Origin of the sequence: Aliarcobacter cryaerophilus ATCC 43158 (assembly GCF_003660105.1) — a bacterium.
GTDB lineage: Bacteria > Campylobacterota > Campylobacteria > Campylobacterales > Arcobacteraceae > Aliarcobacter > Aliarcobacter cryaerophilus.
The window spans coordinates 1,960,830-2,006,909 of the sequence record NZ_CP032823.1 but is presented as its reverse complement, the minus strand read 5'-3'; the positions used below and the strand labels follow the sequence as shown (position 1 = coordinate 2,006,909).

At 26.9% G+C, this 46,080-nt stretch carries 49 protein-coding genes (2 of these 49 running past the window's edge); 18 read left to right on the top strand and 31 right to left on the bottom strand.

The annotated features are described in order from the left end of the window. Positions 1-232: 232 nt before the first annotated feature. Both ruvC and purN read left to right on the top strand, forming a co-directional pair. Positions 233-703 (top strand): crossover junction endodeoxyribonuclease RuvC, encoded by a 471-nt coding sequence (ruvC, locus tag ACRYA_RS10195; protein ID WP_105918197.1) that lies wholly within the window; start codon positions 233-235, stop codon positions 701-703. A gap of 6 nt (positions 704-709) precedes the next feature. Then, positions 710-1,306 carry a phosphoribosylglycinamide formyltransferase gene (gene purN / locus ACRYA_RS10190; RefSeq protein WP_105918198.1) on the top strand — a complete coding sequence of 199 codons (597 nt, stop codon included), beginning with the start codon at positions 710-712 and terminating at the stop codon, positions 1,304-1,306. A 14-nt stretch (positions 1,307-1,320) separates the two neighbouring features. On the opposite strand, the gene ACRYA_RS10185 is transcribed toward purN, so the two are convergent. From ACRYA_RS10185 to ACRYA_RS10175, 3 genes are read right to left on the bottom strand one after another with little or no spacing between them, the layout of a single operon-like run. After that, positions 1,321-1,782 carry a hypothetical protein gene (locus tag ACRYA_RS10185; protein WP_105918199.1) on the bottom strand — a complete coding sequence of 154 codons (462 nt, stop codon included), beginning with the start codon at positions 1,780-1,782 and terminating at the stop codon, positions 1,321-1,323. 52 nt (positions 1,783-1,834) lie between these two features. After that, positions 1,835-2,452 carry a trimeric intracellular cation channel family protein gene (locus ACRYA_RS10180; RefSeq protein WP_105918200.1) on the bottom strand — a complete coding sequence of 206 codons (618 nt, stop codon included), beginning with the start codon at positions 2,450-2,452 and terminating at the stop codon, positions 1,835-1,837. Next, entirely contained in the window at positions 2,449-3,270 is an 822-nt protein-coding gene (locus tag ACRYA_RS10175; protein ID WP_105918201.1) for an FAD-dependent thymidylate synthase, read from the bottom strand. The genes ACRYA_RS10180 and ACRYA_RS10175 overlap by 4 nt, the downstream gene beginning before the upstream one ends. Before the next feature lie 112 nt (positions 3,271-3,382). On the opposite strand from ACRYA_RS10175, the gene ACRYA_RS10170 reads away from it, so the two are divergent. Continuing rightward, positions 3,383-4,960: an HD-GYP domain-containing protein gene (locus ACRYA_RS10170; protein WP_121443305.1), complete on the top strand. Its 1,578-nt coding sequence runs from the start codon at positions 3,383-3,385 to the stop codon at positions 4,958-4,960. On the opposite strand, the gene ACRYA_RS10165 is transcribed toward ACRYA_RS10170, so the two are convergent. The 12 genes from ACRYA_RS10165 to yedE form a co-directional block, all read right to left on the bottom strand. Continuing rightward, entirely contained in the window at positions 4,944-6,134 is a 1,191-nt protein-coding gene (locus ACRYA_RS10165; RefSeq protein WP_105917003.1) for an ArsS family sensor histidine kinase, read from the bottom strand. The two genes, ACRYA_RS10170 and ACRYA_RS10165, sit on opposite strands and share 17 nt — an antisense overlap. A gap of 1 nt (position 6,135) precedes the next feature. After that, a complete protein-coding gene (locus ACRYA_RS10160; RefSeq protein WP_105917004.1) occupies positions 6,136-6,801 on the bottom strand; it encodes a response regulator transcription factor in 666 nt (221 codons plus the stop codon). Further along, a complete protein-coding gene (locus tag ACRYA_RS10155) occupies positions 6,794-7,183 on the bottom strand; it encodes a Spy/CpxP family protein refolding chaperone (RefSeq protein ID WP_105917005.1) in 390 nt (129 codons plus the stop codon). Before ACRYA_RS10155 ends, ACRYA_RS10160 begins: the two co-directional genes overlap by 8 nt. Then, the gene (locus ACRYA_RS10150) at positions 7,149-7,472 is read right to left on the bottom strand and encodes a cytochrome C (protein ID WP_265735136.1); all 324 of its coding nucleotides are present in this window, start codon (positions 7,470-7,472) and stop codon (positions 7,149-7,151) included. Before ACRYA_RS10150 ends, ACRYA_RS10155 begins: the two co-directional genes overlap by 35 nt. 19 nt (positions 7,473-7,491) lie before the next feature. Next, on the bottom strand, positions 7,492-8,265 hold the full coding sequence (locus tag ACRYA_RS10145) for a cytochrome b/b6 domain-containing protein (protein ID WP_105917067.1): 774 nt from the start codon (positions 8,263-8,265) through the stop codon (positions 7,492-7,494). A gap of 1 nt (position 8,266) precedes the next feature. Further along, complete coding sequence (locus tag ACRYA_RS10140) at positions 8,267-8,770, bottom strand: diheme cytochrome c (protein ID WP_105917007.1); 504 nt, start codon at positions 8,768-8,770, stop codon at positions 8,267-8,269. Between the two features lie 12 nt (positions 8,771-8,782). Further along, complete coding sequence (locus ACRYA_RS10135; RefSeq protein WP_105917008.1) at positions 8,783-9,184, bottom strand: DUF1924 domain-containing protein; 402 nt, start codon at positions 9,182-9,184, stop codon at positions 8,783-8,785. 79 nt (positions 9,185-9,263) lie between these two features. Then, entirely contained in the window at positions 9,264-9,626 is a 363-nt protein-coding gene (locus ACRYA_RS10130; protein ID WP_105917009.1) for a diacylglycerol kinase, read from the bottom strand. Beyond that, the gene (locus ACRYA_RS10125; RefSeq protein ID WP_105917010.1) at positions 9,604-10,308 is read right to left on the bottom strand and encodes a phosphatase PAP2 family protein; all 705 of its coding nucleotides are present in this window, start codon (positions 10,306-10,308) and stop codon (positions 9,604-9,606) included. Before ACRYA_RS10125 ends, ACRYA_RS10130 begins: the two co-directional genes overlap by 23 nt. Continuing rightward, complete coding sequence (locus ACRYA_RS10120; RefSeq protein ID WP_105917011.1) at positions 10,286-11,893, bottom strand: phosphoethanolamine transferase; 1,608 nt, start codon at positions 11,891-11,893, stop codon at positions 10,286-10,288. The genes ACRYA_RS10125 and ACRYA_RS10120 overlap by 23 nt, the downstream gene beginning before the upstream one ends. 108 nt (positions 11,894-12,001) lie before the next feature. Continuing rightward, the gene (yedF, locus tag ACRYA_RS10115) at positions 12,002-12,241 is read right to left on the bottom strand and encodes a sulfurtransferase-like selenium metabolism protein YedF (RefSeq protein WP_105917012.1); all 240 of its coding nucleotides are present in this window, start codon (positions 12,239-12,241) and stop codon (positions 12,002-12,004) included. A 9-nt stretch (positions 12,242-12,250) separates the two neighbouring features. Further along, on the bottom strand, positions 12,251-13,444 hold the full coding sequence (yedE, locus tag ACRYA_RS10110) for a selenium metabolism membrane protein YedE/FdhT (protein WP_105917013.1): 1,194 nt from the start codon (positions 13,442-13,444) through the stop codon (positions 12,251-12,253). 253 nt (positions 13,445-13,697) lie between these two features. Here yedE and typA point away from each other — a divergent pair, with 253 nt between their 5' ends. The 12 genes from typA to ACRYA_RS10050 all read left to right on the top strand — a co-directional run bounded on the left by typA (position 13,698) and on the right by ACRYA_RS10050 (position 26,680). Beyond that, entirely contained in the window at positions 13,698-15,512 is a 1,815-nt protein-coding gene (typA, locus tag ACRYA_RS10105) for a translational GTPase TypA (protein WP_105917014.1), read from the top strand. Between the two features lie 121 nt (positions 15,513-15,633). Beyond that, positions 15,634-16,092 (top strand): RrF2 family transcriptional regulator, encoded by a 459-nt coding sequence (locus tag ACRYA_RS10100; RefSeq protein ID WP_105917015.1) that lies wholly within the window; start codon positions 15,634-15,636, stop codon positions 16,090-16,092. Positions 16,093-16,442: 350 nt separating this feature from the next. Further along, entirely contained in the window at positions 16,443-17,516 is a 1,074-nt protein-coding gene (locus tag ACRYA_RS10095; protein WP_105917016.1) for a sulfate ABC transporter substrate-binding protein, read from the top strand. Positions 17,517-17,549: 33 nt separating this feature from the next. Beyond that, positions 17,550-17,813: a MoaD/ThiS family protein gene (locus ACRYA_RS10090; RefSeq protein WP_105917017.1), complete on the top strand. Its 264-nt coding sequence runs from the start codon at positions 17,550-17,552 to the stop codon at positions 17,811-17,813. A 72-nt stretch (positions 17,814-17,885) separates the two neighbouring features. Further along, positions 17,886-19,034, top strand: a complete 1,149-nt coding sequence (gene moeB / locus ACRYA_RS10085; protein WP_105917018.1) for a molybdopterin-synthase adenylyltransferase MoeB — start codon at positions 17,886-17,888, stop codon at positions 19,032-19,034. A gap of 31 nt (positions 19,035-19,065) precedes the next feature. Next, positions 19,066-20,292: an EAL domain-containing protein gene (locus tag ACRYA_RS10080; protein ID WP_105917019.1), complete on the top strand. Its 1,227-nt coding sequence runs from the start codon at positions 19,066-19,068 to the stop codon at positions 20,290-20,292. Positions 20,293-20,450: 158 nt separating this feature from the next. Beyond that, entirely contained in the window at positions 20,451-22,712 is a 2,262-nt protein-coding gene (locus ACRYA_RS10075) for a methyl-accepting chemotaxis protein (protein WP_105917020.1), read from the top strand. Between the two features lie 166 nt (positions 22,713-22,878). Continuing rightward, the gene (cysT, locus tag ACRYA_RS10070; protein WP_105917021.1) at positions 22,879-23,733 is read left to right on the top strand and encodes a sulfate ABC transporter permease subunit CysT; all 855 of its coding nucleotides are present in this window, start codon (positions 22,879-22,881) and stop codon (positions 23,731-23,733) included. Then, positions 23,730-24,590: a sulfate ABC transporter permease subunit CysW gene (cysW, locus tag ACRYA_RS10065; RefSeq protein WP_105917022.1), complete on the top strand. Its 861-nt coding sequence runs from the start codon at positions 23,730-23,732 to the stop codon at positions 24,588-24,590. The genes cysT and cysW overlap by 4 nt, the downstream gene beginning before the upstream one ends. 14 nt (positions 24,591-24,604) lie before the next feature. Further along, the gene (locus ACRYA_RS10060; RefSeq protein ID WP_105917023.1) at positions 24,605-25,651 is read left to right on the top strand and encodes a sulfate/molybdate ABC transporter ATP-binding protein; all 1,047 of its coding nucleotides are present in this window, start codon (positions 24,605-24,607) and stop codon (positions 25,649-25,651) included. A gap of 66 nt (positions 25,652-25,717) precedes the next feature. Next, positions 25,718-26,161 (top strand): hemerythrin family protein, encoded by a 444-nt coding sequence (locus ACRYA_RS10055; RefSeq protein ID WP_105917024.1) that lies wholly within the window; start codon positions 25,718-25,720, stop codon positions 26,159-26,161. A gap of 102 nt (positions 26,162-26,263) precedes the next feature. Then, the gene (locus ACRYA_RS10050; protein WP_105917025.1) at positions 26,264-26,680 is read left to right on the top strand and encodes an Hsp20/alpha crystallin family protein; all 417 of its coding nucleotides are present in this window, start codon (positions 26,264-26,266) and stop codon (positions 26,678-26,680) included. Positions 26,681-26,691: 11 nt separating this feature from the next. Here ACRYA_RS10050 and ACRYA_RS10045 read toward each other — a convergent pair whose 3' ends face one another. From ACRYA_RS10045 to ACRYA_RS10035, 3 genes are all read right to left on the bottom strand, one after another. Then, positions 26,692-27,609 carry a metallophosphoesterase gene (locus ACRYA_RS10045; protein ID WP_228199750.1) on the bottom strand — a complete coding sequence of 306 codons (918 nt, stop codon included), beginning with the start codon at positions 27,607-27,609 and terminating at the stop codon, positions 26,692-26,694. Positions 27,610-28,138: 529 nt separating this feature from the next. Then, positions 28,139-29,446: an aminotransferase class V-fold PLP-dependent enzyme gene (locus ACRYA_RS10040; RefSeq protein ID WP_105917027.1), complete on the bottom strand. Its 1,308-nt coding sequence runs from the start codon at positions 29,444-29,446 to the stop codon at positions 28,139-28,141. Positions 29,447-29,517: 71 nt separating this feature from the next. Further along, entirely contained in the window at positions 29,518-30,810 is a 1,293-nt protein-coding gene (locus ACRYA_RS10035; protein ID WP_105917028.1) for a saccharopine dehydrogenase C-terminal domain-containing protein, read from the bottom strand. Between the two features lie 63 nt (positions 30,811-30,873). Here ACRYA_RS10035 and trpB point away from each other — a divergent pair, with 63 nt between their 5' ends. Further along, positions 30,874-32,079, top strand: coding sequence for a tryptophan synthase subunit beta (gene trpB / locus ACRYA_RS10030; protein ID WP_105917029.1), 1,206 nt, complete (start codon positions 30,874-30,876; stop codon positions 32,077-32,079). A gap of 40 nt (positions 32,080-32,119) precedes the next feature. On the opposite strand, the gene ACRYA_RS10025 is transcribed toward trpB, so the two are convergent. The 13 genes from ACRYA_RS10025 to hisF form a co-directional block, all read right to left on the bottom strand. After that, the gene (locus tag ACRYA_RS10025; RefSeq protein ID WP_105917030.1) at positions 32,120-32,683 is read right to left on the bottom strand and encodes a YceI family protein; all 564 of its coding nucleotides are present in this window, start codon (positions 32,681-32,683) and stop codon (positions 32,120-32,122) included. Between the two features lie 59 nt (positions 32,684-32,742). Next, positions 32,743-35,829 (bottom strand): efflux RND transporter permease subunit, encoded by a 3,087-nt coding sequence (locus ACRYA_RS10020; RefSeq protein WP_105917031.1) that lies wholly within the window; start codon positions 35,827-35,829, stop codon positions 32,743-32,745. Positions 35,830-35,831: 2 nt separating this feature from the next. Beyond that, positions 35,832-36,812, bottom strand: a complete 981-nt coding sequence (locus ACRYA_RS10015; protein ID WP_105917032.1) for an efflux RND transporter periplasmic adaptor subunit — start codon at positions 36,810-36,812, stop codon at positions 35,832-35,834. Further along, positions 36,809-37,999, bottom strand: coding sequence for a TolC family protein (locus ACRYA_RS10010; protein WP_105917033.1), 1,191 nt, complete (start codon positions 37,997-37,999; stop codon positions 36,809-36,811). The genes ACRYA_RS10015 and ACRYA_RS10010 overlap by 4 nt, the downstream gene beginning before the upstream one ends. A gap of 1 nt (position 38,000) precedes the next feature. Next, positions 38,001-38,384, bottom strand: a complete 384-nt coding sequence (locus tag ACRYA_RS10005; RefSeq protein ID WP_105917034.1) for a FixH family protein — start codon at positions 38,382-38,384, stop codon at positions 38,001-38,003. Positions 38,385-38,459: 75 nt separating this feature from the next. Continuing rightward, positions 38,460-39,611 (bottom strand): sensor histidine kinase, encoded by a 1,152-nt coding sequence (locus tag ACRYA_RS10000; RefSeq protein ID WP_133160979.1) that lies wholly within the window; start codon positions 39,609-39,611, stop codon positions 38,460-38,462. Then, positions 39,589-40,245, bottom strand: a complete 657-nt coding sequence (locus tag ACRYA_RS09995; RefSeq protein WP_105914905.1) for a response regulator transcription factor — start codon at positions 40,243-40,245, stop codon at positions 39,589-39,591. The genes ACRYA_RS10000 and ACRYA_RS09995 overlap by 23 nt, the downstream gene beginning before the upstream one ends. 36 nt (positions 40,246-40,281) lie before the next feature. Next, the gene (rbp, locus tag ACRYA_RS09990; protein WP_105914906.1) at positions 40,282-40,563 is read right to left on the bottom strand and encodes an RNA-binding regulator; all 282 of its coding nucleotides are present in this window, start codon (positions 40,561-40,563) and stop codon (positions 40,282-40,284) included. A gap of 52 nt (positions 40,564-40,615) precedes the next feature. Then, positions 40,616-42,025, bottom strand: coding sequence for a glutamate--tRNA ligase (gene gltX / locus ACRYA_RS09985; protein WP_105917035.1), 1,410 nt, complete (start codon positions 42,023-42,025; stop codon positions 40,616-40,618). Positions 42,026-42,132: 107 nt separating this feature from the next. After that, positions 42,133-43,215 (bottom strand): dual-specificity RNA methyltransferase RlmN, encoded by a 1,083-nt coding sequence (gene rlmN / locus ACRYA_RS09980; RefSeq protein WP_105917036.1) that lies wholly within the window; start codon positions 43,213-43,215, stop codon positions 42,133-42,135. After that, positions 43,215-43,766: a phosphorylase family protein gene (locus ACRYA_RS09975; RefSeq protein ID WP_105917037.1), complete on the bottom strand. Its 552-nt coding sequence runs from the start codon at positions 43,764-43,766 to the stop codon at positions 43,215-43,217. The genes rlmN and ACRYA_RS09975 overlap by 1 nt, the downstream gene beginning before the upstream one ends. Beyond that, complete coding sequence (locus ACRYA_RS09970) at positions 43,763-44,455, bottom strand: SIMPL domain-containing protein (protein WP_105917038.1); 693 nt, start codon at positions 44,453-44,455, stop codon at positions 43,763-43,765. Before ACRYA_RS09970 ends, ACRYA_RS09975 begins: the two co-directional genes overlap by 4 nt. Before the next feature lies 1 nt (position 44,456). Beyond that, on the bottom strand, positions 44,457-45,218 hold the full coding sequence (gene hisF, locus ACRYA_RS09965; RefSeq protein WP_105917039.1) for an imidazole glycerol phosphate synthase subunit HisF: 762 nt from the start codon (positions 45,216-45,218) through the stop codon (positions 44,457-44,459). Between the two features lie 70 nt (positions 45,219-45,288). Here hisF and rsmA point away from each other — a divergent pair, with 70 nt between their 5' ends. Next, on the top strand, positions 45,289-46,080 hold the 5' portion of the coding sequence (rsmA, locus tag ACRYA_RS09960; protein WP_105917040.1) for a 16S rRNA (adenine(1518)-N(6)/adenine(1519)-N(6))-dimethyltransferase RsmA. Its footprint extends 6 nt past the window's final position; 792 of the gene's 798 nt are visible here — the first part of the coding sequence; its start codon is at positions 45,289-45,291; its stop codon lies beyond the right edge, outside the window. Continuing rightward, positions 46,070-46,080 carry the 5' portion of a ribonuclease J gene (locus tag ACRYA_RS09955; protein WP_105917041.1) on the top strand. 2,011 nt of this gene lie beyond the right edge of the window, so only the first 11 of its 2,022 coding nucleotides appear in the window; it begins with the start codon at positions 46,070-46,072; the stop codon falls past the right edge of the window. The genes rsmA and ACRYA_RS09955 overlap by 17 nt, the downstream gene beginning before the upstream one ends.

Below are 46,080 nucleotides of genomic sequence, written 5' to 3'. Positions count from 1 at the left end.
AATAACCTAAAAAATCAAATTTAATTAAGCAATTATTATATCTAAATATTTTATAAAATAGCTTCAATGGAAAAAGTATAAAAAATAGTTTAAAATCATAAAATAATTTATTTGTACACAATGTGAATAAGTAGTGAATAGTTTTGAAATTTTATAAATAAAAACATAGTTAAAATACGATACAATCGAATATTCAAAAATGTGAAAATAAAAAACAAAAAAGAGTGAAATAGTGAAAATATTGGGAATAGACCCTGGAACAAAAAATTGTGGATATGCTGTTATTGAAAAAAGTGGAAGAGATTTAAAACTAATAGAAGCAGGATTAATTAAGATAAAAACTACAGTTTTGCAAGAACAAATTGTTGAGATGACAGAAGGAATTGATTTGATATTTAAAACTCATAAAATAGATCAAGTATCAATAGAAGATATGTTTTATGCTTTTAATCCAAAAACTGTTATTAAACTTGCTCAATTTAGAGGAGCAATTAGTCTAAAAATACTTCAAAATTTTGGAAATTTTTCTGAGTATACACCACTTCAAGTAAAACAAGCAGTTACGGGAAATGGAAAAGCTACAAAAGAGCAAGTTGCGTTTATGGTAAAAAGACTTTTAGGAATAAAAAAAGAGATAAAACCTCTTGATATAACTGATGCAATAGCAATTGCATTAACGCACTCTCAAAGAATAAAAGGATAGAAATTTATGAAAAAAATCGGTAAAAAAATTGGAATTCTAGCATCTTACAATGGAAGTGGTTTTGAGACAATTCAAAAAGCTATTGAAGATGGAATTTTAGATGCAAATGTTTGTGTTATTATTACAAATAATAGTACAGCAGGAGTAATAGAGAAAGCAAAAAAGTATGGAATTGATAGTTTTGTTATAAATTCAAAACTATTTCCAAATGAGAATCTGGATTTAAAAATTGCTCAAACTCTAAAAGAGTATGGATGTGATTATATATTTTTATCTGGATTTATGAAAAAAATAGAAGAAAATCTGCTAAAAGCATTTCCTAAAAAAATCATTAATACACATCCAGCAATTTTACCATCAATTTATGGTGGTGCTGGAATGTATGGACATTTTGTTCATGAAGCTGTTGTAAATAATTGTGAAAAAAAATCAGGCTGTACAATTCATTATATAGATGAGAACTATGATGAAGGAGAAATTATTTTAATAAAAGAGTTAGAGTTGGCAAAAAATGAAACAGCACAAACTTTAGAAAATAAAATAAAAGAGCTTGAGAAAATTGCTATTGTAGAAGCATTTAAGAAGGTTTTAGAGGAGAGATAAAACTCCTCTAATATTTATTTAATAAAGTTAGCTAACTCTTCTTTTGTAGAGATTTTATCTATTTTTACAACTTTTCCATTTTCTAAACTATAAACAATAATTTTTCCATCTTCTTTTACAAAGTTATCTTTGTTTGTATCGTCTAATAATAAAACTGAAAATGGGTATTTTTTCATTTTTGGTAAAGCTATAAATTTAGAAATAAGACTTGGCATTCCTGAAATATCAGCAACATAAACAGCCCCATTTTTTTCTAAAATATTCTCTTTTTCACTTAGTGGTAAAAGATAATCTCTTAACATATCACTTGTACTTTTATCACTTGCAAAAAGTATAGTTTTTATATTTGTATCTATAACTTTTTCAACTTCGTTTTGGTCTTTAATTTTTAAGTTATCAACAACACTATCAACAGCAAGTGGAGCTGCATTTAATCCTAAAGCTAATAAAGAAGCTAAAAGTATTTTTTTAAACATATTTTTCCTTTTAAATTTTTTGTGATTCTAGCTTTAAAAAGTAAACAGAAGATTAATTTTCTTTAGATAAAGTTGGTAGATTCCATTTTTTATAGTATGCAAGAACTCTTAAAACAACTCCAAATATGAAAACAATAATAAGTGAAAATAGATTTCTAAGTTCAAAAATTTCTAAAATATAAACAACACTTCCAATAATTAAAGCAACGGTTGCATAAAACTCTGAAACTAAAATAAAAGGCATTCTATTTATTAAAACATCTCTAATTGTTCCACCACCAACAGCAGTTATAAATGCTAACATTACAGCACTTAAGAAGTTAAAACCACTCTCAATTGCAATTATTGCACCTGTTATTGCAAATGATGATAGACCAATTGCATCTGATATTACAAATGCCCATTTACCTTCAAGATTTGTAATTTTATGAAGTTTAAATAGCATTGCAATTAAAACCGTTGCAATTACTAGGCTAAGAGGTAAGTTTGAAGTAAAAACATAAGGGGTTCTATCTGCAAGAACGTCTCTTGTCATTCCACCACCAAAAGCAGTTAAAAATGCAGAGATAAAAACTCCTAAAATATCGAGTTTACAGTGAACAGCAATTAGAAAACCACTTAGAGCAAAAGAGATAATACCTATAATATCAGCAATCTCTAAAGCGCTCATTTAAGAAGCTCTTGCATTGCAATTGCAGTTTGTCTTATCTCCCATTGAGCATGTTCATCTAGTCTTAACTTGAAATAATTATCAAGCTGTTTTGGCATAAATGCACCCCAAATTTGTGTATATCCCATTTGAGGTATTACACGTCTAGCTTCTTGAGGTTTAACTCCAGCTTCTAGTAATTCAAAATATAAATCTTCACTTTGCTTTATTAAATCTTGTACTTTTTGATTCTCTTTTAGTTTTTCGCTAACATAAAATTCAAAAGGTACTCTTTTAGCACTTACATATCTTCTACTTAACTCTTGCCAAGAAATTCTATGTCTTACCATTTGACTTCTTGTAGGAAAATCTACTTTAAATAAAAATACTTTGAAGTAATTTTTTATAATATTACACTCTTCTTGTGTATTAAAAATAGTTCTAATATCAAAACTAAATTTATCTTTATCATTTTCAAAATCATAAACTAATGCTCTATAATTTGTAAGTAAATATCTATCATCTAAAATTTCACCAAATTTTTTACAATTTGAATACTCTAAATCTAAAATCTCTTTATGTTTTGGATTTTCATAATCGAGTATTACTGGAACAAACTCAAAACTAGAACTTGGTAATCCCATACTTTCAGCCATCAGTCTATTGTAAAGACTTTCACTTCCAAGTGCTTTTGGATTTTGATAACAAATTGAAGCAACTTGAGTAATAGCTAAAATTCTATTTTCTTCATTTAGATTTGCTTTTGAAAAATCCCAATTCTCTACAAAACCAATATCATCATTTAATATATTTTGTTTTTCATTTATTTTTTCTATCACTATTTTGCCTTTATAAAAAATTGAATTTAGATTATACAAAATTAAATCTAAACAATTCGAGCGATAAAATGTTAAAATTCTTTTCTAATATAAAAACTAGGTGGTTATTGTTATGAATATTAAAAAAATTGTGAAGTATAGTTTTATCATAATGGCTACAATAATATTTATAATCACTGCAATAAATACCGTTGTAATATATCAAATAAAAGAAAATAATCAAACTAAACAAGCAATTAGTGATTTAGTATTTATGCAAGATAAAATGAATGAATTACTAAAAGATACTACAAATGTAAAATCAATAGAAGAATTAAAACAAAAAAAAGAGGATTTCTTAAAATTTGAATTAGAATTTGAAGATATTGAAAAACTTTTTACTATAAAAGATGAAAATGATTTTGTTGATTTTTTTATTTCAGATATTCATAAAGATAAAATAATTTCAACAAAATTAGAGTTATTATTTGAAAATGAAAAACAAATAGAAGATGTTTTTAGTGAAATTTATAAACTTCAAGAGATTAAAATACAATTCAAAAAAGATTTTGATATTGTATATCCTTTAGAAAATCAAATTAGAAAAGAGTTAGATTTAAAAATAGCTTCTTTAAAAAATTATGAAATATTTAAACTTTTTAGTGATGTTGAATATTATAGCAAGGAGACTTTATATCAATATAGAGATAAAAAGACTCTTGATAAGTGGCTTTATAAAATAGAGTTATTAAAAAATAACTATAAAGATGAGACTATTTTAGAGTATTTAGAAGTTGTAAATAAAGTTGGAAACATTGTTGTAGAGCTAAAAAATATTGAAGATAAAGAGTTAATATTAAGAAATAAGATTTTAGATGTTATTAATCAAAATAAAGTTTATAGTTCAGAAATCCAAAAAGAAATAGCTAATTTAACATCAAATTTTATTAATTTTACATATATTAGTATACTTTTTTTATTGCTTTTAATTATGTGTTTAATAGTAATTTTAGGATACAAAGTTTATAAAAATGTAGGTTTATCTGTTGATGAAATTGAAACAAAAGTAAAAGATGGTTTAAATGAAATAACAAAATTAAATGAAGAGATAGAAAATACTCAAAAAGAAGTTGTATTTACTATGGGTTCTATTGGTGAAAGTAGAAGTAAAGAGACTGGAAATCACGTTAAAAGGGTAGCTGAATACTCTAAGCTTTTAGCAATTTATTATGGATTAGATGAAAAAGAAGCTGAAATGCTAAAGCAAGCAAGCCCAATGCATGATATTGGAAAAGTAGCAATTCCTGATGCAATTTTGAATAAACCAGGTCGTTTTGATGAAACTGAAAGAGAGATTATGAATACTCATGCAGCCTTAGGTTATGAGATGCTTAAGCACTCAAATAGACCTCTTTTAAAAATGGCTGCGATTGTTGCAAATGAGCATCATGAAAAATGGGATGGAAGTGGTTATCCAAATGGTTTGAAAGCTGAAAATATTCATATTTATGGAAGAATTACTGCACTTGCTGATGTTTTTGATGCATTAGGAAGCCATAGAGTCTATAAAAAAGCTTGGGATGATGAAAAAATATTTAATCTTTTTAAAGAAGAAAAAGCTAAGCATTTTGACCCTAAACTTGTAGATATCTTTTTCGAACATTTAGAAGAGTTTTTAAAAATTAGAGAAACTTTTAAAGATGAATTGTAAAAATATTAAACTCATTTTCATAATTGTAAATAAGTTTAAAATTATGTTTATCAAGAATCTTTTTTACAATGCTTAAACCAAGTCCAAAGCCATCTCTTTGCATAAGTTCTTGAGTAAAAGGTTTTAAATAATACTCTAAATCTTTTGATAGTTTTTGACCACTATTTAAAATAGAGATTTGATTTTTACCAACTTTTATAATAATTGGAAAATCTGTAGCATACTTTAAAGCATTATCAATTAGATTTTTAAGTGCAATTGATAAATAATCTAAATCCGCATTTATTTTAAAATCTTCAAAGATTTTTATCTCTATTTTTGATTCATCTTCTAAATATAGTTTTCCTAAAGATTCTAAAACTAAAGTCTCTGCACTAAATGTTGTTAGATTTAATTTTGAAATATTTAGTTTTTCAAGTTCTATAAGTTCGCTTGTAAGTCTTTCTAAATCATTAAAAATCTTTTTAAGAAGCTCTTTTTGAGAAGAGTTATATATTTTTTCTATTGCAAACTTTCCTTTAGCTATTGGAGTTCTTAACTCATGCCCGATATCACGAAGTAGCTCTTCTCTTGTTTTTATTGAATTTTCAAGTGAACTTGCCATTTTATTAAAACTATTTGCCAAAGTTCCAATCTCATCATTGGATTTTATATCTATTCTTGTTGATAAATTACCATTTGCAAAAGCTTTTATATCTTTTGTTATAGTTTTTAATGGACTTAGAAGTTTAATTATAAATAAAAACATCATTAAAAGTGCAAAAATATCCAAAAATACCAATATATTTAAAATATTTTTATCACTTAAACTCTCTTCTTCAAAGGCTTTAAAAATATATAACTCATCCAAATATTTTATTTTTAGAATATAGATATTTGATGATTTATATTTTAAGATAGAGATATAACCAAATGTAGAGTTCTGAGAATATATAGTTTCTAAATCATTATTGTCTAAAACAGGCACTATTTCTAAACTATTTTTTAAAATTAATGTCTCTATATAATTTTTATTTTCTATATTTTTAAAAATATCATCAATAACTTTTAGATATTTTTCTTTTGCAAAATTATCAACTCTTTTTGAATTTATATTATCAATCCACAAGCCAATTACAGTCATTAACACAAAACTAATAATAAAAAGAAAAGTTAATTTTTTAAAAATTGACATTTTAGCCTACAAACTTATAACCAATTCCCCAAACAGATTTTATATATTTAGGGTTTTTTGAATCATCACCAATTTTTGCTCTAATATTTGATATGTGCATATCAATAGTTCTATTTTTTGTATTAAAATCTAAAGAACTCGCATTTAAAATCTGCTCTCTTGAAGATATTTTATTTTTATTTTCAACTAAGTAGATAAAAATTTCAAACTCTATTTTAGTAAAATCAATTGCATAATCATCTATTAAAACAGCTCGATTGTCTTTATCTATTGTAAAATCACCAACTTTGAAAGATTTATTTGAATTTCTTTTTAAAATAGACTCTATTCTTAAAACCAACTCTCTTGGTTCATAGGGTTTTGCAAGATAATCATCAGCTCCAAGTTCAAAACCGTGTATCTTATTTCCTATATCTCCTCTTGCAGTTGAGATAATTATAGGTATATTTTTTATCTCTTTTAGTTTGTTAAATAGATCAAAACCATCCATAAATGGAAGCATTAAATCTAAAATTATAATAGAGTAGTCATTGTTTGTTTTAAAATCTTCTAAAACATCTTTTGGATTATCAAAAGCAGTGACAATAAATCCATAATCTTTTAGATAATCAACTATCAAAGATTGCATTTGTAAATCATCTTCAACTAGTAAAATTTTTTTATTCAATTATCCACTCCTTGAAATGATCTGCAAATTCATCTCTTTGCTCTTCATTTAAAATTTCTAATATCTTTTTTATTCTTTTTGCTTCTAAAATTGTAGCTTTTCTTTTTATTTCCATAGTTTTTTGTATATATAAATTTTCATTAAAATTTGACTCTTCTATTAAATCTTCAATATCATCTTCAATATCTTCTTTATATTCATAAAAATCTTTATATTCATCTTTTAGCTCTAAAAGAATATTTTTTATAGCTTTTACTTGTTTATCATCTAAATTTAAATAATCTAAATTTTTGTAAGAGTGCTTATATTTTTTGTAATCATCCTCACCATTTAAAAACAAAAATATACTACATAAAATCAGAAATATCTTTAATATTTTCATTTTCGATTAATCCTTTTTCTATATCACTATGACAAGCTTTACAGTTTGCAACACTTTTTACTTTTTCATTTTTGAAAACATCTTTTGGAATATCTTTGTGCTTTTTTTCCCAATAAGTAGTTTTAGTTAAAGCAATTATATCTTTATTGCCTATTGAATTTATAAAATTCCAACTAGCTTTCATAGTTGAAGTTTCTGCACTATTTTTTAATAAAAAGCTTAGAATATTTTCATTTGTTTTTTCATCTAAACTGGCATCATCTCCAAAATGATTTTCTAAATCACCCATTATTAATTCCCATGATTTTTTAGGCAATAAATTTGGTGGGATAAAGAGTGTGACAACTTCCACACTCATTTACAAAAGATATATTTTGTGTTTTATAATCAATTGGCTCAAATTTTGAAGCAACTAAGGCATTATTTGGTTTATAAATATTAAAAATCAAAAAAGCTATAAAAGCTATAAAGATAAAAATAGCAAATAGTTTTTGTAAAAATGATAGTTTTATGCTCTCATCTTCTTGCGTCATTTTATATCCAGTTGCAATTGAATTTAGAGTTTCATGCTTTTTATGAAGTAATCTATCAACAGCAATTCCAGCTAAATGTGCAACAATTAAAAAAATAAGAAAATTTGCAGAAAATTCATGAATTTCTTTAAAAAGTTTTATTTTTTTAAAAAAAGAGTCATTTAAAAAAGATGCTATTCCCTTTCCATCTTGTATTCCATAAGCTAAAATACCTGTAACAATTACAATAAAAGTAACAATTAGCATAGCTATCATCACATAAGATGCTAATGGATTGTGACCTATGTACTTTTGTTTATCATCGAAGATATTTTTTAAAAACTCTTTAGCTTCATTTTTATTTGCTGGAAAATCTTTAAATAAAGAGTATTTTGGACCAAAATATCCCCAGTACACTCTAAAAACTAATAAAATAAAAATAGAGTAACCAGCAATTGCATGGTAGTTAAGAAGTTTATCATCGTCTGTTAAAAAAGCAATTAGAATAAACAGAGCAAATAAAAAGTGAAAAACTCTTGTTGGTAGTGACCAAATATATGATTTTTTCATATTAATTTTTCTCCCATTTTCCATAATTTGGAATTTTTACATCATCATCACTAAAAATACCTTTTTTAGCATTTTGATGACAAGCTGTACAGTTAAACAAACCTTTAACCTCTTTTTGAGTAATTAAATGTTCTTTTATATCTTTATGTTTTTTCTTCATATAAGGCATTTTAGAAATAGAATCAGGAATAACCCCATTTAAATTCTCAACTATTTTTCTACTTCTTTTATATTGCATACTTTTTTCAGCACTATTTTCATTTAAATAGCTTGATAGAGTTTGAAAAGTTTTTTCATCTACACTTGCATCATCACCAAAGTGGTCACTTAAATTTGACATCATTTTATTCCAAGAGTTACTAGGAAGTAGTCCTGCTGGATATGCAAAATGGCAACTACCACACTCTTTTTCATAAATCGTATTATCTACTGGTTTAATAGATACACTCATACTACCAGCAAATAATAAAGAGCTAGTAAGTCCTAAAAGGATTATTTTTTTCATTGTTCGCTCCTTTTATTTATTTATGATGTAAGTAATTACATCACCTTTTTCAAGTGCAGTTCCTTCACGATTATAAACATCATTGAAATTTCTTTTTAACCATTTTTCGATTTCTGCTTTATTTGTAAATCTGTTTGGATTTGCTTTTGGAGATAGAGCATCTATCGTTTTGCCTGTAAAATGATTTTGATTTGCTTCGTATAAATTTGTACCATGACAAGATGCACAAGAGATTAATTCACCTTTTTTCCCAATATGTTTTGATAAGAAGATTTCTTCACCTCTTTTGTAATCAAAACCTTTGAAAGATAAATCTATCTTTAAAACTTCTTGTTTTAAAGAGTTTAAAAAATCATCAACAGTAGCACTAAAACTTAAAGTAGCAACCAAAGTTGCTATTAGAAATGCTTTCATAATTTACTCCTAAATATTTTTTTATATTTAGAATTGTAAAAGAATAGTTTCAAGATATTATGTTTTTTTACTTGACAATTTATTTACATATATCAAATAATATAATTAACCATGTAATTGCAAAAATAGATATACTAATAAATACAATAGTACTTCCAACATCCTTAGCTCGACCAGCCATAGGATTATGTTCAAGAGTTACTAAATCTACAACTCTTTCTATTGCACTATTTATGGCTTCAGCTAAAATCATTCCCATTAAAGTTATAAATAAAATAGCTTTATTTGTTAAGTTTGTATCAATAAAAATAATTACAGGAATTAGAAGAATTGTTACTATTAGCTCAATTTTAAATGAAGTTTCATTTTTTATTAAGTCAATTAAACCTTTTAATGCATAAGATGTATTTTTAAAAAAGTTATATTTTGGTTGATTTCTCAAAGTTTTCCCTTATTATTAATTTATGAATAATCAAAATTACTAACCAAGCTAATATCATAGTAACTAATGTATGACTTAAAAAGTGGTCACCAATTAATATTTTATATCCGCCAGTTAATACACCTACAGTTACACCAAAAGCTAGAGCAATTTTTTGATTTCTAGGCTTTTTAAATAAAAAATATAGAGCCATCAAAGAAAAACCTATTGTTGCATGACCAGCTGGCCAACATCTTTGTTTTTTTTCTTGAATATAATCTTTTGGATATGATTCAAGAATTTTTACATCAATTGAATCTCCTCCAAATTCTATAATATCTACAGGACAAGGAACATTTGTAACACTTTTTAAAGAAGCTAAAGAAGGAACTAAAATAGTACTCAAGCATACTATTAATAAACCTTTTTTGTATTTTTCTAATATTTTAATTCTTTTAAAAAAAGATAAAATTGTTGCAATGAGAATAATAGATGCAAATATTATAAATAGTTTTTTAAATCCACTATAAAAAATTAAATCTTCTAAATAATTATCTTTTGATAAAATCCAAGATTTTGTTTCAAAATTATAAAAAAGAGATTGAAATTCTATATCAAAATCTGTAAATTGAAACATTGAAATTACAGCCAAAAGTAAAAAGGCTGTAAATATAATTTGTTTAGTCTTCTTTTCTAGCTTCATCTAAAATATCTAACTCTTTTTTATATACTTCTGTTTTTACTTCAAAAAGCCCCAAAAGAGTATCAAATAAATTATCATGTGAGTACTCTTTATCTTTATTTTGTTTTATTTTACTTCTGTCGTATTCATGACCCATTTGTCCATCATCTAACCAAATAAGAGATGCAACTCGTGTTTGTTCTTTTGGAGCTATTGCATAAGGCATACCATGAAGATATATTCCATTTTCTCCAAGACTTTCTCCATGGTCAGATACATACAATAATCCTGCCTCATGAGTTTTTGAATATTTTTTTAAAAAATTTATAGTTTTTGATAAAAAATAATCAGTATATAAAATTGCATTATCATAGGCGTTACTTATCTCTTCTTGCGTACAATTTTCTAGCTGGTTTGTTTTACATACAGGTGTAAATTTTTCAAACTCTTTTGGATATCTTTTATAATATGCAGGACCGTGATTTCCCATTTGATGAAGAACTATTAATATATCTCTACCTTTGTTTTTTTCTACATAATCTTCAAGACCAACCAACATTCCTTCATCTCTACACTCTTCATCACAAACACTATTTGTTTTAGGAGTTTGAAAATCTTCATAATCAACTCTAAGCGCTACTCCTTTTGAATCAGAGTTATTATCTCTCCATAAAATTGCAACATCTTGAGTATTATTTAAGACATCTAAAACATTTTTTGTTGAAGCACCTTTTTTATAACTGTAGTCATCTTTTGGAAAAATAGAGAACATACAAGGAACTGAATGAGCTGTTGAAGTTCCACAAGAAGTCATATTTGTAAAGCTTACAAGATCTTCTTGTTTTAAAAGAGGATTTGTCTCTTTAGAATAACCATTTAATGAAAATCTATCTGCTCTTACAGTCTCTCCAATAACTAAAATAATCAACTCTTTGGGTTCATTCTCTTCTTCAACTACTTTTGAATCCAAACCAATATCTTTAATTTCACTTGGCGCTGTATCTAAAGTTTTATTAACATAATTTCCAATGCTATAGATCCAATAAATAGGATTTATATTATATCTTAGAGGTTTATGTTCTCTAAAAAAAGATGTATAAAATTTTGAAAAACTAAAAATTATTATAAAAATAATAACTAAAGATAATATTATAGTTTTTAATTTTGAAAGCAGTTCACCTTTTAATGATTTATAATTTATTCTAGTTTTATAAACAATATAAGAGGGAATAATTGCTAAAAAAACTATATAAAGAAGTAATCTAAAACTAAATAAATCAAGAGATTCTTTAAAACTTGTTTGTAAACTATTTCTAATCATTTCTGAATCAATAACAACACTATAACTATCCATAAAATATGCTGTAAATGCTGAACTTATAAAAATTGTTATTAGTATAGGTTTTGTTGTATATTTTGAGCTAAATAGAGTTAATAAAACTATAATTAAAAGTGTTAATACAATAGTTATTGATAAAAAAAACAAAATATTTGAGCCTATAAAACCATATGTAAGAATAAGATCTTTAAAGAATTTATAATTATAAAATAGAGTTAAAAATATAGAGCTAATTATTATTACTCTATTTTGAGAAAGTTGTAGCACGCAAAAATTCCTTGTGATAATTTATGAAATAGTATCCTTTAATAATTAATAAATCTATAATAAATTGTCAAGAAATTGTAAATATTTAAAAGTAGCAAGATGCTACTTTTATTTTTGAAGAATATATCTAATAGTTGGACCGTCGCTATCTATTAAAAGTACTTTATATCCATGATTTTTTGCATCAACTGGAATATTGTTTATACTTTGTGGACAATCACTAATTATCTCTAAAATTTCACCAACTTCAAGCTCTTTCATCGCTTCAAGAGTATTAATTGCTGGATATGGACAAGGCTCACCTTGCATGTCTATTCTATAATCTGGAACTATTTGTTTATTTTCCATTTTTTATCCTTATCTATTTCTTGATTTTCTTAAATATTTTTTCTCTAAAACTAAAATTACTATAAAAAATAGTAAAAGTAATCCATAGTTTGCTACAAGTCCGCCATATTGTCCAAAGCTTTCAAGAAGATTGATTTTTGGCCAAGAAGTTGCAAGTGGCTCAGAAATATCATCCCAAACAAATGCAAGTAAAGTTGCACCAATTATATTTCCAACTCCAACAATCCAAAAATGTACCTGTCCTTCAACAGCTCTATACATCCAACCACATTCACAACCACCTGCAATTACTATTCCAAAACCAAAAAGTAATCCACCAATCACAACATTTGGTCCAGTCCAAAAAATCTTTGGAGCAGCTCCCATATTTAAATATGTAAATACACCTAAAGTTGCAACAGCCATTCCTATAATAATTGCAATTGCTAACTCACTTCTACCAGTTGTAAAAATATCTCTAAATGCAGATGTAAAACAGATTTGTGCTTTTGCAATTATAAGTCCAAAGGCTGCTCCAAAAAGCATAGCCATTCCAAGTTTTGTACTATTTGCGAAAAAGATTAAATATAAAGCCCAAAGCATAATTGCTATAAAAACAAATGTTCCAAAAGTAAAGAACTTTTTAACTTTCTCTTCATTATGCTCAAGTGGTTTTGCACAAGATACTTTTTGCATTTTTATTTTTGATTGAAAAAAAGGGCTAAGAGCAACTTTTACTCCAAAATAAACTCCAACCATCATAAATGCTGTAAATACCCAAGCATGAAAACTAAATTGAGGAATTCCTGTAAAAAAACTAGCTAAGTTACAACCCATTCCAAGTCTTGCTCCAAATCCAGCAATTATACCACCAATTAAAGCTTGCCAAACTCTTATATTATTTAAAGGTAATCTAAATTTTACATTATTTCCCCAAAATGCAGCTGCAATACAACCAGCAAACATACCAATAATCATAACACCATCAACTCTTGTAAAGATATTTCCCTCTATACTCATAAGCTTATAATATCCCCAAGAAGATACATCTACGCCAAATAGTTGTAAAAAGTGTCCTCCCCATCTAGTAAATTCACCCGTAACAGCCCAATAAGTTCCTGTAATTCCAAAATAGTAAGCACTTAAAACTCCAAGAGCAATAACTGCTGGAATTGGTGACCAAAATCTTGAAAGGGTTTTCCTTAAGTTAAGTAAAAACTCCATAAAAGTCCTTTGACAATAAAAAAATATTTTTTTGATGACATTCTTGAGATGAAAAAAAAGAGTTTCAAGTTGTCTGTTTGCACCGCAAACCTATATTTTGCGAATATTAACAAAATAAGATTAATTTAATATAAAAAGGTAAAAAAACTTTTACTCAATATTTACTGTTTGCTTAACCATATTTTAAGCTATTATAAGCTTTTAAGTTTTTTTTAGCTACAATCCGCGAAAATTTTACAAAAAAAGAAGAAGTATGAGAGACATTAGAAATATTGCAGTTATTGCACACGTTGACCACGGTAAAACTACGCTAGTAGATCAACTATTAAAACAAAGTGGTACATTTTCAGCTCACCAAAATGTAGATGAAAGAGTTATGGATAGTAATGCTATCGAGAAAGAAAGAGGAATTACAATTCTTTCAAAAAATACAGCTATTGATTATGAAGGTGTAAGAATTAACATTATTGATACTCCAGGACACGCCGATTTTGGTGGAGAAGTTGAGAGGGTTTTAAAAATGGTTGATTCTGTTTTACTTCTTGTAGATGCACAAGAAGGTGTAATGCCACAAACAAAGTTTGTTGTTAAAAAAGCACTATCTTTAGGGCATAGACCAATAGTTGTAGTAAACAAAATAGATAAACCAGCCGCAGAACCTGAAAGAGTTGTTGATGAAGTTTTTGACCTTTTTGCGCAAATGGATGCAACAGAAGAGCAATTAGATTTCCCAGTTATCTATGCAGCGGCTAGAGATGGACTTGCAAGATATGATGCAACAGATGGAAATATGGATTTTAAACCACTATATGACACTATTTTAAAAGAAGTTCCAAAACCTTTAGGAGCTGATGAAAATGGTTTACAGCTTCAAGTATTTACTCTTGATTATGATAATTTTATTGGAAAAATAGGAATTGCTAGAATTTTCAATGGAACAATAAGCCACGGTGAAACAGTAATGTTATGTAAAGCAGATGGTGAGAAATTAAAAGGAAGAGTATCAAAACTTATTGGGTTTAAGGGAATGGAAAGATTCGATATTAAAACAGCTGGTGCTGGTGATATTGTTGCTGTTGCTGGGTTTGAAACAATTGATGTTGGAGATAGCTTATGTGATCCAAATAACCCAATGCCACTTGATCCTATGCATATTGAAGAACCAACTTTGAGTGTAACTTTTTCTGTAAATGATTCTCCTCTTGCAGGAACAGAAGGTAAATTTGTAACTTCAAATAAAATTGATGAAAGATTAAAAGCTGAGATGAATACTAATATTGCTATGAGTTATGAGCAAATTGGTGAAGGTAAATTTAAAGTAAACGGAAGAGGTGAACTTCAAATTACTATTTTAGCTGAGAATATGAGAAGAGAAGGTTTTGAGTTCTGTATTGGAAGACCTGAAGTTATTATTAAAGAAGAAAATGGTGTTAAAATGGAGCCATTTGAGCATCTTGTAATTGATACTCCTGATGAGCATAGTGGAGCTATTATTGAAAAACTAGGAAAAAGAAAAGCTGTTATGACAAATATGGTTCCAATGGGAGAAGGTTCTACAAGATTAGAGTTTGAAATTCCAGCACGTGGACTTATTGGAATTAGAACAGAGTTTTTAACTGAAACTAGAGGAGAGGGTGTTATGAATCACTCATTCTTAGAGTTTAGACCACATAGTGGAACAGTTGAAAGTAGAAAATATGGAGCTTTAGTATCTATGGAAAATGGAGAAGCATTAGCTTACTCAATTTTTAACTTACAAGATAGAGGTGTTATGTTTATAAAACCTCAAGATAAAGTATATGTTGGTATGGTTGTTGGACAACATGCAAAAGATAATGATTTAGATGTTAATCCTATTAAAGGAAAACAACAATCAAATGTAAGATCTTCAGGAGCTGATGAAGCTATTAAACTTATTCCACCAAGAACTATGTCTTTGGAAAATGCTTTAGAGTGGATTGAAGAAGATGAGTCTGTTGAAGTTACTCCAGTTTCTATTCGTGTAAGAAAAAGAGAGCTTGATCCAACAGTTAGAAAACGAACAGCTAAGAAAGAAAAGAATTCATAAAAAGCTAATATGTTATTTAATTTAAAAAAGGAGAGAAGTATATCTTCTCTCCTTTTTTTATTTCTATCTTGACAGAAAAATTAAAATTAATTATAATTTATCAATTAGGTAGGTGATAAATATGAAAGTATCAAAAAAAACGGATTATGCATTAAGAGCTCTATTTGCAATAGCAGAAGCTGATAGTTTAATCTCTATTAGAGAGTTATCAGAGCAGATTGATGTACCACGAAGATTTTTAGAAAACATTATGCTTGAGATGAACAAAGCTGGATGGGTAAAAAGTATTCCTGGAAGATATGGTGGGTATGTTTTGGCAAAAAAATCAGATGAGATAACTATGGGTGAAGTTATACGATATTTTGAAGGTATGATTGCTATGATCTCTTGTGTTTCAGTTTCTAGCTATGAACCATGTAGTCAAGAAGGAAAATGTTATTTTAGAAGGATTTTTTTAAATATTAGAAATTTAACAGCACAAATTTTAGATAAAACTACTATTGCTTCTTGCTTAGGACAAGCTCCTGTTACAAAAGAAGATGTTTTAAAAGAGGAATTTGTTGGTGGTTTGGGTATTTAAAAAAGTCTAAAAAAGAGTTTTTATAATATTTTTTTGTGTTTGATATATTGAAATCTCTTTAATTTTAATATATCTTTTTTAAACTATACTCTATTAAATAACCATTTTATAGATGTTATGAACAAAATTTTAAAAATATTTTAAAAAACTCTTGACAAATATTTTTTTTATTATTATAATTTCACCAGTTTAGTAGGTGATAGATAAATTTCACCTTTATTGAAAGGATAAAAAATGATGTGCGACATGTGTAAAATATATAAATCAAAAAAAAGAAAATAGGTGAGATTTTTTTTAAAATCTTTAATTATCATACATTTAGTGTATATTAAATATAAAAGAGAGATAAAATGATAAAAAATATAAAAAACATAGCGTTAGCATCATTGCTAATATCAACATTAAGTTTTGCGAAAGATTATGATTATAAAGCAGAGGCAGAAAAAAAATCTATAGAGATTTTAAATGTATCGTATGACCCAACAAGAGAGTTTTATGAAGAGTATAACAAGAATTTTGCAAAATATTGGCAAGAAAAAAGTGGACAAAAAGTAACAATAAAGCAGTCACACGGTGGTTCAGGTAAACAAGCACGAGCAGTAATTGATGGATTAAAAGCAGATGTTGTAACTTTAGCACTAGCTTATGATGTTGATGCAATTAGTCAAAAAGCGAATTTATTTCCAAAAGATTGGCAAAAAAAATTAGAGTATAACTCTTCACCTTATACTTCAACTATAGTATTTTTAGTAAGAAAAGGAAATCCAAAAGGAATTAAAGATTGGAATGATTTAATAAAAGATGGCGTTGAAGTTATTACTCCAAATCCAAAAACTTCTGGAGGAGCTAGATGGAACTATCTTGCTGCTTATGCTTATGGGCTAAAACAAGAGTTAGGAACTTTAAACAAAATTGATTTTAATTCTGAAGCTTATAAAAAAGCCAATGAAAAAGCAAAAGAGTATGTTTCAAAACTCCTAAAACATGTTCCAGTTCTTGATTCAGGTGCTAGAGGAGCTACAAATACATTTGTTCAAAGAAAAATTGGAGATGTTTTACTTGCTTGGGAAAATGAGGCCTTTTTAGCAATAAATGAATTAGGCAAAGATGAGTTTGAAATAGTTGTTCCATCTGTTTCAATATTAGCCGAACCACCTGTAACTGTTGTAAATAAGAATGCTGAGCATAAAGGTACTTTAAATGTTTCAAATGAGTATTTAAATTATTTATATTCAAAAGATGGTCAAGAATTAGCAGCAAAACATTATTATAGACCTAGTATCACAAATTTAGTTAGTAAAGAAAAATTAGAAATATTCCCAAAATTAGAACTATTTAAAATAGATGATGTTTTTGAAAGTTGGGAAAATGCACAAAAAACACATTTTAATGATGGTGGAACATTTGATTTAATCTATAAATAGATTATGTCAGATTTCTTAAAAAGGAGTTATAAAATGGCAAAAGTTTATATAACTAGAGAGTTAAAAACATATACAAATGGTAGATTCGAAATTGCTTTGCAAGGTGAAAGTATCAAAGATATTGTAGGAAATCTACTAAAAGAGCATAAAGATTTAGGAAATCATATTTATACAGATGATGGAAAATTAAAGAATTATGTAAATATATATCTTAATGAAGAGAATATAAATAGTTTAGAGAGTTTTGATACAAAAGTTTATGAAGATGACAAGATAATTTTATTTCAAGCATCATAATTTGTGTAGGAAATAAAAGATAATATAAATATCTCTTGTGTTATCCTTGCAGTTGAATTTTAAAGGATAATTATGTCAGAAACTTCAAAACAAGCTAGACTTTCACAAGAAGAGATAAATAGATATAGCAGGCATTTAATACTTCCAGAAGTTGGATTAAAAGGACAACTAAAATTAAAAAACTCAAAGGTTTTAGTTGTGGGAACAGGAGCTTTAGGTTCTCCTGTTCTTTTGTATCTTAGTGCAGCTGGTATTGGAACTATTGGAATAATTGATTTTGATACTCTTGATGAATCAAATTTACAAAGACAGATTATTCACTCAACAAATGAAATAGGAAATCCAAAAGTAAACTCAGCTAAAACTAGAATAAATGCAATAAATCCAAATATTGAAGTACTAGCTTATAATGATAAATTAACAAGTCAAAATGCTTTAGAAATTATAAAAAACTTCGATATTGTTGTAGATGGAACAGATAATTTTCAAACAAGATATTTGATAAATGATGCTTGTGTTTTTTTAAATAAACCTTTTGTTTATGGAGCAATTTTTAGATTTGAAGGGCAATCAACAGTTTTTAATACAGATAAAAATAGCCCTTGTTATAGATGTATTTTTCCAGAACCACCAAAAGCTGGACTTGTTCCATCTTGCTCAGAAGCTGGAGTTTTAGGAGTTTTACCTGGAATTATTGGAACTATTCAAGCAAGTGAAACTATAAAAACAGTTTTAGAAATAGGGGAAACATTAAAAGGAAGATTACTTACTTTAAATGCTTTAAAAATGGATTTTAAAGAGTATAAAATAAAAAAAGATGAAAATTGTAAAGTTTGTGGAGATAATGCAACTATAAAAGAACTCATTGATTATGAAGAGTTTTGTGGATTAAAAGATATTGGAAAAGAGATTGAATTTAAAGAGTTAAGTGGCGAAAATTTAAAAGAGTTAATTGATAAAAAAGAACAAATTTTGTTAATTGATGTTAGAATTAGTACCGATTTTCAAGCTAAAAATATTTATAATTCAAAAAATATACCATTTGAAGATTTGCTAAACAGAGCATATGAGATAGATGAAACAAAAAAAGTTGTATTGATTTGTACAATAGGACTTAAAAGTAAAGAGGCTATTTCAAAATTAAAAAAAGCTGGTTACAAAGGAGAACTTTATAGTTTAAAAGGTGGGATTACATCTTGGATAAATGATAACCAAGATTAAAAATCTCTTTTCATTTTAAAAGGGGCTAAATGTGGTAAATAAAGAGAGTAAAAATGATGAGATTTTACTACCAAATAGAAAATCTTTTTTAGAAGATGTAGAAAATGGCTTTTTTAATAAACTTGTAATATTTGATATAAGTGGTTTTGGAAATATAAATCACTATTATGGGTATGATTTTGGAGAAAAAATATTAAAAATAATCTCTTTTAGGCTTCAAGAGAGATTTGAAAATAGTCAAATGTACTATTTAGGTGGAGATATTTTTGTTGCAACTGCAAGTGAAGATATTTCAAAAGAGAGATTTATTCAAACTATAAAAGCCACTACTTGGCATTTTGGATACTCACCAATTGAACTTGATGGTCATAAAGTATATATTCCCTTAAGAGCTGGAGTTGCTATAAACTATCCAGAACTTCTATTTTGTGCAGAATTTGCACTAAAACAAACAAGAGTCTTAAAACATAATTTAGTAATTTTTGATAGTGAACAACATCAAGTGTGTCACCCTAACTCTTTGTCAATAGAGCAAGATTTATATTGGGAGGCACAAATTATTCAAGCTATAAAAAAAGATAGATTTGAGATTTTCGCACAATCAATTAGTAATCAAAATGATAAAAAATATGAGGTTTTAGTAAGAATGAAAGATACAAAAGGAGAGATAGTATCTCCTTATTTCTTTATAGATAGAGCAAAAAAGATAAATTTATATGGTGAAATAACAAAAAAGGTAGTTCAAAAATCATTTGAATTCTTTGAAGGTAAAAATATAGAATTTAGTATAAATTTATCGATTAGTGATATTTTAGAAAAAGATATTTGTGATTTTTTGATTCAAAAAATATGTGAACATGATGTCGGTTATTTTTTAACTATAGAAATAACAGAAAGCGAAGGTGTTGAAAATATAGAAGAACTAGTATCTTTTATAAAAATAGTTAAAAATTTAGGTGTAAAAATAGCAATTGATGATTTTGGAACAGGTTACTCAAATTTCTCATATTTAGTTAAATTGCAAGCAGATTTTATAAAATTAGATGGTTCTATTATTCAAGATATAAATAAATCTCTTTCAGCTAAAGCAGTTGTTGAAGCAATAGTATTTTTTGCAAAAAAAGTTGGTATAAAAACAGTTGCTGAGTTTGTATCAACAAAAGAGATTTTTAAAACTTGTAAAGAGCTAGAAATTGACTATTTTCAGGGATATTTATTTGATGAGCCTAAAAATATTAAAGATATAAGATTATATTAAACTTAATAATTTCATTTACATAATTATTTTTATAATTATGTAAAATAGTAACAGATTATAATCTTTATAGATATTTATTATAAATAATATTTATATCCATCTTTCAATTATAAATTTTTGGTTATTATAATCTCTTAAATTATAATTTAGGGGATATTATGAATTCAGTAATAAAGAAAGTCTCTTTATTTCAATCTTTAGCAGTAACAATCATTTTAGTTTTTGCAGTTATTAGTATTAGTGTTGTTGTAAAAAACTTTATAACAACAGATGTTAAAAATACATTTCAAGATAGAGTTTTAGATATAAAAGCTACTTTTGAAGTTTTGAATGAATCAATAAAAGAGTCTGCACTTTCAGTTTCAAATGTTCTTTCTACGCAATTAAACAATCTTGAAATTGACCATTCAAATAAAATAGATATAAATGGTTTTAAGACTTCATCTTTAACTTCAAATGGAGTTGTTCTAAATAATAACAACTCTATTATAGATAATTTTACTCAAACAACAGGAGCTGTTGCTACAATATTTATAAAGCAAGATGATGGATTTTTTAGGATTGCAACATCTTTGTATAAAGAAGATGGTTCAAGAGCAATTGGAACATTTTTAGCAAAAGATAGCCAAGCTTTTTCAAAAATCTTAAATAAAGAGAGATATTTAGGAGTTGCTGAGCTTTTTGGAAAAAAATATATGACAGTTTATGAGCCAGTTATTAAAAATAATGAGGTGATTGGAATTTTATTTGTGGCATATAATTTTGATAAGTTATATACAATTTTAGAAGAAAAACTAAAGAGAATTAAGTTTGGAGATAAAGGGTATTTATATATAATTGATTCTAAAACAGAAACTTTAACAATTCATCCAACTTTAAAAAATAAAAAATTAAGTGAGCTTGATAAAAATGTAGCAGATGCTTTAAAGCAAATGCTAGTTTTAAAAGAAGGTGTAATAGATTATGAATTTAATGATGGTAAAGAAGTAATAGATAAATTATCAGCTTTTACAACTTTTGAAGAGTGGAATATTGTTATTGTAACTAGCTCTGATATTGATGATCTACTTGCATTGAATTACACATTAAGACAATACTCTATATTTGGCGGAATAGCACTATTATTTACTTTACTTGGAATAAGTTATTTTATTATCAAAAAAACAGTAAATGAGCCACTTTTGATAATAAATAAAGATTTAGATGAATTTTTCTCTTACTTAAATAGACAAAAAGATAGTATAGATTTTGTACATGTAAATACAAAAGATGAATTTGGAAGAATGTCAAAAGTTTTAAGTGATAATATTGAAAAAACAAGACAAGGCATAGAAGAGGATAGAAAACTTATAAGTGAAACAATTTCTGTTTTAGGAGAGTTTGAACATGGTGATTTATGTCAAAGAATAAATATAGAAGTATCAAATCCAGCATTGTTGCAACTAAAAAATGTTTTAAACCAAATGGCAAATAATTTAGAAAATAATATTGAAAATGTACTTGATATTTTGGAACAATATTCAAAATATAACTATTTGAGCAAAATTCCAACAAAAGATTTAAAAGAACATCTATTAAAACTTGCAAATGGTGTTAATACTTTGGGTGAGTCTATTACAACTATGTTAATAGAGAATAAAAAAAATGGATTAACTCTTGGTGATAGTTCAAATGTTTTACTTGAAAATGTAAATAAATTGAATAGTTCTTCAAATAGTGCAGCAGCAAGTCTTGAAGAGACAGCAGCTGCTATTGAAGAGATTACATCAACTGTTAGAAGTAATAGTGAAAATATTACAAAAATGTCACTATTATCAAATGATGTTACAAAATCTGTAGTTGTTGGTGAGAAATATGCAAATCAAACAACTATTGCTATGGATGAGATAAATACTCAAGTAAATTTAGTAAATGAAGCTATAAGCGTAATTGATAATATTGCATTTCAAACAAATATTTTAAGTCTAAATGCAGCTGTTGAAGCAGCAACTGCTGGAGAAGCTGGAAAAGGGTTTGCAGTTGTTGCTCAAGAGGTGCGAAATCTAGCAAGTAGAAGTTCAGAAGCTGCAAAAGAGATTAAAGATATAGTTGAAAATGCTACAAAAAAAGCAAATGAAGGGAAAGAGATTGCAAATAGTATGATTGAAGGGTATAAAGAGTTAAATTCAAATATTTCTCAAACTATGAGTTTAATTAAAGATATTCAAAACTCTTCAAAAGAACAACTATTGGGAATTGAACAAATTAATGATGTTGTTAATAATCTTGATAGACAAACTCAACAAAATGCACAAATTGCATCACAAACAAACGAAATTGCAAAACTAACAGATAGTATCGCAAAAGTAATTGTAGATGATACAAATAGTAAAGAGTTTTATGGAAAAGATAGTGTAAAAAGTAGAGATATAGGGATTTAATTAAAAAAAAAGTAAAAAGGATAAACAAGCTTTTTCCTTTTTCTTGACAAATAAAAAAGAAATAGTTATAATTCACCAATTTTATAGATGATTAATTTAATCATCTATTTTTTTGTCTAATTTTAACATTCACTAATCTAGTGTATGTTATATAAAAAGGGTTTAAATGAGATTAAATTTTGGAATATTAAAAAGACCAAATTCAACAATTCCTGGTTTTGGTTTGACTATGGGTTATACGGTATTTTATTTAAGTATTATTGTAATCATTCCACTAATTGCACTTTTTACTGAAGCTTTTAGTATGGGATTTGATGCTTTTATAAGTGCTACAACAGATGCAAGAGTAGTTGCTAGTTATAAATTGACTTTTGTTACTTCACTAATAGCAGCAGTTGTAAATACAATTTTTGGAGTAATTGTTGCTTGGTGTTTGGTGCGATATACATTTTTTGGTAAAAGAGTCTTTGATGCAATTGTTGATTTACCTTTTGCACTTCCAACAGCTGTTTCAGGTATTGCACTTACAACACTATATTCAAGTTCTGGTTGGTTTGGGCAAATTTTAGAGCCACTTGGAATTAAAATAGTATTTACACCAATTGGGATTACAATTGCTTTAATATTTATTGGACTTCCTTTTGTTGTAAGAACAGTTCAACCTGCACTTGAAGAGATTCAAATTGAGCAAGAAGAAGCAAGTGCTAGTTTGGGAGCTAGTAGATGGCAAACTTTTTATAAAGTGATACTTCCTACAATTTTTCCAGCAGTTTTAACAGGATTTGCACTATCTTTTGCAAGAGCTTTGGGTGAGTATGGTTCTGTTGTTTTTATAGCTGGAAATATGCCATTTAAAACAGAGATTAGCACACTTTTGATTATTACAAAGCTTGAACAGTATGATTTTGCAGGTGCTACTGCAATTGCAGTTGTGATGCTTTTAATCTCTTTTGTAATGTTACTTTTAATTAATATTTTACAAAGATGGAGTTCAAGAAGAAAAGGAATGGAGGCAATATGAAAACTATAAGTAATTCACAAAGTTCACAAACAGAATCAAGATTTGTAAAGTACTCTTTGATTTTTGTAGCAGTAGCATTTTTATTTTTAATGCTTGTAGTTCCTTTAATTACAATTTTTGCAGAAGCATTTAGAAAAGGTTATGAAGCATATTTTTTAAGTTTTAATGATGAGTATGTATTAAGTGCAATAAAACTTACATTTATAACAGCAGCTATTGCAGTTCCTTTAAATGTTATTTTTGGAATATGTGCATCTTGGGCAATAGCCAAATACTCATTTTTTGGTAAAAGTTTTTTAATTACTTTGATTGATTTACCTTTTGCTGTAAGTCCTGTTATTTCAGGTTTTGTATATATTTTGCTTTTTGGTGCGCAAGGATGGTTTGGGCACTATTTAATAGAAAATGATATTCAAATAATTTTTGCAGTTCCTGGAATTGTACTTGCAACTATATTTGTAACTTTTCCATTTGTGGCACGTGAGCTAATACCTTTAATGCAAGAGATGGGAAATGATGAAGAACAAGCTGCACTTCTATTGGGAGCTAGTGGTTTTCAAACATTTTGGAAAGTTACTTTGCCAAATATAAAGTGGGGCTTACTTTATGGAGTAATTTTATGTAATGCAAGAGCAATGGGAGAGTTTGGGGCTGTTTCTGTAGTTTCAGGTCACATTCAAGGTATTACAAACACAATGCCTCTTCAAGTTGAGATTTTATACAACGAATACAACTTTGTAGCAGCTTTTGCTGTTTCGACACTTTTGGCAATATTGGCACTTTTAACTCTTGTTTTAAAATATATTTTAGAGTGGAAAGTGCAGAGAAAAATTAAAAAACTAGATAATGAAGAATAAAGCAGGAAAAAATAATGAAAATAGAAGTAAAAAATTTAACAAAATATTTTGGAAATTTCACAGCATTGGAAAATATTAATTTAGATATTGTTGAAGGTGAGTTATTAGCACTTTTAGGACCATCAGGAAGTGGGAAAACTACACTTTTAAGAATGATTGCAGGACTAGAAACTGTAGATAGCATAGATAAAGGTGAGATTTTATTTAACAATATTGATGTAGCAAAAAAAGATATTAAAGATAGAGATATTGGATTTGTATTTCAACACTATGCACTGTTTCGTCATATGACTGTATTTGAAAATATTGCTTTTGGACTTAGAGTAAAACCTAAAAAACAAAGACTTAGCAACAAAGAGATTGAAGAGAAAGTTACAAAGCTTTTAAAACTAATCCAACTTGATGGCTTTGCTTCAAGATTTCCTTGGCAGCTTTCTGGTGGTCAGCGTCAAAGAGTTGCCCTTGCAAGAGCATTAGCAGTTGAACCAAAAGTATTATTACTTGATGAACCTTTTGGTGCACTTGATGCAAAGGTGCGAACAGATTTAAGAAGATGGTTAAAAGAGCTTCAAGAGGAGCTTGGAATTACAACAATTTTAGTAACACATGACCAAGAAGAAGCACTTGAAGTTGCAAATAGAATTGTTGTAATAAACAAAGGGAAAATTGAGCAAATTGGATCTCCAGAAGAGGTATTTCATAATCCTAAAAATGAGTTTGTAATAAACTTTTTAGGAAATGTAAATCTATTTCATGCAAGAGAGATAGAAGATGGTGCTAATTCAGAAGATATAACAGATAATAAGTATCTTATTCGTCCTCATGAATTAGAAATTGTTGATATAAATGATAGTGAAGCAATAATTCATGCAAAAGTAAAATACATACAGCTTGCTGGTTCTTTTGTAAAAGTTGAATTAGCATATTTAAATGATGAAAAAAGAGTTGTTTTAGTTGAGATGCCACACTATGAATTTAGTGATAAAAATATAAAAAAAGGTGATATTTTAGGAATTAGAACAAGAAAGCTAAGAACTTTTGAAAATGGAGCGGGGATATAATTGACTATAATCAACATATAATAATTTAAAAATAGATAATATCACAAAAATTTTTTAGGATTTAAAATGTTAATAGATAAAAATAGATTACCTATAGTTGATATGGATTTTATGAATGATACACACTATGAAGATGTTGATCTAATAAATGATCTTTATAAAAATATAGAACTTTATAATCAAGATCGTTCTTTACAAAATTTTGAGAATTTAAAATTAAAATATAAAGAGTGGATTGAACATACAGTAAGCCATTTTGCAACAGAAGAAGAGGAGATGGTAAAAAGAGGTTTTTTTGCTTATCCGTTTCACAAAGGTGAGCATGATGCAAATATTCAAGATATAAGAGCTGTTTGGGATAATTTTGAGAAAAATAGAGATGTATTGGGACTTAAAAATTATATTGAATATGATGTAATAAATTGGCTAATAAATCATATAAAAAGTATGGATACAGTAACTGCAAGATTTTTCAAAACTGGAATGATGGGTGGTTGCGGAATGATGTAAAATAAATTAGCACTCTATCTTGACAAGTGCTAGAAAATTTGATAAAATTTCAGCAGTTTGATAGAACTACTATCAAGCTTAATATTTTAATAGGAGTTCACAATGTTATTAACAAAATTTGACCCATTTAAACAGTTAAAAGAGATAGAAAAAAGTTTATATACACAAGTTGGAAATAGTGAAGGTGTTACAGCTTTTGTACCAACTGTAAATACAAGAGAAGGTGAGTTTGCATATCATGTTGATGTTGATTTGCCAGGTGTAAAAAAAGAAGATATAAAAGTTGATTTAAACAAAGGTATTTTAACTATAAGTGGTGAAAGAAAAACAAAAGAAGAGATAAAACAAGAAGATTACTACAAAATAGAGACATATTTTGGGAAGTTTTCAAGAAGTTTCACTCTTCCAGATAATGTAGATATTGAAAATATAGAAGCAAAAAGTGATAACGGAGTTTTAGAAATAGTTATTCCTAAACTTAAAGATGATGTATCTAAAAAATCAATAGAGATTAAATAAGAGGTAAAAGCTTAGGCTTTTGCCTCTTTTAGATTTAAAATAGTTATCTCACTACTAGCACCAAGTCTCATTGGTGGTCCCCAAAATCCTGTTCCTTTATTTACATATACTTGAGTTGTTTCATTGTGTACATTTAAACCTTTTACATAAGGTTGATCAAGTTTTACTAAGAAATTAAATGGAAAAATCTGACCTCCATGAGTATGCCCACATAAAATTAAATTAATATTCGATGTGCTTGAAAGAGTTTTAATAAATTTTGGTTGATGAGCCAAAAGAACGGTTGGAGAGTTTTTACAATTTTCTAAAGCTTTATTAATATCTGGTTTAAAAAAATCAATTTTATTTCCAAATATATCATAAACTCCAGCTAAATTAAATCCAAGATTTTCATCACCAATATATACAGATTCATTTTCTAAAACTTTAATTCCAAGATTATTTACATAATCAATAATAGGAGTAACTCCGTGAAAATACTCATGATTTCCAACTATAAAAAATGTTCCATATTTTGATTTTATATTTTTTAGTTCATCTAAAGCAGGTTTTGCAAATTCTAATTTAGTATCAACAAGGTCACCAGTTATTACAACAAGGTCACCATCTAAAATATTTACTTTTTTTACTAAATCTTCTATAAATTTTTTATCTATTAATCCACCAATATGAATATCACTTAGTTGTATTATTTTATATTGTTTTTTTAAATTTTTAATTTCTACATCTACAACTTCAAGCTCAATATGTCTTGCATTGTCAACTGCTTTTATATTTGTTGCAAGAATCAGAGAAGTTGCACCAATATCAAAAGTCTTTTTGAAAAAATTTCTTCTTTGTGTTGATATTTTTGATTTTTTGAAAGCTTTTTTAAATCCAATTGAAATGATATCGTGAAAAATAGTGATAATAAATGTTAAAAAAATCACTCCAATTGGTAGGGAAAGGAGAAAATAGAGCCAGTTAGGCACTAGTGGAAAGTATCTAGCCATTGGGTACAATAAAGCACCAAAAAATGTTAAATATAATGCAAAGCCAAAATACTTCCTAGTTTTAAGACTAAAATTTAGTTTATTTATAAATCTTTTTTTTATAGTATAGGTCTGAAGAAAAAATGCTACAAAATAAACTAAAAAGAAAATCATAAAACTCATAAAGGAATTATAGATATTTAGAGTTAATAGTTTTTAAATAGATAATTAATAGTTTGTATCTTTTGATGAATTATCTAAGTATTCATTCAATTTTAACTTTTACTTTAAACATTTATTTTAATTCAAGTTGTTTTACAACATCTTAAAGACTTAATATTTAAGATTTTCCAGCTTTTATCTCATAAATTATTTTATCACTTATCATTGTCATCTAATGTAACAAAATAAATTGCCTACGGCTTTTTGTATAAGATATGTTCTTGTTTTATCTAACTCTAATAATAATAACTCTTCAATTTTAAGATTAAACCAAACTCTTTTTAATCTCATCAACCAAAGCTTTTATCTCCTCTTTTGTTTGCATATAGTGAACGCCAACTCTAAGCCAACCTGGTCGATTTTTCATAGATACTTTTTTAAGTCCTAATAAATCATGTCCGTAAGGTCCAGCACAAGAACATCCAGCTCTAGTTTGAAAACCACTATTTGAAAGATTTTCACATAATGTGTAAGGATTAAAACCTTTTATATTAAAAGATACAATACCAATATTATGACTCTTTTTATTTCCATAAATAAGTAGATTTTGGATACTTTTTAACTCTTCTAATAGATATAAATATAACTCTTTCTTTCTACTTTCTATAAATTCAAAGCCTATTTCATTTCTTAACTTATATGCTAAAGAAGCTCTGATGAACTGAATAATTGCAGGAGTTCCAGCATCTTCTCTTATTTCTATTTGTTCTTCATATATTTGGTTATTTTTATTTACATATTTTACTGTTCCTCCACCTGCAAAACTTGGTGGTAAAGATGTATCTACTAAATATTTTTTAACTACTAAAACTCCGCAAGAGCCAACTCCTCCTAAGAGTTTATGAGGAGATAAAAATAGTGCATCATAATATGATGATGAGATATTCATGTATGAACTACTTGCAGCTGCATCAAAACATACAGTTGCTTTATATTTTCTCAAAAGATTTGATATTTTTTTGTAGCAAGTGATTATTCCACTTACATTTGAAGCTATTGTAAAAGAGCCTATAATCTCACGATTTTTGTTTTTTTCTAATATATTTTCTAGGTGCTCGAGATCTATTAGACCATCTTTTCTAAGTTTCACTCTTTTAACTTGTGCCAAACTCTCTCTAAAACTAACCTCATTTGAGTGGTGTTCATAAGGTCCAACAATTACCAAAGGCATAGATTTTTTATCTATTTTTAGCCCTTTTTCTTTTAGTCTCTCTTTGGTTTTTGGTGGAATATAAAGTCCTAAAATCTCTTGTAGCTTTTTTATAGCACCTGTTGCACCTGAACCACAAGGTAAAATAGTAAAACTATCATCAAGTTCTAAACTTTTTTGTAAACTTTCTCTGGCTTCTTCATAATATTTAGTAGTAATTTTTGCATTACTACTCTCTTTTGAGTGTGTATTTGCATAAGTTTCTAAAACTTCATGTATTCTATTTTCAATTTGTCTAAAAGCAAGACCTGAAGCTGTGAAATCAAAATATCTCTCTTTATTTTTACCTATTGTGTTATATCTAAGGAAATTTAATTTATCAATATTTTCATTTAAAAATGGTCTAAAAATATCTTTTTGCATAAAACTCTTCTTTTTAAAATTATTTATAAAATTTATATAATCTATAATTTTATCTTATTTATATTTTAGAACTATTTAATCTGGTTTATTAGATTTATTTTATAGTTTCCTAGCTCTCTTTTTATAATATCATTTGTAGTATGTTCAAAAAGTTCTGGAAGATTTTCACTTAAAATTACCCCACCTAAACTCTTTTTATTTAATAATGAATAGTAAATTAAAATTCCAGCTGCAACTCCTGTTGGATAAGATACATAAGTAGAACCTGAGTAAGGTGTTTTTAAAAGTTCTCTATACTTGTTAAAAGATAGACCAACTGATTCTATAGTTCTTATTTTTTCATCATTTTGAGGATATAAAATTTCTAAATATATATCAGCAACTGCTGAAAATTCAGCATATTTAATTGTTTTTTTCTTTATATAATCTTCAACAATTTCAGGACTTTTCATTTTTGGAACTATATTTTTGATAATTGTATTAATAGATATTTTAGAATCACTGTTTTCATAGCAATATTTATTTGAGAATAAGTTTAGTTGGTATAAATTTTTCATAAGTTCAATTTCACTTCCACCAACAAATAATTTAAGATTTTCAATTTGATGAAAACTTTGTTTTAGAGATATTAATTCCTCTTGAAAAACTGGATAAATATCTACAAAATTCCTAAAATATGGAAATTTATATACTTTTGATTTTGAAAATGGTTCAATAGTTTTTGGTCTATTTTTTTTAAAAAAAACTGGAGGAAATGCAAGCTCATCAATAGCTACTTTTGGTGACCACGAAAAGATTAGTTTTTTTGATTGAATCTCTTCTAAAAGATTAATCTCTAATTTTTTAATTTTAACTTCATAAGGAAGATTTTTTAAAGAGTGTATTTTTTCACCAATTAAAAAATTTGTAATTCCAGGAGAAATTCCAAGATTTATTAAAGCAAATAAATTCTTATATTTAAACTCATTTTCTAAATTTTGTTGATCAAATTTAAGTGTTGATATTATCTCATCTTTATAAATATCACTTGCTAAATCAGCATAATTTGTATTGTATTTCAAAGCTAAATTCATAATAGGTAGATTAAAAGATGGAGTAGAACTATTTATAAAAATATCACTATTTTTTAGATAATTTTCATATTTTTTACTATCTTCAAAAATCTCTTCAAAATGCTTTATTTCTAAAAAATCCGATTTATTCAAAACATTACTATTTTTGAAAAAATGAGCTTGAGCTTTTTTTATATTTCTTACCACAAATATAAAATTTATATCTTTTTGTTTACTTTTGTTAGAAAGTTCATCTAACAAAGTTGCCATAACACTACAAACAGCGCCAACACCAAAAAAAACTATCTTCATATCTACCCCTAAAATTATTTAAAATATGATAATATTTTTGTATTTTATTTGAAAGGTACTTAAATGCAGAAACAAAAGCCATATTTGCAAAGTTTTCCAGATGAAAATGGATATTTTGGTAAATTTGGAGGATCTTTTATTCCACCACAACTTGAACTTCCATTTAATGAGATAAATGAAGCTTATAATAAATTATCAAACTCTTTTGAATTTATAAATGAGCTAAAAAAAATTAGAAAATATTATCAAGGAAGACCAACTCCAATTACATATTGCAATAATTTATCAAATTTGATGGCAGGTGCTAGAATATATCTAAAAAGAGAAGATTTAAATCATACAGGAGCTCATAAATTAAATCACTGTATGGCAGAAGTTTTACTTGCTAAATATTTGGGTAAAAAAAGAGTTATAGCTGAAACAGGAGCTGGGCAACACGGCGTTGCATTAGCAACGGCAGCGGCATATTTTGGATTAGAGTGTGAAATACATATGGGTGAAGTTGATATTAAAAAAGAGCATCCAAATGTTGTAAAAATGAAAATATTAGGTGCCAAAATAGTACCTGTTACAAAAGGTTTAAAAACTTTAAAAGAGGCTGTAGATAGTGCTTTTGAGAGTTATTTAAAAGATACAAAAACTCAAATGTTTGCAATAGGAAGTGTGGTTGGTCCTCATCCATTTCCTAAAATGATTAGAGATTTTCAAAGTATTATTGGGATTGAATCAAAAGAGCAATTTTTTGAGATGACTGGAAAACTTCCAGATGTTGTAACTGCTTGTGTTGGTGGTGGAAGTAATGCTATGGGAATATTTAGTGCTTTTATTGAAGATAGTGTAGATTTATATGCAATAGAACCAGCTGGAAAAGGTTCTAATTTGGGAGAACATAGTGCAAGTATTACTTATGGAAAAGAGGGAGTAATGCATGGATTTAACTCTATTATGCTAATTGATGAAAATGGAGAACCAGCCCCTGTTCACTCAATAGCAAGTGGGATAGATTATCCATCTGTTGGTCCTGAACATGCATATTTAAATAGTATTGGAAGAACTAAAGTAGGGCTTTGTAGTGATGAAGAGGCTGTTGAAGCATTTTATACACTTTCAAGATGTGAAGGAATTATTCCAGCACTTGAATCTGCACATGCTGTTGCTTTTGCTATGAAATGGGCAAAAGAGAATAGTGGAAAATCAATTTTAGTAAACCTTAGTGGAAGAGGTGATAAAGATATAGATTTTATAATTGAGAATTATCCCAAAGATTAGATTACAAAGTAGGAGTTACTAATCCTACTTTGTATCTCATTTATTGTTTTTTAGCTTCAATATCAACTTTTATTTTTACTTCGTCTGAAACTGCTACACCACCTAGTTCTATTGCCTTATTCCATTTTAGATCGAAATCTTGACGATTAATTTTTCCTTCAATAGAAAAACCAACTTTATCCCCTAAGATAGATATATCTTCAACTTCTAAAACTACTGATTTTGTAATTCCTCTAATAGTTAAATTTCCTGTCATTTTTCCATTGTCACCATCTGCTTTATAAGATGTCATTTCAAATGTCATTTTAGGAAACTTTTCAACAGCAAAAAAATCATCACTTCTTAAGTGAGTATCTCTTTTTTCAATTCCTGTATCAATTGATTTTGTATCAACATTTGCAACTAATTTTTTAAATGTTTTAGTAGCATCATCAAATTCAACTTTTGCATCATAAGATGTAAATTTTCCATGAACATTTGTAACCATCATATGTTTTACAGTAAACCCTACATTTGAGTGCGGATTATCCACGCTATATGAAGCAGCCATTAGCAAACCTGTCGATAATATCATCCCACTAGCAATCTTTGATAACATTTTCATTCTATCTCCTTTATTTTTTATTAACAATTTAATTCTATATTTTTATAATTAATCAATTATTAATCAATTATTTTATCTTTTTTTAATATTACTAGATAAAAAATAGCAGGGATTATAATTAAAGTTAAAATAGTTGAACTTAACATTCCACCAATCATAGGAGCAGCAACTCTTTGCATCACTTCACTTCCCACTGAATCAATATACATAATAGGGATAAGTCCTCCAAGTATTGCAAAAAGAGTCATTAACTTTGGTCGAAGTCTTAAAACAGCTCCATGATATATTGCATCTTTTAGTGCAATATTTGTTTTTTCTTTAATATTTTTATATGCAACATCTAAATATAGCATCATAACAATAGAAGTTTCAGCAGCTACTCCTAAAAGAGCCATAAAGCCAACAATAACAGCAATAGAGATATTAAATCCTAAATATTCTATATAAAATACTCCACCACTTAAAGCAAAAGGAAGTGTACAAAATATTATTAATGTATATTTCAAATTCTTTAGTGCCATATAAATTAAAATGAATATAAACATTAAAACTATTGGTATAATAAAGCTTAATTTAGTCATTGCTTGTTGTAAAAACTCACTTTGTCCTGACCATTCAAAATAGTAACCATCTGGTAGTTTTAAATCTTTTAAAAGCTTATTTGCATCATCTTTATATTGTTGTATAGAGAAATCACTTTTTGGACTAATATAAACATAAGCAACTTTAAGTGCTTTTTCTGATTGTATTATTGAAGGACTCTCTTCATACGATAAAGAGGCAAATGTTTTAAGTGGTTTAAATCCTAAATTAGTTTTTATTTGAAGATTTTCTAATGCTTTTATATCTTCTCTATATTGTGATTCATATCTTAAGCTTATTGGATATCTCTCTAAATTATCTAAAAATAGAGTTAATTGTTCAGCTCCAACTCCAATGCTTAAAGTTTCTAAAATAGTGTTTTTATTTATGTTGTATCTACTTATTTCTTCATCATCTATTTTTATATTTAAATAATATCCTTGATTTATTTTATCTGCACTAACACTCATAGAGCCTTCATATTTTTTCAAAATATTCTCTATTTTTGAGCTCTCTTCTTGTAAAACTTCTAAATCTTTACCATAAAGCTTTATTCCCAAAGGTGTTCTAATTCCTGTAAGTAACATATCAATTCTACCTTTTATTGGATATGTCCATGTATTTATAAGACCTGGAATTTGAAGTTTTTTATCCATCTCATCAATTAATTTTTTATAAGTCATCCCTTCTCTCCACTGTGATTGTGGTTTAAAAGTAATAATTGTTTCAATCATAGCAAGTGGTGCTGGATCAGTTGCAGTTGCTGCTCGTCCAGCTTTTGCAAAAGCATTTTGTACTTCTGGAAAAGATTTTATAACCATATTTGTTTTTTGTGCCAACTCTTTTGCCAAATCAGCTCCAATTCCATAAGGAGTTACAGGCATATACATAAATGTTGCCTCATTTAGTGTGGGCATAAACTCCCATTTTTGTTTTGAATATGTATATAATGCAAAAATTATAATTATAAAAAATATAGTAACCACGAAGTATTTTAATTTTAAACTCAATCTTAATATTGGTGAATAAATTTTTATAAAAAAACTATTTAAGATATTTTTATCTTCTTTGATAATTTTACCTTTTATAAAATATATCATCAAAATTGGAACTAGGGTAATTGAAAGTATTGCACCACTTAACATGGCAAATGTTTTTGTAAAAGCAAGTGGTGAAAATAGTTTTCCTTCTTGTCCACTTAGTGCAAAAATTGGTAAAAAAGAGACAACAACTAAAAGTAGGGCGAAGAAAATAGGTCGTCCAACTTGTTTTGCGGAAGATAATATTATCTCTATTCTCTCATCTTTTGTTATATTTTCTTTTCCTTGAAGATGTTTATGAGCGTTTTCAACCATTACTATTGTTGCATCAACCATTGCTCCAATTGCAATTGCAATTCCACCTAAACTCATAATATTTGAGCCAATATTAAATAACTTCATAAGCAAAAAACTAATCATTACAGTTAAAGGAAGTGTAATGATTATAATTAAAGCACTTCTAAAATGGAATAAAAATATTGCAACTATTAACATAACAATAATTGACTCTTCAATCAAAGTTCTTTTTAAAGTATCAATTGCTGCATCTATTAAAGATGTTCTATCATAAACCTCAACTATTTCAACATCATCAATATTTAAAGAATGTAATTTCGCTTTTACATTTTTAATTACACTATGAACATCAACACCATATCTAGTTACTACAATTCCTCCAACAACCTCACCTTCACCATTTAGTTCAGCAACTCCTCTTCTATCATTTGAAGTAAGATTAACTTCTGCTATATCTTTTATTTTTAAAGGTGTATTATTTTGAGTCTTTATAGTTATATTTTCAATATCTTTTTTAGATTTTAAATATGCTCTTGCACTAATAATTTGTTCATAACCATTTTCAAGTATTACTCTAGCTCCACTATCATTGTTATTTTTAACAATTGCCTCTTTAATCTCTTCTATACCTAAATCATATTGCACTAATCTATCTTGATTTAGTGTAATTTCATAGTTTCGTACAAATCCACCAACTGATGCTACTTCACTAACACCATCAACTCCTAAAAGTGCAAATTTATAAAAATAGTCTTGCAAAGTTCTAAGCTCATCAAGACTTCTATTTTTTGATTTTAGTGCATACTCATAAGCCCAACCAACACCTGAAGCATCAGGTCCTAGTTTTACTTTTGCAAGAGAGGGAAATGTTCCTTGTAAAGTTGATAGTTGTTCTAATATTCTGCTTCGTGCATCATATAAATCAACTCCATCTTTGAAAATTACATATATCATAGAAGTTGAAAAACTGCTCATAGCTCTTATTGTTTCAATTTTTGGAAGACTCATAAGATTTGAAATTAGTGGATATGATATTTGTTCTTCTATTGTCTTTGCACTTTGATTACTCCATTCAACTTCAATTATTACTTGATTTGCTGATAAATCAGGAATTGCATCAAGACTTGTATTTTTTATAGCATATATTGAGCCAAAAGCTAATACTAGAGTAATAAAAATTATAATAAAACGGTTTTTTACACTTAAATCAATTATTCTTTCAACCATTTTTACCACTCCTCATCGGAAGTTTCATCATAAAGTCTATTTGTCATAGCATCAGCATCGTATAAAAATAAAGAGTTATTTATAACTTCCTCATCAAGAGTTAAACCACTTAAAATTTGATATTTATCACCACTTACTCTTTTTGCCTCTATTTTTTTAGGAGTAAACTCTCCATTTTCTTTTGGAATAAAAACATAATAAGAGTTTGATTTTTTAATAACTGCACTTTTTGGTAAAACCAAAATATCGTTACTTTTATCTTCAATTTTTACTTTTCCAAACATTGAAGGCAGAATCTTATTTTGTGAATTTTCTATAACAAATCTTATATCAACTGTTTTTTTCTCTTCATTAAAAACTGGATATATAAAATCTATTTTTGCTATTATTGGTTCTTCTACTCCATCAAGTTTTATTATTGCATTCATATTTGGCTTTAAAAAACTCAAATCTTCTTGATATATAGAAGCTACAAACCAAATATCTTCAAGTGATGAAATTTGAAAAAGAGTTTTTCCTTTTTCTACATAAGATTTATTATTTATATTCTTTTGTGTGATTATTCCTGAAATTGGTGAACTTATAACTACTTCATTGTTTACAAACTTGGCATTTTTTATATCAAAATTTTCTAATTTACTATTTGCTTTATCGTATAAATTTTTATTTAAATCTTTTGCTATTTCAATCTCAGCTTTTATTGATGCAATATCGCTTGAATAAATAGAATATAAATTTTCACCTTTTTTTATGGTCATATAATTTGTATTTGCATTTAAATGTGTAATATATCCATCAAATCTACTTACAATATCTATTGTTTTACTCTCATTTAATTTTGTAATTCCATAAAACTCTTTTGATTTTTTAAAACTCTCTTTTTTCACTTTTATTTTTTCAATATTGAATAGTTGTTTAGCATCAATTGGATTTGAACTAAGATTTAAAGTTATAAGTAATAGAGTTAAGAATATTTTTTTCATTTCACACCTTTGTTTGAGTAATACATAAGTTCACTGTAGTTTTCGAAATATTTTTCAAGCTGTTCACTTGCTTTCATCTCATAATCAATCAATTCATTTAAACTATTTAGATTCTCTTTTAAACTCTCTTTATCAAAGCCTATAAACTCTTCTAAAACTTTTTGGATTTTTTGTTTTATTGGTACAATTTTTTCTTGAAGGATTTTATAATTAGTTTTATATTGCTCTAAATTATTTAAATATATTTTTGTCTGTAATCTTAGATTATGAATTTGACTATCTAGTTTATTATTAGTTTCATTTGTATTTAAATTCGCTTTTAATTTATTGATATTTTCTGTATTATAAATTGGTAGAGGAATTGACATTGTGATATTTGCATAATCTTGCTCTTTATTTTGCATATATTCTAAAGCTAAAGTTATACTTGAAAACTTTTTTGCATCTTCAAGTTGTGCACTGTCTTTATACTTTTGGCTTGTTGTTTGTAGAGTTTGTATCTTTGGATGAAATATTAATAGTTCTTCAATTTGTTGTTTATTTATATCTTTTAATACTAAGCTGTCATCAATTTTATCAATCTTTTCATAACTTATTTGCTCTAGGTTTAGGTATAAATTATCTTTTGTTGTTTGAAGCTCATTTATTTTTATTTGTAAATCATATTTTGAAATTTGTGTATTTAATATCTCATTTAAAGATACTTTATCATAAGAGTATAGTTTTGTGTAAAGCTCTTCTAGGCGATTTAAATTTTTTTGATATTCATTTAGTAGTTTTAATCTATTTTCTAAAATTAGAATAGTGTATGAATATAAATAAATTTTTGATTCAAATTCTAGCTTTATATCCTGTAGAGTTTGCTCTTTCAATAATTTATCTTTTTTTGCAATGCTCTCTTCAAGTTCGAGTTTCTTACCAATAGGTATGGCTTGAGATAACTCAATTCCATACTCTTTTTGATTATTTACATAGTTTTTATTCAGCATAATATCATTTGCTTTAAAGCTTATCATTGGATTTTCCCAATTCTTTGCTTGCTTTATTTGGAAATTAGCAATTTCAATAGAGTTTTCAAGACTTTTAATATCAAAATTATTTTGTAAACTCTTTTCAACTATATTTTCAATAGAAGTTCCAAATAAAGAACTAGCAAAAATTAGCGAAGTAAAAACTACTTTTTTCATTTTAGAAGCTCACACTACTTTTTATAGAGTGAACTTTATCATCAGCTGTTTTGAATCTGATATTATATTGCCAAGTTCCATCCATACAGAAATTTATTATAAAACTATAAACACCATTTTCAAATTTTCCTTCGCCTTCATGCTCCATATATGGCATTCCTGGCATCTCTGGCATAAAAAATTTAGCTTTTAATTTTGCATCATTTATCTCTTTCCCATCTTTTGTAATTTTTACAAAAAACTCATTACTTCCTGCACTTAAATCTCTTTTGCTTGTAACTTCAAGATTGTATCCATCAACATTTAAACTCTCTTTTAATGAGCTCGCATTTAAAATAGTAGCTGTTAGAAACATAACTACAAAAGCTTTTAATACTCTTTTCATTTTCATTAATCCTTTATATTATGATTTATGAAAATTTACCAAAAGCTTTGTGTAGTTTGTGTGTAGATTGATATTTTAGAATTTTAAAGTAAAAGTTGTCTCTATATTTTCCAAAGATTGAACATCTATTTTGATATTGTAAGTTTTACAAATCATATTTACAATATTAAGTCCTAAACCAAAGCCACCACTTTGATTTGTAGCTCTATAATATCTATTGAAAATATCTTTTATTTTATCTTTTGATATTCCAATTCCACTATCTTTTATTATTAATTCTCTATTTTGCAAGATAATATCTATATTTCCGTCAGTTTTATTATATTTTATAGCATTTGAGAATAGATTATTAAAAAGTCTTATAAAATCATCTTTATCAATCTCATAAAATAACTCTTCTATATTAAGATTTATTTTTAATCTTTTTCTAGCAATCATTGGCTCAAAACTTATTATCTCTTCTTTAATAACTTTTGATAAATCTAATTTATGTGAGCTCTTTTTTTCAATATTTCCTAAAAATACATATGTCAAATCTTTATAAATTTCACTAACTCTTTTTGCACTAAATTTTATTCTATCTATTTGCTTTTTAGTCAAATTATCATCTTCACAAGACATAATTATTGCACTTATTGGAGTATTTAATTCATGAGTAGTATCTTTTATAAAGTTATTTAATCTTTCTCTCTCGTCTTTTATTGGTTTTAAAAATAGTTTTGCTAAAGACCAGCTAAGAATAGCAATTATTGTATAAAATATTAAAAAAATAATAAAAATATTTAATTTTAATTTTGATATTTTTTCTTTCAAGCTATTATCTTTTAAAGCTATATACCAAATTCCTAAGTGACCAACAGTTGAACTATCAACAATAATTAATTTCTCTTCATCATTATAAAAATTTTGTTCAAAATTTAACTTTTCATTTAAATTCCCAAATAATAAATTTTTATCTTTATCATAAAAAGAGATTTTATAGTTTTGATTATTCAAATATATATCTTTATTAAATTCACTATCTAACATATGTGATATTATTATCTCATTTGAAACTTTAGATACTATATTTTGCATATTTGATTTTACTAAATCCAAATAAAGTGTTTTCTCATTTTGATAATAGAAAAATAGGGCAATTAACATTAATATAAAAGAAGATCCTAAATAAAGACCTAAAAAGCTAAAAAAGCTTTTCTTTTCACTAGAAGTTAAATCTATATCCAACTCCTCTTATATTTAATATTTTATCTTCACCTAATATTTTTCGCAGATTTTTTATATAAGTTCTAATAGTAGAGCTTTCTACACTATCTTCATATGACCAAATATTATTTATAATCTCTTCAATACTTATAGTTTTTTTTGAATTATTTAATAAATAAGCAAGAATTTCAGACTCTTTTTTTGATATTATAAAACTATTTTTATTTAAATTTATCTCTAAATTTTGTAAATCTAAATAACTATTTTCATCTATTTTTATAATTTTTGTATCTATATTAAAAAGCCTTTTTATATTATTTATTCTAATATCAAGTTCTTTTAATTCAAAAGGTTTTTTAATATAGTCATCGCATCCACTATCAAATCCTTTTTGCATATCTTCGATCATATTTAGTGATGTTATAAATATTGTAGGAGTTAAAATATTATTATTTCTTAGCTCTTTTAATAGTTCAAACCCATTTAAATCTGGTACATTTACATCTAAAAGTAGTAAATCAAAAGTTTTTGAATATAGCTCTTTTATAGCTTCATTTGAAGAAAAGGTTGTAGTTATTTGGTATTTTTGTTTTATTAAGTGTTCTTCAAGAATTTCATTTAAAATTAAATCATCTTCCAGAAGTAGAATTTTCATTTTATAAATTTGGGACAAAAGTCCCAAAAAGTAGAATTAGAAGTTTCTTCTAGGTCTGCTGTCTCTTGGTCTATCTTCTTTTGGTTTAGCTTCGTTTACTCTTAAAGTTCTACCATCAGTTTCTTTACCATTTAAAGCTTCAATAGCAGCATTTCCTGCGCTAGCTTCTTCCATTTCAACAAAAGCAAAACCTTTAGATCTTCCTGTTTCTTTGTCCATAATTATTTTTGCACTTTTAACTGCACCAAATTTAGCAAAAGTTGCTTCTAAATCATTATCGTTCATTTTGTACGATAAATTCCCAACGTAAATGTTCATATTTTTAATCCTTTGAAAAAGTTAGATATTATGCCTTAATATTTTTTTAAAATCAAGAGTTTTGGAAATTTTTTTCCAAAGCTTTTGAAATTCTTGCATTACTTTCAGCAAAATCTAAGATAAAAAGAATATCGTAAACAGATGGTGCTTGTGTTCCACCTGTTAATGCAATCCTTATAGGCTGGAACAATTGTGGGAATTTTAAGCCCTTTGCTTCTATAAATGGTTTTGTAATATTCTCAAGTTCACTAGATGATGAAAAACTACTTTTATTTTTTTCTAAAAGTTCTAAATACTCTTTTAAAATAGAATTTGTATCTTCTTTTACAAATTTTTTAACTCCAGCTTCTTCAAACTCTTTTGGAGCATCTTTTATATCAAGAATAGATTTTTTTAATTCTACTAAAGTATTTGCTCTTTGTTTTGAAAGATTTAAAATCTCTTCTTTTCTAGAATAATTAGTTAAATCTAAATCAAAAAATTTCAGCTCTTCTACTAATTTATCGTTTGTTCTAGCTTTAATATATTCACTATTTAGCCATAATAGTTTTTCTGCATTATAAGCTGATGCTGATTTATTTATATTTTTTGGGTCAAATAGTTCTAGCATCTCTTTCATACTAAATATCTCTTGATCTTTATTTGACCAACCAAGTCTTACTAAAAAGTTTAATAAAGCTTCTGGCAAATAACCTAATCTTTTATAATCCATAACATCCATTGCACCATCTCTTTTAGATAGTTTTTTACCTTCTGGATTATTTATCATTGGAACATGATAGAAATTTGGATGTTTTACACCTAATGCATTATAAATAACTATCTGTTTTGGAGTATTTGATAAATGGTCATCTCCTCTTATTACATCTGTCATTTCCATAAGCATATCATCAATTGTAACAACAAAATTATATGTAGGCATTCCATTTGATCTAGCTATTACAAAATCATCAACAAAAGAAGCATCAAATTTCATATCACCTTTTACACCATCACTAAATCTAATCTCTCCAGTTTTTGGAGCTTTTATTCTAATAACAGGCTCAACATTTTCTGGAATAGCTGGTAAAATTTTCCCATCTTCAGGTCTCCAAGTTTCATCATATCTTGGAGTTTGTTTTGCAGCTTCTTGAGTTGCTCTTAAAGTGTCTAATTCATCTTTACTCATATAACATTTATAAGCATTTCCATTTTCAAGAAGTTTATTTATATACTCTTTATATATTTGAGTTCTTTTTGATTGATACTCAACTTCTCCATCATAAGATAAACCTACCCAATCAAAAGCTTCAATTATAGCTTTTAAAGCATCATCACTATTTCTTGCTAAATCTGTATCTTCAATTCTAAGTCTAAAAACTCCACCATTTTTTCTTGCCCACAAATAACTATAAAGCGCTGTTCTTAGTCCACCAATATGTAAATATCCCGTAGGGCTTGGTGCAAATCTTGTAACTGTCATATTAATTCTCCTCAAATTTATCATTTTGTTTATCATCTTTATTGTGAACATAAAATCCAATAGCACTAGAAAGTACTACAACTATTATAAAAATAATTAAAGCTATTTCAAGAATCTCCATTTAACTCCTTCTCTTTTAACTGTCCACAAGCTGCACTTATATCCAATCCTTTTGATTCTCTAATTGTACAAATAACACTTTTTGAATTTAAAAAATCTTTAAATTTCATCATATCACTCTCTACTGGTCTTTGGTAAGTTGTTCCAGGATATGGATTAAAATATATTAAATTAACTTTTGCTTGAATACCATCAAGAAGTTTTACAAGTTTTTTAGCCGCATCTAAACTATCATTTTTATCTTTTATAACTAAGTACTCAAACATAACTTTTTTTCTAGTATCTACTGGAAATGCTTTAACTGCATCTATAATTGAAGCAATATTATAAGCCTTGTTCATAGGAATAAGTTCACTTCTTAGCTCATCATCAACTGCATGTAAAGAAATAGCGAGTTGAATTTGTAAATCTTTTTCACCAAGTTTCTTAATCTTACTTGCAATCCCTGAAGTTGAAACAGTTTGTCTTCTTCTACTTATTGCCAAGCCATCAAGCTCTGAAAATATCTCAACAGCTTTTACAAAGTTATCAAAATTATCAAGTGGTTCACCCATTCCCATATAAACAATATTTAAAGCTTTATTTTCAGCTATATTGTTATCTCTTTTTATATGAACAATTTGAGCTATATACTCTCCAACTGTAAGATTTCTTACAAATCCACCTTTTGCAGTTAAACAAAAACTGCATCCAACCTTGCATCCAACTTGACTTGAAATACAAACAGTATACTTTTCACTTCTTACAATTTGTCCATCTTCATCAATTTTTTTATCTTTCATCAACAGTAAAACAGCTTCAATAGTGTGATTATCTCTTAATTTAAAAAGATATTTTATGCTTCCATCACTACTTTGCTCTTTTTTCACTTCTTTTAATATATCAATTGGATAGTTTGCTTTTAAATCTTCTATTAAATCTTTTGGAAGATTTTTCATATCATCATAAGAGTTTGCATACTTTTTATAAAGCCAGTTATAAACTTGCTTTGCCCTAAACGATGGTTTTAATTTTTCTTTTAATTCATCTAGTGTGTAATCATATATAGATGATAATAGCTCTTTTGTCATTATTCTTCTGCTTTTATTTTAATTATATTTTTATCTATTAAATGTTGTGTTAGTTTTTCCATTGCAATTTTATGATTTTGTAGAAAATCATTGTGTGCATTTTCATTTGTATAATTTGTAACTACAAAAATACCAAAAGCTGGTATTTCAAACTCTTTTGCAACACTTAAAACTGAAAAAAATTCCATATTTTCTAATTCGACATTGTATTGTAAAAACTCTTTTGATAAAGTTTGATTTGTACTTATATAATTTGAGCTATTTACAACTACTTCACTTTTTGTTAAATTTGTATCTATTCTTACAGCATTATCTATTGGTGTATATGATGAATTATTTAAAAAACTTAACTCTATATTTGATGAGTTTTTTGACTCTAAAATATCAAATATCTTATGATTTCCATAACTTCCTGCACTTCCAATAAATAAAATAAACTCTGGTCTATCAAATAGACAAATTTTTGTTAAATTTATTGCGCTATTTACTAATCCAACACCTATTGATTTAGCAAACGCAAAAGTTTCTTGATTTCCTGCGCTAACAATCACTTACAATCCAGTATAAAGTTTGTATTTATTTTTATAATTTCTTCTGCATTTATTGGTGAAATATTTATTGATTCATATGAATTAACCATATCTGAAGAAGAACTCATCATTCTAGTTTTAGGAGCAGGGTAGTTAAAATCCTCATTTATATTTACATTTTTAATTTCACATTTTTTTCCAATTTTATTTGAAAGTTCTTTTGTATAATTTCCTATCCATAATAAAACATCAACTCTTAGCTCATCAATATTTTTGTTTTGTAAATTTTCACTAATTTCCCAAGATAAATTTGAGATATTTACTTTGATATCATTTGATTTAAAACTATCTTTTAAAGCCATTAAATTACTTAAAAAATGGTTTATCTCGTTAGCTTCTTTTGATTCAGCTAAGAATCTTGTATTTGCTATGAATCCTTTAAATATTGATTTATTATTTTCGTAATCATATTTTGGAGTCAAATTATAATTTGTATTTTTTATTGTAAGATTTTTTGTATTTTTTAAAAAGTTATTAAATTTTTCTATTTCAATATTTACACTTTTTTCATCTTTTTTTTCAACACTTATGTTTATGTTTGTTGTTAATAGATCTGGATTTACAACTTTAGAAAATGATTTATTAAAATTTATTTCATAAGAAAAAGCTAAAATCGGTAAAAATATAGCAGTTGCTAATATCCTTTTCATTTTATATCCTTACGTTTATATTGTTTTTTTGTAAATATCTTTTTAAATCCATAATATCAACCTCTTTAAAGTGGAAAATTGAAGCAGCAAGCGCAGCATCTGCTCCAGCTTCAAAAGCATCTTTAAAATGTTCCATCTTTCCAGCGCCACCACTTGCAATAACTGGAATATTTACAATTTTTGAAATCGCTTTTGTAATATCTAAATCAAAACCTTGCTTAACTCCATCTGTATCCATAGAAGTTAATAAAATCTCACCTGCACCTCTTTTTTCAACTTCTTTTGCCCAAGAAATTGCATCAAGTCCTGTATCCTCTCGTCCACCTTTTACAAAAACATGGTAAGAGCCATCTGATACTTTTTTAACATCAATTGCTACAACAATACATTGACTTCCAAATCTTTTAGCACCATCATCAATTAAAATTGGAGTTTTAACTGCACTTGAGTTTATAGAGATTTTGTCACAACCTACATTTAATAGTGCATAAATATCATCTAAATTTCGTATTCCTCCACCAACAGTTAGTGGGATAAATACCTCTTTTGCAACACTTTTAACAATATCTACAATAGTTCCTCTATTTTCTACACTTGCACTAATATCTAAAAATGTTAATTCATCTGCACCTTCATCGTTGTATCTTTTTGCTATTTCAACAGGATCTCCAGCATCTTTTAGACCTACAAAATTTACACCTTTTACAACTCTTCCGTTGTTTACATCTAGGCATGGTATTATTCTTTTTGTTAGATTATTCAATTGTAATTCCTTAAAAATTAGTTAAAGATATTACCTAAATGTAAGTTAAAAAAAGATATACTCTTGTTTCATGGAAAAAATAAAAGCAAAAAAAGAGTTTGGACAAAACTTTTTAAAAGATAGTTCAATATTAGATAAAATCATCCAATCGATGCCCCACAACAATAATCATATTGTAGAAATTGGGCCTGGCTTAGGTGATTTGACTAAAAATTTAGTCAAGTACAAAGATGTGACAGCTTATGAGGTTGATACTGATTTAATCGGTATTTTAAAGTCGAAATTTGCAAATGAAATAGAGAGTAAAAAATTCACACTAAAACATACAGATGTTTTAAGAGCTTGGGATGAGCTGAAATTTTTACATGATGGTAAATATGACTTAATAGCAAACTTACCATACTATATTGCAACAAATATTATATTAAGAGCTTTTGAGGATGAACTTTGTGAACACATTATTGTAATGGTTCAAAAAGAGGTAGCACAAAAGTTTATTGCAAAAGTAAATGATAAAGAGTATTCTTCTTTGGGGATAATTACCGAACTTATCTCTAAAGAGTCAAAAATACTTTTTGATGTTCCTTCTACGGCATTTGACCCAATGCCTAAAGTTACATCTTCTGTTCTTTATATAAAAAAAGATTTATCTAGAAAGATTGATAAAGATTTAAATAGATTTTTGAAAGTTTGTTTCGTACAGCCAAGAAAAAAATTATCAAAAAATCTTAGTTCAATCTTAGAAAAATCTAAAATTTTAGCTCTTTATGAAGAGTTAGATTTAAACGACAACTTAAGACCTCATGAAGTTAGTTCATCTTTGTATAGCCAAATGCATACAAAGGTAAAAAATGGAAGAGAT

Coding starts and splice junctions, on each gene's coding strand:
- purN (WP_105918198.1), top strand. CDS start 710: ATGAAAAAAATCGGTAAAAAAATTGGAATTCTAGCATCTTACAATGGA.
- ACRYA_RS10185 (WP_105918199.1), bottom strand. CDS start 1,782: ATGTTTAAAAAAATACTTTTAGCTTCTTTATTAGCTTTAGGATTAAAT.
- ACRYA_RS10180 (WP_105918200.1), bottom strand. CDS start 2,452: ATGAGCGCTTTAGAGATTGCTGATATTATAGGTATTATCTCTTTTGCT.
- ACRYA_RS10170 (WP_121443305.1), top strand. CDS start 3,383: ATGAATATTAAAAAAATTGTGAAGTATAGTTTTATCATAATGGCTACA.
- ACRYA_RS10165 (WP_105917003.1), bottom strand. CDS start 6,134: ATGTCAATTTTTAAAAAATTAACTTTTCTTTTTATTATTAGTTTTGTG.
- ACRYA_RS10155 (WP_105917005.1), bottom strand. CDS start 7,183: ATGAAAATATTAAAGATATTTCTGATTTTATGTAGTATATTTTTGTTT.
- ACRYA_RS10150 (WP_265735136.1), bottom strand. CDS start 7,472: ATGGGTGATTTAGAAAATCATTTTGGAGATGATGCCAGTTTAGATGAA.
- ACRYA_RS10145 (WP_105917067.1), bottom strand. CDS start 8,265: ATGAAAAAATCATATATTTGGTCACTACCAACAAGAGTTTTTCACTTT.
- ACRYA_RS10140 (WP_105917007.1), bottom strand. CDS start 8,770: ATGAAAAAAATAATCCTTTTAGGACTTACTAGCTCTTTATTATTTGCT.
- ACRYA_RS10135 (WP_105917008.1), bottom strand. CDS start 9,184: ATGAAAGCATTTCTAATAGCAACTTTGGTTGCTACTTTAAGTTTTAGT.
- ACRYA_RS10125 (WP_105917010.1), bottom strand. CDS start 10,308: ATGAAGCTAGAAAAGAAGACTAAACAAATTATATTTACAGCCTTTTTA.
- yedF (WP_105917012.1), bottom strand. CDS start 12,241: ATGGAAAATAAACAAATAGTTCCAGATTATAGAATAGACATGCAAGGT.
- yedE (WP_105917013.1), bottom strand. CDS start 13,444: ATGGAGTTTTTACTTAACTTAAGGAAAACCCTTTCAAGATTTTGGTCA.
- typA (WP_105917014.1), top strand. CDS start 13,698: ATGAGAGACATTAGAAATATTGCAGTTATTGCACACGTTGACCACGGT.
- ACRYA_RS10100 (WP_105917015.1), top strand. CDS start 15,634: ATGAAAGTATCAAAAAAAACGGATTATGCATTAAGAGCTCTATTTGCA.
- ACRYA_RS10095 (WP_105917016.1), top strand. CDS start 16,443: ATGATAAAAAATATAAAAAACATAGCGTTAGCATCATTGCTAATATCA.
- ACRYA_RS10090 (WP_105917017.1), top strand. CDS start 17,550: ATGGCAAAAGTTTATATAACTAGAGAGTTAAAAACATATACAAATGGT.
- moeB (WP_105917018.1), top strand. CDS start 17,886: ATGTCAGAAACTTCAAAACAAGCTAGACTTTCACAAGAAGAGATAAAT.
- ACRYA_RS10075 (WP_105917020.1), top strand. CDS start 20,451: ATGAATTCAGTAATAAAGAAAGTCTCTTTATTTCAATCTTTAGCAGTA.
- cysT (WP_105917021.1), top strand. CDS start 22,879: ATGAGATTAAATTTTGGAATATTAAAAAGACCAAATTCAACAATTCCT.
- cysW (WP_105917022.1), top strand. CDS start 23,730: ATGAAAACTATAAGTAATTCACAAAGTTCACAAACAGAATCAAGATTT.
- ACRYA_RS10060 (WP_105917023.1), top strand. CDS start 24,605: ATGAAAATAGAAGTAAAAAATTTAACAAAATATTTTGGAAATTTCACA.
- ACRYA_RS10055 (WP_105917024.1), top strand. CDS start 25,718: ATGTTAATAGATAAAAATAGATTACCTATAGTTGATATGGATTTTATG.
- ACRYA_RS10050 (WP_105917025.1), top strand. CDS start 26,264: ATGTTATTAACAAAATTTGACCCATTTAAACAGTTAAAAGAGATAGAA.
- ACRYA_RS10040 (WP_105917027.1), bottom strand. CDS start 29,446: ATGCAAAAAGATATTTTTAGACCATTTTTAAATGAAAATATTGATAAA.
- ACRYA_RS10035 (WP_105917028.1), bottom strand. CDS start 30,810: ATGAAGATAGTTTTTTTTGGTGTTGGCGCTGTTTGTAGTGTTATGGCA.
- trpB (WP_105917029.1), top strand. CDS start 30,874: ATGCAGAAACAAAAGCCATATTTGCAAAGTTTTCCAGATGAAAATGGA.
- ACRYA_RS10025 (WP_105917030.1), bottom strand. CDS start 32,683: ATGAAAATGTTATCAAAGATTGCTAGTGGGATGATATTATCGACAGGT.
- ACRYA_RS10020 (WP_105917031.1), bottom strand. CDS start 35,829: ATGGTTGAAAGAATAATTGATTTAAGTGTAAAAAACCGTTTTATTATA.
- ACRYA_RS10015 (WP_105917032.1), bottom strand. CDS start 36,812: ATGAAAAAAATATTCTTAACTCTATTACTTATAACTTTAAATCTTAGT.
- ACRYA_RS10010 (WP_105917033.1), bottom strand. CDS start 37,999: ATGAAAAAAGTAGTTTTTACTTCGCTAATTTTTGCTAGTTCTTTATTT.
- ACRYA_RS10005 (WP_105917034.1), bottom strand. CDS start 38,384: ATGAAAAGAGTATTAAAAGCTTTTGTAGTTATGTTTCTAACAGCTACT.
- ACRYA_RS09995 (WP_105914905.1), bottom strand. CDS start 40,245: ATGAAAATTCTACTTCTGGAAGATGATTTAATTTTAAATGAAATTCTT.
- rbp (WP_105914906.1), bottom strand. CDS start 40,563: ATGAACATTTACGTTGGGAATTTATCGTACAAAATGAACGATAATGAT.
- gltX (WP_105917035.1), bottom strand. CDS start 42,025: ATGACAGTTACAAGATTTGCACCAAGCCCTACGGGATATTTACATATT.
- rlmN (WP_105917036.1), bottom strand. CDS start 43,215: ATGACAAAAGAGCTATTATCATCTATATATGATTACACACTAGATGAA.
- ACRYA_RS09970 (WP_105917038.1), bottom strand. CDS start 44,455: ATGAAAAGGATATTAGCAACTGCTATATTTTTACCGATTTTAGCTTTT.